A 57671-nucleotide genomic window follows, 5' to 3' on the forward strand; every position below is an offset into this window, starting at 1 on the left:
GGTCATGGCCGAGGGGACTTCAATCGCCACATGCTTGCCGTCTTTCATCGCCTGTACGCCTATTGTGGCATGGGATTTCCAGTCTGTGGCTACATAGACCAGGTCTACATCCGGCAGGGCTGTGACTTTACGCCATACGGAAGTATCCCCGTAAAACTCCCGGGCTTTGGGAAATCCACGCTTTTCGAGCATTTTGTTTACTTTCTCCGTGTTTTTTTGCTCCACATCGCACAGGGCAATTATTTCCACACCCTCTATATGTGTCATGCGTTCCACTGCTCCCGGGCCGCGCATGCCCAGACCGATAAAAGCTACACGGACTATTGGCAGCGGACCGGTCCTTAGTTCGAGTACATCGGTCTGTCCGGCAGGACGTTCGGGAACGGGTGTCTTGATCACATTCTGTGCTTCGGATTGCTGGCTGATACCCATAGCCATAAAGCCGGCAAGGAATAAAAATAATATCTTCTTCATTTCTTATAACTTTTTATGTTTTTATTATCAGGAGGATTTTTTCTCTTATCTCCAGGGTTAAACGTGCGAAAACCGCAGTTATAAATTTACGTTCCTTAACTGTATATAGTTAAAAAGTAACAGAAGTAACAGGAATATCAGTGAACAGTTATCAGTCATCAGCTGGTAAGATGTAAAAACTTTGCGCCTCTGCGTCTTTGCGTGAAATAAAATAAAGTATCTTGTAACCCGTAACTCTTAAAAAAGGTAACAAAAGTAACACAGAAAACAATTAATAATTAAGAATGAGAAATTAAGAATTAGCTTTTTATGCTGAGCAGAGCGAAGCATCTCATCTGTCAACAGCCATCAGTTAATAACTCGTATCTCGTATCTTGTCTACTTGTAACTATTCCCAAAAAGGTAACAAAAGTAACACTTGTTTCAGTGAACAGTAAACAATATTCTCTCGCAAAGACGCAAAGACGCGAAAAGGTAACAAAGGTTACACTATTTCACTCATTTGCTAATATGCTAATTTTAACTACACTTCGTTCCGTTGAACGATGTTTCAAATTTGCTAATTAAATTATTTCAAAGGACTACAAGCTAATGGCTAGTGGCTAACAGCTCACTGTATAGATAAACTTCTTTAAAAAGATTAAACCTCGTGCGGTTGCCCTATTTTATTTATTTATCCTTACTTAATCTCATTGACGATCCTGCTGATGACCGAGCGCATCTCATCATAGTTTCCCTCCATAGACAGCAGCAACTTATACTGTGCACGGGTTCGTGCCAGGTTATGCGTCTCATGCTTAACCTTGTAATAATTATCCCCGTCGATATAATCCATCAGGAAACGCAGTATCTGCTCGAAGGTAATATACAGGGCGGAGAAGGCCAGGTTGTCGATTTCAGGCTGCGTCAGGAAGGACGATGCTTCCGACAGGTACCCTCTGGTATAGCTCTCAAAGAGATCCATCTTCATATACACATTTTCAAGGTTTTCATCGTCTTCCTTTCCGGCATTTGTATAGGAGCGTATGGCATCGCCATAGTCATTCAGGCACATGCTGCTGAGGACGGTGTCCAGATCGATAACGCATAATACTTCTCCTTGCCTGTCGAACAGGATATTGCTGATCTTGGTATCGTTATGGGTGATCCTGACAGGTATTTCCCCCGATTCGAACTTTTCCCATAAAGCAAGCATCTGACTCCGGCGGTTCTCTATCCAGCCGATCTCCTCTGCGACCTGCGCTTTGCGCCCGGCCGGATCTTTTCCGAGTACTTCATCCCACTGTTTCAGACGGAACCGCATATTATGGAAGCCCGGCAATATATCGGCCAGCGGTTCCTTCATACCGGCCAGCATAGCCTGGAACTTACCAATTCCCCTGCCGCCCTGCCCTGCCAATTCAGGGGAATCTGCGTAGTCATAGGCAACCGTATTATCTATAAACAGGCAGGCAGCCCAGTATTCGCCCGCGGCATCTTTATAAAACAGCCTGCCGTCCACCGTCGGTATGACGGTCAGGGCCTCCCTTAGAGGGTCGCCTCCCCGTTCTGAGATTATCTTCTTCAGGTGCGTGGTTACTTTATAAATATTATCCATCATCGCGGGCACATCCCTGAAGATATTCTTATTCTTCCGCTGGAGGATATAGTCGGGATTATTTCCCTGCGTTTCAACGAAAAACGTATCGTTTATCAGCCCTTCACCCAAAGGGCGGATTTGCAATATCGGACCCCTGAATAAAAAATGAGGCACGATTGTTTCCAAATCTACGTTCATTGATATTCTTGTTATTACTCTTTTAATGATGGTTTTCTTGTTATTGATTTACTCTAAGTTTTGTCAGTATCGGTACTTTTACAGTCCTTACTTCCGAATGTACTTTATCGTTTTGCTGCTCGAAAATAACAATCTCATTTTCTCCTTTTTTAAGCCATACGCCTGGTATGTATAAAGTCTGTTGCGGGCCTACATGCCAGTAACGGCCGATATTTATACCGTTGATAAAGACAATACCTTTCCCCCAGTCTTCCATATCAAGGAATGTATCACCTGTTTCTTCCAGATTAAATACGCCTGAGTAAACAGCGGGCCTGCCTTTTATCTTTCCGGCAGTACTCAAATCATACACATTTTCTTCCTTCATTTTCTGAGGCTCCGGAGTTTTATCCATAGGTACCCGGAACATTTCCCATTCGCCTTCTATAATATTTCCGTTTATTTTAACAGGGCTGATTATACCCTTTGTGTTGTGTATAATTCCGGAACCATAGTTGATCCGACCCATATTTTCGACAAATATCTCCAGATTAGAATTGAATGGAATATCTATCTCCATGCTGTAAGCATTGAAATAGCGGTTCAACTCTCCAACCTTTTCTCCGTTCACATATACCAGTGCATAGTCCCTCAGGCCTTCTATTTCCAATTTACCGCTTATCGGCTGGTTAAAATGCCTTTTGTACAGGATATAACCATAACCCTGGTTCAATTGCTCGAAAGTCATTGGTTTATCGCTTTGTACCGGTTCCTGCGTACTAATTGTTTCCAGCATATCCGCAGCCTTCGTCAGTTTGATGGAGGATATTTCAATCAAAGGCATTGCGGCAGGTGCCGTAGGAACAGGATACTTCACATATTTCTTTATGACATTCCGGATAGAATCAAACTTCGGGGTTACCCACCCTGCCTCACTAATGGGAGCATCGTAATCATAACTGGTCAAATCCGGCTGTATGTCGTGCTTTTTATCGTAGTTAGCTCCGCTGGTGAATCCGAAATTTGTTCCGCCATGCACCATGTAGTAATTGATGGATACTCCATTCTGTAAATATTTTTCTGTTTGGCGGGCAATGTTTGTGGCACTCACTTGCGGGTGCGGTTCTGCCCAGTGTGCCAGCCATCCGGGATAAAACTCGGCAACCATGTAAGGCCCCTGTCCTCCATTATATTGGTCCACCACCTTTTTCAGATTTTCAATATTGCTTTCTCCATTTGCAGTAGGCAAAGCCCCGGGAGTAGCCCCCCCCTCAAAAAGCCAACTGCCGTCGGAAGTGAACATCGGAATATTGAATCCTGCGTCTTTTAGTTGCTGTACAATCTTTGCATTATATACGCGGTGTTCTTCCAGCGGAATATCCTTTCGTTGCGATACATAAGAGCCGAACTCATTTTCGGCTTGGACCATAATTATCGGGCCTCCTTTTGTTATTTGAAGACCGCCTATTTCCTTGTACAATCTGTTTATATATAATTGTGTATATTTCAGAAACTGTTCGTTGTCACGTCTTAGTTCCAGACCTTCAACGTTCTGAAGCCACCATGGATATCCCCCGAATTCCCATTCGGCACACACGTATGGACCAGGCCGAAGGATAACCATCAGGCCTTCTTCGCCTGCAATCTTAATATACTCAGCAAGGTTTTTATCTCCTGTAAAATCCCATTTACCCGGTTCGGGTTCATGGGCATTCCAAAACACATAGGTAGCCACGGCGTTCAGGCCCATCGCCTTTAGCATTTGCATACGGTGACGCCAGTATTGATGAGGGATACGCGGATAGTGCATTTCTCCCGAAAGGATGCGGAGAGGTGTATTGTCATACATAAATTCACCTCCTTTTATCTCGAAGGTGTGTGTCTGAGCCTGTACTGCTAAAGGTGAAAAAAGAAACAAAAGCAGTGGCAGTAAAAAAACTTTCTTTATCATGGCCTGTAAGTTATAAATTAAAATCGATAGTTGAGAATATTTAATTAACATTTTTTATTTTCCTGTATCTATTTAATGCCTCTAAAAAATAATAGTCAGCGTAAACCAGAGGCTTGTCTATTTCGGACTCATGAGGAAGGCTTCCTACGCTATGCATTAATATAAAATCGGCATTTCTGCCGAGTTGTGCCCTGTATGCCGGCGATGCCAGGCTATGAAGCATCTTTATAGCGGTGTTTGTATAAGTTTTATTGTTTGCCAATTCTCCCAGTTCAAATAAGGCTGAACAGACAATTGCTGCTGCGGATGCATCTTTCAGTCCTTTACCCGGGAATTGTACGGCATATGACTTTCCGGTAGGAGTATAGCCCTCCTGTCCAACGTTGAAATCCCAAACAGGTACCAGGTCGTCCGGTAAATTTTTAAGATATAGGTCTGTTGCTTTTATTGCGGCATTAAGAAATTTCGGTTCGTGTGTTTCCCTATAAACCATTGTAAATCCATAAATAGCCCAGGCCTGCCCGCGGGCCCAGGTGGAATTGTCGCTGTATCCCTGACAGGTGGCCTGATTCAGTACCTTTCCGGTAATTGTATCATAATTAACCACATGATATGTTGAAAAATCTTCCCTGAAATGATTTTTCAGTGTAGATTCCGAATGCTTTACTGCAATATCATAATATTTCTTATTTTCTGAAATTTTGGATGCATAGAATAACATTTCGAGGTTCATCATATTATCTATAATTACCGGATAATACCATTCTGTCGTATCATTCCAGTTTTTACGGTAATTCCAGGACTTTATGGTCTGAGTTTTTTCGTTGAAACGGGATGATAATGATTCGGCACTTTCGAGAAGGATATCTTTATAACCGGGCTTTGGCGACAGACGTTCTGCGTTTCCATAGCTGCAATACATCATAAAGCCCAGATCGTGATGTCCGGTAAACGTTTTTAATGGTTCTAGCGATGCTGTCCATTTTTCTGCTGCGATTTTCCACTTTTCATTACCGGTCAGTTCATATAGGTACCAAAGTGAACCGGGAAAGAAACCGGGTGTCCAGTCATACATTCCGGTAACAACTAACGACCCGTCATTCTTCATTGTACGGGGATAATTTTTACCTGTGGGTTCACCTGTTATATGTAACATACTATCTGTCTGTGCCTCAGCGAATCCAATATTTTCTGTAATAAATAAATCTTTTTGATTTTTTTGTCCGCTTTTACAGGAGCAGGTCAAAAATAGAATGGCAAATATCAGAAATAAATTAGTGGAAAGTTTCAAATTCATCTTTTTAAATTTTAATTTTAATTCTATATAATCCGTTATTTTTTATTTTTCGGGCATTTAATGATATCCTGTAAATCTCATTTCCCCATACATCTGAAAGCCTTTTGTCATCAAGTTTTATTACTTCAATGTCAATATCAAAATCAGCTTTGTTATATTCTAGTTGATAAGTTTCATTGTTTATTATAACTGTAATAATACCGGCTTTTGTCAGGTCTGCTTTACCCCAGGTAAGAAAATTAAGCCGATTGGCGGTTTTAGCTTGTTTCAGATCGAATTTATCTTCGATAATAAGGGCGTCCTTTTTTAATCTGTACTCCCTTATCCATGAGTTAATACCCGCTTCGGCTGGATATGACCGGGATATATCCAGGGAGAAAGTTTTGCTCTTTTCATCTGCTTTTACATTGCAGGCTGCATATTGTTTTCCATATGCCTGTGAATAGCCGTTTATCCGGGGAAGATTATGGTAATCGCTCTGCATCGTCCATATGGAATACCTGTCCTTGCTGAATGTCTTTGCGGTATATGTCCCTACTCCCGCGTCAATAAACACAGGTGTTCCATCCACATATAAAGAAAACGTCCCGGTATCGTTATGATTGTGGCTTTCGTCATTGTAACCGCCTTTACAGGAAAAAAAAGCCTTACCATTGCTTATATAACAAAATTCCGTCTCCGGATACCAGACAAATGGTTTAAACACATGTAACGGTGCCATGCCGACAATTTCGTTTTCAAACGATAAATCTTCTAATATCCTGTACATATCGCGGTTAAAAGGTATATCCTTTGGTAACTCTTTTTTCAAATAAGCGGCAAAATGCATTAAATCCGTACTATGAGCCATTTTCCCATACCGGTAGGTCAAACGGTAATCAATGTCACTTTTGGCCGACGCGTCCGCAAAGTTTACGACCCAACCGTTACCTGCATACGAATGTAAGATGTACTCGCCCATATCTTTTATTATAGGATTCTGAAATATAGATATTTCGCCACCTGTGGCATCATATAATATCTGCAGGTAGTCATACATTTTTCCTGCGGCATGTCCCCAATAAGAAGGCCCTTCTTCACAGGCTCCGTCTTCATTATTATAATTAATAAACTTATCAACAGAAACCATTGTTTTATATATTCCTTTCAAACGTCTATCCGGGTCTTTCTCAACCAGAAGAAAGCACTGTAATACGTTGGCATTGCACCAGGGATTCCAATTATTTACAAATCCGCCTTGGCTGCCGACATCCGTAGCCATCCACCAAAAACGGTCTTCTTTCAGATATGGAGTCAGAATGCGTGTGTCTATCTCATGATATAACCGTTCGGATATCAGAGGATTTATTTTATCAAATTCCTTTCCTAAAAAATAATATATCCAGGAGAAATTTGCTCCTACATCACCTGAAACAAGATCTATTACAGGGTCCCTGTAGTCAGGGAAAGAACCTTTGACTTTTTGCAATGGTAGATGTGCAGAATTACACCAGGTGGTCATTTCACAAATATGAAATATCCCGTTGATCAGCTGATCTATAAATCGTCCTTTGCCCTCTGCTATTTCGGCTATGAAAAGTGTAGATACAGCATTCAGGTTAGCGTTATGTGTGCGCTCCATAATGCTTCTGTTTCCGGATCTGCTGTATTCCAGATAATCGGTAGCCTTTACGACTTTCCATTCGTAATCCAGGAATTTTTCACCTTGTCCTATTATCTGTATTTTATTTTCTTGTAATAGTTTATCCCAACCCGCCCTGTCTGTGTATGCCGGATAATGCACCCATTTCTGGCCGGATATAAGAACCGTTTTTAAACGATTGGTATCCGCAATATTCTGTAACAGATTTCTTTCTTTATATGCCTGGACATTCAGCCATATAAGAGATAACAATACTAAAAGTATTTTTTTCACCATAGCAGAATATTATTTGCGGACAGATTCATGGTAATCTTTTAGGAATGGTTTACCACTCCAGGCCTTACGTGATGTCCAGTCTTCCGGAGTATCTGTCCAGAAAGGGTGATCTGCCGGCAGGCCAAGGGGCAGAAACACAAGAGAAGTCATATACAGACTTCCATTGTTCGTATAATAATCCGCCAGTTCCGGCTGATGTCCCACAAATCCTAATTGAAGAAATCCTTCCCGTCCAAAATTCCCTTCCACAGAGAACATATTTTTCATAACAGCAGTCAGGGCATTTCTCACCTGCCCGTTTGTCATCGTTTCAGGTAAGCCGTATTTCCATGCGGACAATGCCAGGGTTTGGAAAGCTCCCAGCCGGTATGTCATCGATCTGCCTACCGCCGGAAAGGTGCCTTCGGGGGATATAAGCCTTTCCAATAACTGGTTGTAGCGTTGCATACGCCTTAATGCCAGGTTAAAACCGAGGGGTGTATAAATTTTCTTTTGTTCCATGGCTTCCGTTATTTCCACAAGCATGGGATGCATCACATATCCGTTATAATAATCGAGGGAATAATCCGCTCCATCCGAATACCAGCCATCTCCGAGATACCATTCGTCCAGTTTACGGATAGCCAGATCCAGAGCGAAGCCGTCATATTCTTCTCCGGTGGATAAAAGGAAGGCTTCTATGATGGCTCTGAATAACAGCCAGTTATTATATGCCGGACGAACAGAGCGTAAATTCCTGAACTCTTTAATATATCGCTCCTTTGTGACCTTGTCCAGTGGATTCCATAATGCTTCCGGCGCACGCATAAAACTATTGGCAATATAGGCTGCATCGACCAGAGCCTGCTGATGCCCCCTCCACAGCAAATAATCCGGACTATCCGGGTTCACGGCATTGGTATAGCTTTTTAACGCCCATTCTTTTAATTGTTTTCTTTTTATCCCTTCATCGGTAGCATCATCTTCCGGTAAGCCCAACCATGGGGCTATACCTGCCATCAAACGTCCAAAAGCTTCTGTGTAAGCTACATCTTTATTTCGTCCGTCCCAGATGGGACTTAGTTCGAGAACCATATTCTTTTTCAGTTCGCCTTTGCTCATATTCATAAGCACGGGTTCGGATATCTCATACAGCAAACTAACCCAATAAGTCCTGTCAGATACTCTGGGTTGATGAGATCTTCCTTTCTGAGAAAAGGCACTTGTGGATATAACAAATAACAAGCATAACAAGATAGTATGCTTAAAACGAAATGCTTTCATAGATTTCATATGCTTTTCATAAATATTTTTAATAGATAGTATCCATATACAAAAGTAGAGAGGATAATACTCCGCAAGTAGTAAAAATGTTCATATTATGGTATAAAATTGTACGCGCGGAATATTCTGGCCCTTTATTCGTACAATAATAGAATCTAAAATACATATATATATAAATATTTGTGAAAAATATTTTTTATTCTTTAATACCTTAAAAAAAATCTATGGACAATAAAATCCGGTTTTATACGCCGATACCTATATTTATATTAGGCGTATGTTTATTCTTAGGAGTTATTCCTGTAAATTCATTTGCCGCGGTAAACGAAACATATCAGCAGGCAAAAATTGTTAAAGGAGTGGTGAAAGATGGTAATGGAGAGCCTCTTCCCGGTGTAAGTATTTCGATAAAAGGAACGACCAACGGAACCATGACGGATGTTGACGGGAATTATTCTTTAAACGTTCCTGATGGTAATTCTACTCTGGTTGTTTCATATGTTGGATTCAAAACTCAGGAAATAAAGGTCAGTAATCAGACTACAATTGACATTACGCTTGAAGAGTTAAGTAAAGAACTGGATGAGGTCGTTGTTGTCGGTTATGGCGTACAAAAGAAGATAAACCTGACTGGCTCGGTTGCGGCAGTACAGGCTGACAAAATCGAGAACCGTGCCGCTCCGAACTTATCCACGATGCTCACAGGGTTGGCTTCGGGCGTCTCAGTACGGCAAAGTTCAGGAAACCCGGGTAGTGACGGGGCGAATATCCGCATCCGCGGTATCGGAACTTTCGATGGAAGTTATCGTTCACCCCTGGTAATTATTGACGGTGCAGTTGCCGATATGAATTCTGTAAATCCTGAAGATGTAGAAAGCGTCAGCTTACTTAAGGATGCCGCCTCTGCATCTATCTACGGATCGCGTGGAGCTAATGGTGTGATATTGGTCACTACCAAAAAAGGTGCAAAAAATGCTGCGCCAAAAGTTACTTATACCGGTATTTTCTCGCAGACTAAAGCCAGCAGGGTATTTGATTTTATTTCGGATTATGCCGATTATATGGAATTATACAATATGGCTGAATTTTCCAATAATCCGAAGGCCACCAGTACCTATGACAGTGAAGAAATTGCAGCATGGAGGGCGGCTAAGGCAAACCCGAACGGAATATACACCGATCCCGACAACGGGAACCAAGTACCTAACTATCTCGCATATCCGAATACTAATTGGAGTGATATCCTGTTTGCTCCTACTTATTCCCAGAAACATAATCTGTCTGTATCGGGAGGGAGCGAGAACAGTAACTATCTGTTGTCTCTGGGTTACTATGACAATCCCGGTACATTGGAGAATACGGGAATAGACCGTTTTAACGCGCGTGTAAATGTTGAAAGCCGGATTACAAAATTCCTGAAAATAGGGACGCAAACTTATGCTATGCGGCAACGTAAAGATCCCGGGAATCTCGATCAGGTGAATACATACCGTTTTCAGACAGTCGGAGGTATCGTCCCTTATTATGACGGCAAATACGGCGCGCCTGAAAGCCCGAAAGAGAAAAACGATGTAAGAAATCCTCTCCGGGATGTAAATGCAATAGGAGGAGTTAATACGACTACACGTATCAATACCACGTGGTATGCAGAAGCGGAAATCTACAAAGGTCTGACCGGACGGGCTAGCATAAACTATCAGAATTATTTCTATGATAGTAAAACATACTCCCGTCATCTGGACAGTTATACATTCCGAAAAGGCACTATATTACAACCGGGTACGACTCTGAAAGACGCTACTACTACACGGTCCTACGCCAAACAGGAGCAATACACGGCGAACGTCACACTGAATTACAATACAAAATTCGCAGAAGCTCATGATTTAGGTGCTATGCTTGGCTATGAACAGTTCTACTTTAACAAGTCGGGTGTAAAGGCTACCAAAAAAGGATTGCTTAGTTTTGATGTTACTGATATTACCACAGGGTCGGATATGTATGAAATAAGTGGTAACCCCAACGAGAGTGAGGATAAGAACAAGCCTGAAATGGATTACGCAATGATTTCCTATTTTGGCCGTTTAAACTATGCTTATAAAGGTCGTTACCTATTCGAGGCCAATTTTCGCCGCGACGGTTCATCCCTTTTCTCACCGGATAACCGTTGGGGTACGTTCCCTTCGTTTTCTGCCGGATGGCGTGTGAGTGAAGAAAGTTTTTTCGAACCATTCAATGACAAGATTAGTAACTTAAAACTTCGTGCTTCGTGGGGACGGCTGGGTAATGCAACTTCCGGATATTACGACTGGCAGGCTGTGTATGCTAAGGCGCGGTATGTATTCAATAATGTCATTTCCGACGGTGTGGCAATATCAAAAATAGCAAATCCGCTGTTGAAATGGGAAAGTGTGACATCCAAAGGGATTGGTCTGGATGCTTCATTCCTGAATTCCCGACTGACTGCTGAATTCGATATTTATGACCGGCTGACTGAAGGTATCCTTACCTCTCCGGCTATTTACCTGACCATGGGAACTGCAAGTGCACCTACAAAAAACACATCGGACATGCGTAACAATGGTCTGGAGGTCACACTCGGATGGAATGATAAAATAGGCAATGTTCGTTACGCTGTAAGCGGTAATTTCTCTTACAACCAGAACAAGGTAGTGAAATATCTCGGTAAGCTTGAAGAAGGCTGGGTAGATAAGGACGGTAAGCGTGTATATCAAAGCAATATCGGTGAAGTGACAAGTGCTGGTTCTGAAACAGGGACGCTTCGTGTGGAAGGCCATATTTTCGATGAATATTATCTCCGGACGCGGTATCATGGAACCGGAACTTATTATAATAATGATGGTAGCGTAAATCCTCAAGGGGGACCTAAAGACGGTATGATTCGCTCCGAGGCCGACCTGAAATGGGTACAGGATATGATTGCTGCAGGAAATTCTTTTAATGGAGCATCAGTAAAACAGGGCGAAGGTTTATGGTACGGTGAGTATATATATGCCGACCTGAACGGAGATGGCAATTATGGAAACAATTATGACCGCCAGTTTACCGGAAAATCGTCATCTCCCAAGTATAACTTCGGCTTAAACCTGTCTGCTGAGTGGAATGGTTTTGATATAAGTATGACATGGGCTGGGGCAGGAGGCTTTTGGTATTATTTGCGTGAAAGAGGCGCTAACCAAAACAATCTGGCCTCTAAAACAGATATTCTGCCTCTCGATACCCAGAGTAAATTTTATTATCTCGCGTATAATAAAGAGACTAGCGCTCCTATCTGGGATGATCCCCGCAATAACCTGACGGCTGAATATGCCCGTCTGCGTACGGGTGGAAATGGGCCCTATGCAGCAAATGACCAGTACTTATATGACGCCACTTACCTGAAACTCAAAATGCTGCAAATAGGCTATACTTTCCCAAAAGCGTGGACACGGAAAGCGTATGTCAATAATCTCAGAATATTCGTGTCAGGTGAAAACCTGTTGACAATTACCAAGTATCCGGGTGTCGATCCTGAAATCGGAGGTGGACTGAATATATACCCTATTTCCCGCTTACTTTCTCTGGGTGTAAATGTTAGTTTTTAACCTGAAAAAATAAAATTATGAAAAAGAATATATTTTATATATTGACAGTTATTATAATATCCGGATATTATAGCTGTACAGATATTTTAGATACGACACCTTATAATGCTCTGGCATCAAGTAGTATGTGGCAATCGGAAGAGTCAGTGGATCAGGGTGTGGCCGGTATATACTCCGCCTTGTACGATTGGGCTCCGGGTGCTTATGATGCTGATTTTGATAAAGGGTTCGGCAGTACTTTCGGATTTGAACGTTGGGGTGTGGCCGGACAATTGCACGGAGCAGAATCTCTTACCAGCGGATCTATTAATCCGGGGAGCGACTACTTTAAAAAAACATGGCAAAAACTATATGAAGGAGTCCATCGTGCCAATGATGCAATAGCAAATATTCCGGCAAAATCGCCCGCTTCGGCAGAAAAAAATGCTCGTTTAATAGCGGAAGCTAAGTTCTTACGCGCCTATTTTTATTTCCGTTTGAATGAATTATTCGGACGGGACGGGCTTGGCGTACCGGTTTACACGGAACCGGTAGCTATCGAAGACTGTACGAAAGGGCAATCTCCCGAAGCTGATGTATGGGCTCTTATTGTTAATGATCTCACTGATGCTATTAATGAACGAAATCTGCCTGATAAAGATAATACGGGACGTGTCAGTAAAGGTGCTGCCTATGCTTTGCGTGGTAAAGCCTATTTGTATCAGGGAGCAAAATATGCTGAGGATGGAACTGTTTCCAAAGATGAAACTTTGTTGAACAAAGCAGTTGCCGATTTTGAAGAAGTGGGAAAGTGTGGCTACGGATTGTTTCAGGGCGGCTATAAAGAACTGTTCACCGAAGCTAATGAACATTGTGCAGAAATGATTTTCAGTATACAACATACTGGAGATACGGATTACGGTACTATTTCTCAAAAATTTGTAGGTAGTCGTTTCGCTTATTCGGGAACAGCAAACGGTTGGGGAAATCAGACTCCTGCTCCTGCCGGTACCGATTTGTACGAAAATCTGGATAGCGCACCATTTAATTGGGATGATGTGATTCCCGGATATAGTGCTCTTACAGAACCTGCCGACCGTGCAGTTTATTTCTTACGCGATACTTTGGATGCATCCGGAAATATACTTAAGCAGGAGGGGGACGGAAAACCACTGGACCAAACAGTCCGGAAAAAGGTAAGGGATATTGTAAATAAAGCCGTGAATACAAAAAATGATTATCTTCCTTATGGAAACGAGGCGCGTATAAGAAAGGTGTACACAAACCGGGACCCAAGACTCGAAGCTAATTTTATCACGCCTTATGCAGGCTTTATAGGGGGGTATAGCTTTGCCGGAGCCGGTAATGCGATGGAAGTTTATTCCAGATGGCCGTTAGGTTCGAATAGTGCGGCGCCTGCTGCCAGTCAAAGGGCTGACATGGCAACGGATGATGGTAGTAATTTTACTTATTTCCACCGGAAATTCGTTTATGAAGGTACAGGACTTGCCAGACGGGAAGACGGGCCTCTTGATGAGCCACTTATCCGTTATGCGAATGTTTTGCTTTGGCAGGCGGAAGCATATGTAGAATTGAATCAGCTAGACAAAGCCAAAGCAATGGTCAAGCTTGTACGTGACCGGGTGGACATGCCAACTTTAGATGCCGGTTTTGCTAATCAGACGATTGCCCGCAATTATGTTCGTGACGAAAGACGCCGTGAATTCGTAAATGAAGGCGTCGATTTCTTTGACGAAATGCGATGGCGTACCTGGAAAGAAATGAAATTTAACCGGGGAAAGGGCTCTCAAGGCGTTTGGGGTAATAATTTCCGTGCATATACCTGGCCTGTTGATAATGATTTATATATCTGGCCTGTTCCTCAAACAGAGATTGAGAAAAATCCAAATCTCCAAAAGACTCCGGGTTGGAAATATTGATGGGGTGTAATATCTTATAATACAATTATATATATGTATAGTGCCACAAGGGTGTTTTTGTTACTTTTGTGGCATTATTCTTTGGGTTTCTTAAAGATTTTATATAATGAAGGCAAATATCCTTTTTTTACTGTTGTTCATTTCTTGTTCTTCAATCCTTTTTCCCCAAAAGAAAGTATCCACAAGACAAATCGACTGGCCATCTTTCCTGTCCCGGCACGACTTGGTATGGGATAAGATAGTTCCCGATTACTATACGGGTGCTATCATGGGAAACGGGCTTCTGGGCAATAATGTCTATAAGGAAGGTGACGCGTATAAATTCCATATCGGGAGGGTTGACGTTACCGAAGGGAGAATGCCTGTGGATAAATCGCAATACAGGAATTTATATCACGGCGCAAGGCTTCCCATCGGTTACTTTCTGATGAAGCCCGCAGGAAAAACACTTTCCGAACACATGAGGCTTAATCTGTGGGACGCAACCACAATAGGAACCGTGACGACAGACATGGGAAGAATCGCATTTAAAAGTTATGTGCATGCAACCAGGGATGTCATTGTGCTGGAAACAGAGACGGAAGGTAGCGAATGTGACTTCGAATGGGAATGGAGACCGTTAAAAGCTATCAGCCCCCGTTATACGGCAGGAGGAGAAGATTACCCGCAGGAATATATTGATAATCCAAATCCGGATGTGAAAATATACAGGGATGGCAACTATAATCTATCTGTACAGAATTTATTAAGCGGGAAGACTTATTGTGTGGCATGGTGTGAGATAAGAAAACAAGGAAACTCCCGCCGGTTCCTTATAACTGTCGCGCAGGAAGCAAACGAAGAATCGGCTGTAAAAAAGGCTAAAGTAACGATCGGTGATGCATCGGAAGAAACGGTACTGTCTTTAGAAGACAGCCACAGGCAATGGTGGCACAGCTATTATCCATTGAGCTTTGCCACTTTTGGCAATGCTAAGATGGAAAGTTTTTACTGGATACAGCAGTATAAATTAGGATGTCTGACCCGTCCGGATAAGTATATCATAGACTTGCAGGGACCCTGGGCGATGGAGAAAACTCCATGGCCGGCCATCTGGATGAACCTGAATGTTCAGTTGACATATTCCCCCTTGTTTACTGCAAACAGGGCTGAACTGTCCGAACCCTTATGGAGCTCATTAAACGACAACCTGCAAAACCTGATCGACAACGTAACGGTTGACGGATGGAAAGCCGATGCCGCTGTTATAGGCAGGAGCACCAGCTACCATTTGTTCTCACCTTTGAACCCGGATATAGACAATAAAATGCTCTACGAGGCTGGCAATCTGACATGGATATTATACTATTACTATCAGTATTGCACATATTTGCAGGATGAGGATGAACTGTTGAATAAGTTCTATCCCCTCTTAAAGAAGAGCATCGCCTATTATGAGCATATAAGGGAAAAGCGTTCGGACGGCAAATATCATCTTCCCGAAACGGCTTCGCCCGAATACAAAACGGCGAAGAATTGTAATTATGACCTGTCCCTGCTTCAATGGGGACTCAAAATATTGCTGGAAATAAATGAAACTTACAAGTTAGATGATAAAAAAGCTCCCGGCTGGAAAGATTTCAGGGACAACCTGACTCCTTACCCCGTTGATCCGGCAAAAGGCTTTATGATCGGAGAAAATGTAAACCTGACCGGTTCGCACCGCCATTATTCCCATTTACTGATGATATACCCGTTATATCTGGTCAATTGGGAACAACCTGAAAACAGGGGGCTTATCTCCAGAAGCATCTCATATTGGCAAAGCATGCCGGATTATTTGCAGGGATATTCCTTTACAGGCTCATCATCCATGTATGCCATGACAGGAGACGGGCAAAAGGCTGTTGTCCAATTACAGCGACTGCTCGACAGGTATATACAACCCAATACACTGTATAAGGAAACAGGGCCGGTAATAGAGACCCCATTGGCCGGGGCAGCTTCCCTGCAAGAGCTTTACCTGCAATCGTGGGGAGGCAAAATAAGGGTTTTTCCTGCTGTGCCGGATAGCTGGCCACAGGCATCCTTTATTAATTTCAGGACGGAGGGGGCTTTTCTGGTAAGCGCAGCCCGTGATAAGGGAAAAACAGTGTTTATACAGGTGGAGAGTGAAAGGGGCGGATTGTGCCGTTTACAGACAAACATGGATGCGGATAACCTCAATATTGAGGATACAGGTGGTAAAAGAATCGCTTTTTCTGTTATCGATAAGGCTCAGGGCCTGATTGAAATAAATACCCGGAAAGGGGATGTGATACGGATAACCGATAGAACCCGGGAAACGATAATGCCGGAGCCTGTGAAACATCCGGAGAAGGAATGGAATGTTTATGGGATAAAAGCCAAGCCGGAATGATATATTATGATTTTCTTTCAAAGCCGGTACTTTACATATTATTTAATTTTCCTCCGGCTTGTCTTTTTTACGTCTCCAGTCTTGCGGATTAATACCGTAAAAAGTTTTGAAACATTTACTGAAATATTTGGTTGAAGAAAATCCTAAACAAATAGCTATATCTGAAATATTCATCTGCGGACGGTTCTCAAGTAATCTTACAGCTTCTTTTAATTTGAGATTCAGTGTGAATTCATTTGGAGTAAGACCGGTTTCCTGTTTTATGACCATGTATAATTTTGTTCGTCCCAATCCCAGTTCTGTCGCTAACCTGTTCATGTCAAATTCGGTGTTTTCAAAATTAGACTTTATTATTTCTATTGCTTTATTGAGCAATAAATTGTCATTATCACCTGTTATTTGTGCTTCGTTATTGTCAGTTACAAACTCTTTGTTTCTGAATTTTTTATATAATAAATTCCTGTTGTTCAGCAGGTTATTGCATTGAGATAACAGTATGCTCATACTGAACGGTTTTGTGATATATGCATCGGCATTGAACAACAATCCGTCCAGTATCTGCTGTTCGGAATCCTGTGCTGTCAGTAATACCACAGGGATATGAGACGTGTAAATATTATTTTTTATCTTATAACACAATTCCTTACCTGTCATGTTCGGCATCATTATATCACTCACCACAATGTCTGGCAGGTGTTTTAGGATAATATCCCAGCCTGTTTTTCCATCAGTGGCCGTATATACATTATACTGTATTGAAAATGCTTCCGTCAATATTTTCAATAGTTCCTCATTATCTTCGACAAATAATACGGAAGGTGCATCCGGATTTGGTCTTGGACTGTCCGGTTCTGTTTCGTCCTCTGTCAGATCGTTAAGTTGAATTTTATCATTCATCACAGGCAGGAAGCTCTGGCTGCTTGTGTCTTTTTGTTCCAGTTCCTGCTTGGAGAAATGCGATATTCCTAAATTTAACACGATAACAAACGTACTTCCTTCGTTTAATGTACTTTTGACATATATTTCACCCTTATGCGCCAAAACTATTCCTTTTGTTAAAGCCAGCCCTATTCCTGTACCTGATGTAATCCCGGATGCCGGGTATTCTACCTGATAAAACCTGTCGAAAACTTTGGATAATGATTCCTGTGGGATACCTATACCGTTGTCTATTACTTTTATATAGACTTGTTGTCCTTTAATTGCTATGTCCAACTTGATATTGCCTCCTTCCTGCGTATATTTAAATGCGTTTGATAAAAGATTATAGACTGCTTTCTGAAATTGTACAGGGTCTATATATATCATGATGTCCGGTTCGGAATACTGAAAGGTGAATTTTATCCGCTTTTTCAGTGCATATTCCTGAAATATGGAGAATACACTTTTCATATAGGCTATAAGCTCAACCTGTTTTAGATTTAACCTGTTATAACCCTGTTCCTGTTTTCGGAAATCAAGCAGCTCTGTTACCAGATTCAATAAATGGTTTGTATTTTTTTGAATTCGCAGAAGTTTGTGTATGACTTTATTTGTCAGGTCTTTTTGGGTTAACAGAAGTTCAATCTGTCCTGAAATTAAAGTCACGGGTGTCCTGAATTCATGGGACACATTCATGAAAAAACGAAGTTTGTTCTGATTTAAGGCTTCTATTTGTATCTTTTCCTTTTGGGTGGCTTTCAGTTTAATACGCTGTGAATAAAATCTGAAAACCGCGCCGGTAATTAAAACTATTAATATAAAATATAATATATAAGCATATATGCTCAGATAGAACGGAGGGCTGATATAAATGGCAAGCATATAAATCTGGCTGGATTTTTCTCCGTCTTGTTCCTCCCGTATCAATAACTTGTATGAGCCAGCATTCAGATTGGTATAGGTTATTACCGGATTGTCCGTATGTATCCATTCATTGTCGTATCCTTCCAGTTTGTATTCATAACTATGGGTTGTATTTAAATAATTGGAAGAGGCAAATTCTATGATAATATTGTTTTGTTCGGAACCTAGTTTTATTTCATCGCATAAAAATAACGATTTATCTAATATACCGGATTTGTCTTCCGGCACAACAAGTTGATGGTTAACATATAGTTTGTCAAAATATAACGTGTATTTATTATCCTTTTTATTCAGGTCTTCTTCGTAAAATGAAACCAGCCCGTTCACCCCGCCGATGAATATCTCTTTATTTTTGGTGACGTATACGCTACTTCCGTAATTGAATCCTGTCAATGGGAATTTAGGTGTTGTCATTAATAAGGGCTTGCTTATTTGTTCCGGACTCAGGATTGAGATGCCTTTATTGTGAAGCAATAGCAATTTTCCCGAAGGCAGTTCGGATATACAATAACAATAATCGCTTTTCAAACCATCCTTTTTTGTATAAGTTTCTATTTTATCCGATTCTTGAGTATATCTGAAAATTCCATGTCCTACAGTTGAAAAGTAAATATCACCGGAACTGCTTTCATAAATATCCGTTATATTGGAACTTATAATGTCTTTTCCATTTTGATCCTGTTTAAAATTTCTTACTTCTTTGGTCTTTAAATTTATACTTGTAATTCCTCCCTTTTGTATCCACAGCCTGTCATTGCTGTCGATAAGAAATGTATATAAGCCAATACCGGATAGCTGACGGATTATGTCCGGATTGGTGCTGAGAGGGTGTAGCTCTTCTTTTTCCATATCCATTTTCGCAAATCCGGATTGCGTTAACAGTACCAGGCATCCATCATAATATTGCATTTTGTTAATTGTATTGTTCGGAAGGGAATAAGGATTTGCTGTACCGGACAGAATCCTTCTGAAATTTTGCTTATTTATGTCATATATAACCAGACCTCCGTTGTATGTACCTATATAAAGCTGTTCTGTGCCTTGCCTGTACCAGATACATTTCTGGTTATTATATTCGGTCGTTTCAAGATTGTTGTTCTTAAACATGAATCGGGAAAATTGCCTGCTTTCTAAATTCAGGCAATTTAGGGCTCCGCCTTCAGTACATATCCAAAGATTACCTTTTCCATCTTCTGTCATTTTTCCGACAAAGGGAAAACTCAAAAAATCTATGTTTGTAGAACTGGCCCCATAATACCGGAACATATCTATTTCTGTATTGAAATAATTGACCCCTCCGAAATAAGTTCCAACCCAGACTGTTCCCTGAATATCTTTCAATAAGGCAAAGACTGAATTATGGCTGAGGGCATACGGTATGTTGTCATTGCTGATATATTTTTTCCATAATCCGGATTCCGGATCGTATCGGTTTAATCCGAAAAAAGTCCCGATCCATATTGCACCCGTATTATCTTCTATTATTGTACGCACCTGGTTGTTTGAGATGGAATTCTTACCGGGGCTATGCTTATAGTTTGTTATATCCCGGGAAGGAGAGATTACATACATACCACTCGAATAAGTTCCTATATACATACATGCCCTGCTATCTTCGAACAGACATGTGACATCTTCATTTTTTAGTATATGTTCCTGTTTTTCTCCAGTATTGCCAGAAATGATTGCCAAACCTTTTGTTCCGCCCACCCATGATTGCTTGTCGTTGATGTAGAAGCATTTTATATTTCCTATGTCGGCTGTTATTTGGGCATATTTTATAAACGTGTCGGATCTTTTATCATATTGTAAAATTTCATTACCTGTCACGACCCATAAGGAATTTTTCCGTGAAAATACCGCTTTTATATTCTTTACAGGTAATATCCTAAACTTTTGTGAGGCTATATCATATCTTATCAGGTTATTATCGGCATGTATATAGATAGAACCGGCTTTGTCCCCCTGTATCGAATAGATCATATTTTGGGTAATCCTGTCTATTTCTTCCGATGGCCTGAATATCTGCATCGTTTGTCCATTATAACGGTTCAAGCCTTCTGTCGTTCCAAACCACATGGTACCCATTTCATCCTGATAAATCGACATGACATTGATCTGGGCTAAACCATCCTGTATCCCTATATGATAAAAATAAATATCATTATTACTTGCGGCTGATCCATAGGAAGATACACTTACTATAATAAATAGTACTATACTTAATAAAAGTTTCATCAATCCGTATATACAATTGTTCAAATATTTACAAACCATTCAATTTTCTATCTTAATCTCCTAATGAAGCAAAACTTATTCAAATGCAATGCTTCGTTTATAAGCAATACAGGAATACATTTATATTATCAATAAGAAAATTAATAAGCCTATAAAGTATGCAGTCTTACGATTTTACTCTTTATTCATCCAATACCAATTTATATTTTCTTTTTTTATTGATTAAATCTAAGGTTTTTTTATTAATTCTACTCTATTTTCTCTTTAAGCTGAATGTTGCCAATACAGCTTTGTGATCGGATGGCCAGTTATTTCCGGATATGTGAAAGGTATCCAGGGTATGCTCTTTAATACGTTCGCTCCGACAGATAGAACCATCAGAACCCCATATTACGACATTCTTTAACTCCAATCCCTTGTATGGCAAATAATAAATAAAATCAATACGCTCCCGCTCATCGGCTTCCGGTGCCCATGTCAATTTCTTTACCTCAACCAGCGGGTTATCCATTGGATAGGTAAAGCCAGGATGTGTTACCGGATCGGGATATAATTCCCTGTACGCATCCACATAGCCATTCGCATATAGCATTGTGCTTACGGTCCATGGAACAGCTAATCCGTTATGGTCAAATGAATCCTTTGTCTTTTGCGTCCAATCTAAAAAAGAAGGTTCATTAAAATCTCCTCCAAGCAGTATAATACGTCCTTTAGATTTGTCCTGATTCGCATATTCAAGAAAAGCCTGGATGCCATTATCCCGTTTCGACTCCACATTATTCATCATTATGGAATCCATATCCGTCAGAGGTTTCCTTGGTTTCCATGAAGAGCCGCTATAACCCCTGATATCGTAATAAGTACAATTTAAATAATCAAGGTGAGCGGTATAGAGGGCGACCTCCTGCCCGTCCATATCTATTAAAGCCCTGTATACACTACCATGGTCGTCTATACAGGGAAATACTGTTGTTGAATCGATTATGGGGTATTTGGATAATAATCCTGTGTCATAGCTGAGGAAAGAATAAAAAGTATGGCCTTTTTCTTTTAACGACTGAACTATACGGTCACAGAACCGGGTATCCTTGTAATTGCGGACTTCGCTGAGTGTAATAAAATCCGCCCCGGACTCACATATTTGATCCACAATCGCATTATACCCATCAGGGACTATTGTTCCTTCCTGCCAGATATTGAACTGGAGTATTTTCAACTGTAGTTTTTGTGCGCTGCATGAAGCTCCGACCAAAATAAAAATGATAATATATAAAATTCTATTCTTAAGGTACATAATTAATTAGTTTGTGTTAAAATTAGCAAAATGTTTTTTCTTATTACAATAAATTATCAATAAAATACTTTTGGAACTATTTTATCATGTTTTCATGTAAGGTAACTTCAAACCGGACGGCTGCCGGAAAGATGGCAATCAATTCATTTAATCTATGAACATTATCAAATAAATGTCGCCTTTTTCCCCGTTTATTCCGGAGGGATTCTTTATCTTCATCATGGTTGTTTGTCCCGGGATAAGGAAAGGCAGCCCACTTTTATATAAAAACAGAGAAAAAGCAGCCCTCGGATAATTATGCAATGGTATTTTATTATAGAGACCATTTAACAAATACAGGATAATAAAATGGTGATTGAATAGAGTTTTATGAGAATGTTAATTAAAATGAATATTCGATAAAATATTCATTTTAACAAACTGTATTTAAATAAAAAATCCCGTAAATTTGATTGTTCGCAATTACACAACTGATAAACTAATGGTTGTACCACAATCTCTTATAGAATTGTCAAACCGGATAAGGGGTGCAAAACTTTATCACAATGCATACATGGGTTACCGTGTATATATCCCTTTTTTGTTGGATCATTCTCCATTCAGAGTAAGAATAAAAGCCTATTTTGAGGTTGTAAACGACAGATTGAGACTCAATGTAGATGTTTCTTCGAATGATTATACCCCTTCCTGGTGCAGACAGGAAGCATCACGGATTAAACGGATACTTGAAGAACAGTTCCACGAAATCATATTTGATTGTGAATTGATATACAGGAGCATCCCTCTGGATACCCGCCTGCAGGATAAACTTATCCCTACGGTAGGAAACGTTATCCCTTATTATGAGAATGCCCTTCGTTTCCTATGCGGCATGAAGGTATCCATTTTACTGTCGGGGAGGTGGCAGGATAAATGGTTCCTGTCTCTATCCCTTGCCTGGATACGCTACCGGAATAGCAGGATCAACAAATTATACTTATTCTTACCGAATGCACAGATTCCTCATTTGAAAAAAGAGATGGAGAGACAGTGGCCGGGAATAAGTCTTCCGGTATCCCTTATCCCGGTCGAAAGTTTGAGCTTTAACATACAGACTTATGAAAAGTTATTAAAATCCGTAGATAGCCGGACTATGCTCGTTATCGACGACTGCCATCTGTTCAAATCCCCTGAGGCCATACGCACCCGGCGCATGATGGATATAGCCGACAAATGCAATTATAAACTGATGATGACCGAATCATTGATTGTGAACAATATTCATGATATTTATATGCAGTACCGGATACTTAATAAAGATATACTCGGATATTACCATTGGGACGATTTTTCCCGGAATCATATTATTTATGGAGGAGTGGATGGAAAGCAGATATTAGGATATAAAAATCTGTCTTATCTGGTTGGATTGACAGAACCTTATACTTACTCAGTCAATGAAATGGAAGTTCCGGAAGTTGAAACGGACGTCAAGACCTACATCTGTGAACTGACCCCTTCCCAAAAAGAATCTTACAGGAGGAAAAAGAATGAACTGTTGCTACTCATTGAAAAATATGAAATACAGATATATGATATTTTCAGGATTATGGGAGAAATGGAAAGGATCGCGTGCGGCTACATTTCTGTAGACCATACAAGGAATTATTATTACAATACCAATAAGTTACTATTGCTGAAAAAACATACATCCAGAGAATGCAGATATGTTGTTTTTTGTAAATATCTCTTTGAAGTGGACCTGCTGACAAGCTACTGGGGGCGTAAATCCTGTGCTGTTTTCAGTGGTAAGAATAAAAGTGACAGAAGAACCGAAAGAATACAATTTATGCGGAATAATAAAAAATACCTTATTTCCACACTAGGTATACAGGAAACATGTCTGGAGGGTGTGGGGACGCAATGCGAAATTATTTTTTTCAGTCTCTCTTTCAGATACAGGAATTACAGAAGGGAACTGGCTTATATCAGGGAAAATAATATGAACCGGAATACGCCGGTAAAACGCTTTATAACAAACAGCGGGATTGATAGGAAGATTATAGAAACCCTGTCCCGCAAAGAAAAACTGGCGAATCAGGTTAACCGGCTATTTACAGACCGGCAGAATCTGAAAAAATTTGTAGAAAGTTTATAAAATACACTATGATGTACATGAATGATGAAATAAGAATAGAAAAGATCTGGGGTACGGACGGTCGTCTGTATGAACTGATAGCTCCTTTTGTGATGAATCCGGAAGTTATCCGCCTGAATGGAGGATACCCTTTCAAAAATACAGAAGATCACCTTTGGTATATTTCCGTAAAAGGTAAGAACCTGGTCACCGGATTCATTTCTATTGTGAACGACCACTTGTGTAATGACTTTACCTGGCAGGATAAGGATTTGTTAAGGATATTGATAGAACGGGCCTTTATGGATATAGAGAAAGGGACAATCGTTACTTTCGTTGCCGACAATTCGGACCGGCCTCTCCTTGAAGAAATGGGTTTCTCTGTACAAAAGGAATGGACGAAGTATTTTAAAATGGCAAAGATCATATGAGCGGCTGTGAAAAGAATGTTTATGAAATCACTCTGGAACGTACCGGATATATATTCTCGGAATTTGAGAATATATACGTTGCTTTCTCGGGAGGCAAAGACAGCGGGGTAATGCTCAATATTGTCCTCGACTATATGCGCCGGCACGGGATAAAGCGTAAAATCGGCGTGCTGTATATGGATGTGGAGGCTTCCTATAAAAGAACCGCCCGTTTTATAGAGCGGATGTACCTCGATAACCTTGACCTTATCGAGCCCTATTGGGTATGCCTTCCGATGACGACTACCAATGCGGTTTCTATGTACGAGCCGTTCTGGATTTTCTGGGATCCGGCTAAAAAAGATAAATGGGTGCGTCCGATGCCGGAATATGACTTCATTATCAACAAGGATAACCATCCCTTTGATTTTTACAGGGAGAATATGACTTTCGAAGAGTTCACTCCCCTGTTCGGCGATTGGTATGCCCGGCGGCACGGGGATAAAAAGACTGCCTGCCTGATCGGTATCCGGGCGGATGAAAGCCTGAACCGTTATCATGCCGTCTCCCGGAAGGATAAGCTTTCCTATAAGGATAAAAGCTACTCCACCCGGATATCGGACAATACCTATAATTTCTATCCCATCTGTGACTGGCGCACGGAGGATATCTGGACATACAACGGCAGGTACCGCAAGCCCTACAATAGTATCTATGACCTGTTTTATCTGGCGGGAGTCCCTTTATCCAGGATGCGGATATGCGAGCCTTACGGGGATGAGCAAAAAGCCGGGCTAAACCTTTTCAAAGTATTGGAGCCCGAAACATGGGTAAGAGTAGTAGACCGTGTCAGCGGAGCCAACTTCGGGAATATCTATTGCGGGACCAAAGCGACGGGAGCCGGGAGGATAAGCCTCCCCGGGGGACACACATGGAAAAGCTACTGTAAGTTCCTGCTGAGAACACTTCCCGGAGAAACCCGCAGGATATATACGGCCAAATTCATCAAGTTTATCCGTTACTGGAACAGGATCGGTTCTCCCGTCAGCGAAGAGGATATCTTCGAACTGGACCCGGATATGATCGTCAATACCCGGCAGTATAGTAAACGGGGTAAGGGTGACAAATATGTCGTGCGTTTCAAAACCATACCGGATGCATTGCCCGGCCTGGATAACAAAACGGATTTCCTCTCGTGGAAACGTATGTGCATGGCTATCCTTAAAAATGATATTACATGCAGGACACTGTCTTTCTCAATGACAAAGAAGCAGATATTAAGGCAACAGGAATTAATCCGGAAATACGAAGAAATGCTATGAAAGAAGAAAAGGACATCATAGAACAGATAACAAGAAATCTGTGTAGTTATATAGAGGGCATTAAAGATACGGAAGAAAAAATAGACACGCTGAATTATGTCCGGTCGATGTTGCATGAGGTGAGCCCGATGAAACACCATCCGGTAGACTTCGTCGCATGGGAAAGATCTGAAAACATAGAAGGCAACGACTATAACCCGAACAGTGTTGCCCCGCCGGAAATGGCCTTGCTGGTTACGTCCATCGAGGAAGATGGCTATACCATGCCTGTAGTCGGCAGTCCGGAAGAGGACATCATCCGGATCGTGGACGGGTTTCACCGCAGGAAGGCTGAGCGCAAGTCCCGGAAGATATCCCAAAGTACACAGGGCAGGCTTCCCGTGACTTATATACGTGAGTCTAAACGGGAATTAAGTGAAAGGATGGCTTCAACCATACGCCATAACCGGGCCAGGGGCACCCATGATATAACCCTGATGTCGGAAATCGTAAGGGAACTGATCTCTATAGGAAAATCCGGCGCATGGATATCGAAACATATAGGGATGGATATGGATGAAATATTGCGCTTAAAACAATTGACCGGTATTGCCGAACTATTCAAAGACCGGGAGTTTTCCGTAAGGATTATAAACGAGAACCCGGATGGAGAATAAATGGCAGTTCAATTTAAATAGATCTTGCCAGCTAGTGCACAAATACACAAGTTCAGATTTATTAGTCCGAATAACTAAAATAAAAAGAGTTCATCAAGAAACTGTTCTTAACCAGAAAATAAAGGTGTAAGTGATTGGGGAATAAGTAGTTTTCAATATCCTCAGATATTCACAAAATAGTCAAAAATTACAAAATGCCAGTAAAAGCCAGTTATTGAGTGAAAAATAAGCGAAGAAAAATTTCAGCTCTGCCTTGTACGCTTTTTAATAGCTTATAAAAATAGAGGCTCAATACAATTCCGTATTGAGCCTCTATCTGATATTTAAAAAGAATTTTATTCGAATACTCTGGTCTGTGAAATAGTTAATGCCCAAGGTGCAACTGTAATCTGTACATTCAGTGATGAAGGCGCTTCGGAGCTGAACGGATTACTTGTTCCTAAGCCTTTTACAACAGTCTTGATGTTATATGTATTGTTTCGCTTTACATATTGGTGACTATCGGAACCACCACCTGATACAGAAGAATTTGTTCCTTCCAGGTTTATAATTACAGGGAAGTATGTGTAGCCGTTAGCGTCGACACGTCCGGGTATATTGTTAATGTATTTATTGCTTTGCTTAACTTTAGTTCTCAATACGATCATTGTAGGATATATCTTGCTATCCACAGGTTGATTTTCGTAAAGATAGAAGTATGTGTTATTATTTGATGCCGTTGAGGTTAAGAAGTTCTCAGTACCGGATAAAATTGTGCTTGTTGAAGGATATAAGTCTCCATTTCCCGAAAATCCCTGATAGTAGTCAGCCGGTAAAGATGAAAGTGAAGGGTTGGTAACATTAGAGTTTCGCACTGCATTCAGGATGAAAGCTGTTGGTTCCTCAAATGTATATTCGGAACTTTGCCATTGCATATCCTCTATTTTCACCCTTGCAGCCAATCTGCTAAGGACGAATGTATGAGGTTCCAGAGAAGTTCCATCGGATGGGCTTGTAGAATAGCCTATGTAATTTTTACCCGGAAGAACGGAGATTTCAATCACATCTGTTGACATTGTCAGTTGGCCGTTTTCTTTCTCATTTTTAAGATCTGATGTTATTCCCTGTAACTCGCCAAGAGTCTTTACTGATGATACATCCCCCGCGTAGTTAGCCAGAACGAATACTTTCTTAGACCCGCTTGTTACAGCGATGTTGTCCAGCTTGGTTATACTGTTACTTTGGCTTGTAAGGCTTTTTATAGCTTCAAGTGTCCCGTCGGCATTAAAGACGAATGCATCTAGTTTGAGTACTTTATCTTCTTGAGTAGGATTGCCTGAGGCTTTAGTTTGTGATGTTCCAGAAATTTGTAAACTTATACTTGCTTTTTGACCTGCTACTACAACAGGTGCATCGCTTTCTTCTATTTTATCGCATGACACAGTGAAAAGTGCAATAATAATTGCAAATAGGAATAGTTTTTTTGAATTCATTTTCAATAGGTTTAATAGATACTTTTTTGATTTTCCTTGTGAGTTTTGAGACAATGACTTTCCTGAGATGAATGGCCGGTTCTTCTCTATTCCTTTTTTTAACGGATTCGGAAAAATATTCTCTTTTATGATTTGTAAAGAGGGTTATAGTTTGTCCGCAAAAATCAATACGCTTACATTTACATTACGGCACAAAAGTAATGCGAATACTTATGCCCCATAATAAGAAAAAGGGACAAAATATCTATTAAAAGGGACAAAGATAAAAACATCTATTTGCTTAGTAATTTAGTCTTTAAGTTATGTTTGTCGCAGAACTGGAGAAGCTCTGCCATATTGGAGAAGTGGAATTCAGAAAGAATCTTGTCTATCGACACGGTTTGATGGACCAGGTAATATTCCAGGCCTTTCACTTTTTGAAGGACAATCCATTTGTGAGGAGTAGTCCCGAATTCTGACTTAAATTTTCTCGTAAATGTTTTGGTAGTCATAAAGCAATTCTTAGCCAGGCTTTTTACCGTGCTGTTATGTGTGTAATTAGTTAGTACACTTATTCTGAAATGATTCTGGCTAAGTAACACCGGAGAGAAGAAAGCAGCAAGGGTCTGTTTGTCATATAATGTACGCATCAGGAAGACAAACTCTTTTTTCTTGATATCATATACATATTTTGAGAATATCTTATTTCGTCTGTAATAGATGATTCCTGACAAAAAATAACGTAAGGTTTTTTTTATGAGTAATTTATTTAACTCTATCGGGTCCGGGGCATATAGTGATACGATCTGATTCAGTAAAACCTGATCGATAAACGGTAGAAGGTTATCGGACTTTAACTCGATATATATGGTACTTTCTTTGGTAATGCTTTTATACGGGCCGAATACTTTGGATATAAAAAACATACTGTTATCATCGAATAGCTTATGTTCGGAAGTGTCTTTTTGAACCAGTATCTTACCTTTCATAACGAAGACGATACTGTTTTCCCCGGGTATGCCTATCGTAAATTCCGTGCCATTATCTATATAATGTACCTTAAATGAATCGTCTTTTTCTAAAGGTAAAATATAGTTTTGCTGAGAATTCTCATATTCGGTCAAGGCTTTTTCAATATTAGGGGTTGGTATGGTCATATATGTAAATTGAACGTATTTATCTCTTTAACAATCAATAAATATGGAATGTTCTGACTGGGGAACGGGTTCACAGATGATTTTTTATCCTATTTGTGATCTGGTTAGTGTGTTATGTGTTGGTTTTCAGTGGTATGTGTGCTTGTAGAGTCTCTTGTTTTGGGCTGTTTGATTTCCATACCCTTAAATTTGATATTGAAACTCTTTTTTTAGTGGTGAGATAGGTGGCGGAATAAACAAAATCATCCGGATTCTTAATTTAAGAATCCGGATGAACATCTGAATCGTATAATTTAATTCTAATTATTATCCGCTTTTTTTATTTCGGAGAAATATTTGATATGCATTCCTCAAGACTCAATAAATTTTGTTCTCCGGTCACCATGTTTTTGAGCGTTATTTTGCCTTCATTCATTTCGTTTTCCCCGATAATGGCTACATAAGGGATTTTATTGGAATCGGCGTACGACATCTGCTTCTTCATCTTGGACTGCTCCGGATAAATTTCGGTAGATATATTTGCCCGACGCATTTTAGAGATAAGAGGTAATATATAAGCTTCTTCTTTTTCCCCGAAGTTAACAAAGAGTACCTGCGTATTCTGGATTGAATCTTTCGGATACAGATCCAGTTGATTTAATACATCGAAGATGCGGTCTGCTCCGAAAGAGAAGCCCACCCCGGATACACCCGGCAATCCGAATATACCGGTCAGGTTATCGTAACGTCCTCCGCCTGTGATGCTTCCTATCTGTACATCCAGAGCCTTTACTTCTATGATCGCACCCGTGTAATAATTTAATCCGCGGGCAAGAGTCAGGTCCAGCTCCAACTGGGAACGGACTCCTACGACCTTTAATTTATCCAGAATAAAACCAAGTTCCTCAACGCCCTTTATTCCTGTATCAGAGTCTTTAAGAACTGTTTTTAGTGTGTCAAGCTTTTCTTCATTACTACCCTGTAGCAAGATAATCGGTTGAAGTTGCTCAATGGCTTTCTGAGGAATGCCTTTCGATGCCAGTTCTTCATTTACCTTTTCCAGACCGATTTTGTCCAGTTTATCTATGGCAACTGTAATATCTGTAATCTTATCCGACTCACCTATAATTTCGGCTATGCCCGACAGTATTTTGCGGTTGTTCAGCTTTATGCATACTCTGATACCAAAGCGGTTGAATACTTCATCTATAATTTGTATCAGTTCCACTTCATTGATAAGCGAATCTGAGCCGATAATGTCGGCGTCGCACTGGAAAAATTCGCGATAGCGTCCTTTTTGCGGCCGGTCGGCGCGCCATACAGGCTGTATCTGATAACGTCTGAAAGGAAAAGTTATCTCATTACGGTGCATAACCACATAGCGGGCAAAGGGAACTGTGAGGTCGTAGCGAAGCCCTTTTTCACTCAGTTTGGTTGCAAGACGGTTTACGTTTCTTTCCGACAGTTCTTCATCAGAAATATCTTTCAGGTAATCGCCGGAGTTCAGTATCTTAAACAAAAGCTTGTCGCCCTCTTCTCCATATTTGCCCAGTAATGTAGACAGGTTCTCCATTGCCGGGGTTTCTATCTGACGAAAGCCATATAGTTTAAATACTTCGCGGATGGTATCGAAGATATAGTTGCGTTTCGCCATTTCTTCCGGCGAAAAATCTCTTGTTCCTTTTGGGATAGAAGGTTGTGACATAGCTTTATTGTTGATATGTATAATTAGGTTGCAAAGATAGGATTTTTTTAGTAATCAGTCATGCATCATGATAAACGGGATTTTGTTTTTTCGAAAGAAGTTTATCTATGTAGTAAGCTGTTAGCCACTAGCTATTAGCTTGGGTTCTTTGAAGTATTGATTGGCCCCTCCAACCTCCCCGAGGGGAGGCTACAGAGAGGGTAAAAAGTAATAGGTAGAAAAAGTGTTACCTTTGTTACTTTTTTAAGAGTTACGAGTTACTGCGCCCTAGGGCAGTTACAAGTTGGCTGGCGCCCTGTTTTGTTTCACGCAGAGACGCAGAGGCGCAAAGTTTTTACATCTTACCAGTTGTTGACTGTCAACTGTAAATAGTGTTACCTTTGTTACCTTTTTTACTATTGAATGTAGATTTAGAATTTTTCTTTGTCAATCGTTGTCCGGTAATATTCTACTTGTTAATCTATGTTTAATTAATGGGGCTAAATCTTTCCATAAAGTATATTCGTTATATTTTTGTATATAGGTTGCGGTTACTTACAAAACACCTTTAGACGAGAAAAAGAATGAAAATCAAATATATAACAGCACTGGCTGTATCATTTACAGTTTTTTGCTCATTCGGACCAGTCACCGAAAATAAAAAAAAGACCCCGACACTATACAAAACAGCCGACTCTGTAAAGATGAACAGATGGGTTGACTCGGTATATAATCAAATGTCGCCGGAAGAACGCATAGGGCAATTGTTTATGCCTGTCGTTGCAGGCGATAATACTGATGCAAACAAAAGAAGGATGCTCTCACTGGTGAACGATCAGCATGTGGGAGGTATTCTCTTTTCGAAAGGTACTCCCGTCAATCAGGCGGAACTGACCAATCAGGCACAAGGTAGCGCGAAAGTCCCTCTTATGATTTCTCTCGACGGAGAATGGGGATTATCCATGCGCTTGTCCAGTACAACCCGTTTCCCCCGGAATATGATGCTGGGCGCAATACAAAACGATTCCCTGCTTTATTATTACGGGTTGGAAGTTGCCCGTCAGTGCAGATTGATGGGTATTCATGTGAATTTTGCTCCGGCTATGGATGTAAACAGTAATCCGGCAAACCCGGTTATAGGCAATCGCTCGTTTGGGGAAGATCCAGCCAATGTATCCAAACTTGGAGTGATGTATGCTAAAGGATTGGAGGCCGGAGGAGTAATGGCGGTAGCGAAACACTTTCCGGGGCATGGTGATACCTCCACCGATTCTCATAAAGTGCTGCCTTTGATAACACATGACAAGGATCGATTGGAAGATGTAGAATTTAAACCGTTCAGGGAGTATATACAAAACGGCCTTTCGGGAATGATGATTGCCCACCTGAATATTCCGGCTCTGGATGACAGGAAGCAGCCGAGTTCTTTGTCGGAATCGATAGTTACCGGTTTGCTTCAGGATGAACTCGGTTTCTCCGGACTTATATTTACCGACGGGTTGCAGATGAAAGGGGTTTCCGGCGAAGAAAATTACTGTGTAAGGGCATTGCAGGCAGGAAATGATATATTAGTAGGGCCGCTGAACCCGGTAAAGGATTATGAATCCGTAAAAAAAGCCGTGGAAGATAAAGTTCTCAGTGAGGATCTAATAGCAGCCAGGTGTAAAAAGGTTCTGGCCTATAAATATATTTTAGGTGTGAAAGATACCAGACCTATAGATACAAACGGACTGGTACAACATTTGAATACATCTCATGGCGAATGGATCAACCGGGAGTTGCACAAGGGTGCTGTAACATTATTGAAAGATGATCAGAAGATCATCCCCCTGAAAGAACTGGATAAGCGAAAGATTGCGGCTGTTTCGATTGGGGAACGGGCGGATAATACCTTTCACAATACATTGAAGCTATACGCGGATGTAACTTGTTTTAGTGTAGCCAATGGTGACGAGCTATTAAAGCTGAAAGATAAATTAGCATCATTCACTACGCTTATCGTGTCTGTTTATAATAACAGGGGGAACGCGAATGCTGCGATTCAGTCTGTTGGTCAGGGAAAAGAAATAATTATGACTTTCTTTATCGTACCTTACCGTATGTCTTCTTATACTGCGTCTGTTAAAGCCGCCGATGGAGTTATTCTTGCCTATGAAAACTCTGATCTGGCACAGGATTATGCTGCTCAGGCGATATTTGGAGGAAATAGGGTAAATGGTAAAATACCCGTAACGGTAAAAGGCCTGTTTAAAGAAGGTAAGGGTATCGATATAAAAAAGACCAGGCTTAGTTATGACATGCCTGAAGCTGCCGGAATCCCTTCCGGGCGGTTTAACAAAATAGATACGATAGTACAGGAAGGGATAACAGCCCGGGCCTATCCGGGCTGCCAGATACTGATTGCCAAAGATGGTATCGTGATATATAACCGTTCGTTCGGTTCGTTTGAATATAACGGTAACCGGAAGGTAACAAATGATGATATTTACGATCTGGCATCTATGACCAAGGCGACAGCTACGGTTCCGGCTATTATGAAACTATATGACGAATCGAAAATAAAACTGAGTACGCCAATCAGCACCTATGTGCCTGTGCTGAAAGGGACGGATAAGTCACAGATAACCATTCGTCAGGCTTTGCTGCACGAGACCGGTCTTACATCTTTTATTCCGTACTATATGGATGCCATCGACCAATCGAGTTACGACGGTAAGTTGTTTAACAGGAGTAAGACGGGGCTTTATTCCGCGTTGTTCGATACCAATACATGGGCGCGTACAGATTATAAATATAAACCTGATCTGGTATCCACAACCGAAAAAGCAGGCTTTGTCCCTCTGGCAGACGGATTATTTATAAATAAGGCTTATAACGATACGATCATAGCCGCTATAGCCGCCTCTAAATTAAGGCCGAGAAAAACCTATTTGTATAGCTGCCTCAATTTTATGTTATTGAGAGAAGTGGTGGAAAAAGTGTCGAAGGAAGATTTGAATTCTTTTGTGCAGGATAATTTCTTTAGCAAACTGGGATCTGTTACATCGACTTATACCCCTCTCAAGAAATTTGAGAAGAGCCGTATTGTACCTACCGAACAAGATGATTTTCTTCGTAAGCAGTTAATTCAGGGATATGTGCATGACGAAGGAGCTGCTTTTATGGGGGGTATTTCGGGAAATGCAGGACTGTTTTCCAATGCGAATGATCTGGCTAAGTTATATCAGATGTGGCTCAATAAAGGAGAATATGGCGGAGAAGAATATTTGTCGGAAAAAACCTGGCAGCTATTCACCAAGACCAAAAGCGCGACCTCGCGCCGGGGATTAGGCTTTGATAAGCCGGAAATGCGGACAAACAAATCGAGCCCTACATCGGCAAGTGCGCCGGCAAGTGTATATGGACATACGGGATTCACGGGAACTTGTTTCTGGATAGACCCCGATAATGATTTAATTTTCATATTTTTGTCTAACAGAATAAATGACAAGCGTACACATAAACAGCTTATGAGCATGAATATCCGCCAACGCATACAGGAGGAGATGTACAGGGCAATGAGAAAAGGCGGCAGCTTGTCTGAACTGACGGAATCAACTAACATAAATACTAATACTAATATTGACACTGATGACGATGACCAGACTGACGCTGAATGATGAGGTAAAACCTTTTTTCGAAACGGATGATAAAGAAATATGGGACTTAATCATTGAAAATAGAATTGATGATTTATTAGCCGCCTTACCCCGTGAAGAGGATAATGCATTGGACACGATAATAAAAGAACTATTATCGACAGGCAAAAGTGAAACATTCGAAACATATGACTTTATAAAAATAGAGGAAGGTAAGAACGCTCTTTTCAGGGATTTGGTGCGTTTGGCCTTCGCTTTGGATATAAACGGGAACTTCGAAGAAGCCCGTCTTGGACTGGTTGACAGGATGTTTGATATTATACCCGCTATGGTTGAGCAGATTCAGAAGGAATCGGCCGGATACCCAATGAGAAGGGTAGATGAAACTATTCTGGTGGAAGGGTCTACGTTGCGGGCAGCATTAATGAGTTTTGTTTACTATTATCGCCGGAAAGATGATACGGATGCCTTACATTTTGTAATCGTAATGCGTTCCAAAATCACGCTGGCCATTATGAGCAACTACAAAAATGTGCTGGGGCATGACATGATTGAATCGGCGCAAATAAAGGAGAAAGTAGGCGAGCGGGACGCAGCGCTGAGTTTTTATAATCTGGTGAAGGAGAATCTTAAAGGAGAATTGCACTGGTTTGTAGAAAGTCCCGAAATGGGTGCAAATGAAGACGACGCCGTCATGTTGCGCGCTCTGCGCGAGGCGTATGCCTCTATCGACAGATTGAAGAGTACATCTGAATTTGAAAAGGTATGTGCTGTGATAGATGAAGTATTGAGCAGGGAATACGAGGAATTCGATTTTGACGATGAAGAAGAGGAGGATGACGAATAGGATAATATATCTCCTTTTATTCCTTTGCCCGCTATGGCTCTATGCACAAGGGCAAAGGGGTGTTTCCGTACTCGAAAAATATTTACAGACAAAAGAACTTGTAAATATTCATACGTTGGATACTTCAATCCGTGCGGATCTAAAGTATGCGACAACAGATAACTTTACAAAAACAATTCTCTACGATACCTTGTTTAATGTGTATGTGCATCCCGTTGCGGCAGCCAAATTAATTAAAGCGCAGAAGTACCTGAAGGCGCTTCGTCCCGGTTTAAGTTTATTGGTTTATGATGCCGTCCGCCCATTAAGTGTACAGAAGAAAATGTACAAAGTTGTACAAGGTACGAAGTATGCTGCTTATGTGGCGAATCCGACACGCACAGGATTACATAACTACGGAATGGCTGTAGACCTGACTATCTGTGACAAAAACGGTAAACCTCTCGATATGGGAACTCCTTTCGATTTTTTCGGGCGTGCTGCCGGAATAAATAAGGAAACAGAACTGGTAGAACAGGGTGTATTGACCGGGCAGCAGGTAGAAAACAGAAAGTTGCTGCGCAAGGTAATGACACAAGCGGGTTTTCTGACTATAAGGGGCGAGTGGTGGCATTTCAATGCCGTATCGCTTGCCGAAGCCAAGCAATTGTACAACATAATAGAATAGCGGATATGAAAAAAACTTACACAATTTTACTCATGTTATTTTTCCTGAGTGCTTTTACATACGATGCATCCGCACAGTTTGTGGTGGCTCAGGATACGATCAGGGGGAGGATCGATTTCAGTCCTCGTTTGGGAGACCTGAATAATACGACAATCGTACCTAACGATTCCGTGTTCTACATGTTTCCTCCTGTTCCGGAGGCGGACCCATGGCGTTATGTAGATTATTACCTGCCATCGAGAGAGACTAAAAGGGGGTATATACAGGGTACTAAACTGATGCGTGTAGATGATTATGATATCGTAGAAGTAGAAAGGCTTTCTTCTCATGGGACAATCTCTTTTAAGAATGATAAAGTACGGGTTCATATTGCTGTAGCAAATGTAACGTCAAAAGACACTTTTATAAAGCTTGGCAGCAATGGAGGTTATACCGTAAACGGCAAACCGGCAGAAGGGACTTCAAGATGGGCTGCACCAAAATTGCGTTACCAGTCAATATCGGTAACAATAAAAGGAAAGAATATCGTCTTTCCTAAAAAAGTGTACGGGCATCTGTTCGAACCCGAAATTGATAATATGGTGGTATATTACAATGAGCAGAAAGATATTGTATATATCGTTGCGAATAACGGAGGAGGAAGTAATTACTATCAGGCTATGTGGCAGGTATCACCGAAAGGTGTTGCTGATGTGTATATATATGATCCCTCTGCCAAATAAAGAAAATCGGAAATCTTTTGGCCTATGTAAACTATATAAAATAAAACGGATATTTTTTCGTTCTCTGATTATTATTTAATCTATTACTAAACTTTAAAACAAACTTACATTTTTGGGAAGATGAAGGTCATTATCGTTATTTTACTTATGCTGGGAGGTATTATATCTTTGTACGCGCAGGAAAAGCCATTAAATATACCTAAAATCAAACCTTTGCGGGATGGCGTTTTGTCAGACAGTACATTAGTTTCCAAATCTGATTTTTTGCGATCTTATGGCGGAACGCTAAATCCGGAACCGGAGAGACCAAGCAGAATCAGTGTCGATTTCGGAATCGGGGAAAATTCATTTAAATCGACATATCCCAGATTAATTATACCGGTTGCATTTATCACCTACGGTATAATGGCTCAGGAGAGCCACGCAATGAAAAATCTGGATAAAAGTACGAGTCATGAAGTTGGGGAACATTTCACACATTCGATAACATATGACAATTATCTCCAGTTCGTACCTGCTCTTTCTGTTTACGGGCTAAATATTGCGGGAATAAGAGGGCGGCACAGACTAGAGGATGTGACCGTCGTTATGGTTGCGTCACATATACTAATGGCCGGAACTGTAAACGTATTGAAAAATACGACCAATGTACTGCGGCCCGATGATTCATCCTGGAATTCTTTTCCCTCTGGTCATACCGCTACCAGTTTTGTAGGAGCGCATATGTTATTCAGGGAATATATTGGTATATCTCCATATATGGCTTTTGGCGGATATTTGGTGTCTTCCGCTACGGGGGTGCTGCGTGTGACAAACAAAAGACATTGGGTCAGCGACGTAGTTATGGGAGCCGGAATAGGTATGCTCAGCGTTGAAGCGGCTTATTTTTTGTTACCGGTCATAAACTCGGTACTATATCCGAATGCAAGCAAGGGGCGAAACAGGTTAGCTGTCGCTCCGTCTATAGGCGAAGGAGAGTATGGTCTGGGAATGGCATATGTATTTTAGAAAAGCGATCAAAGTTTGTAAAATAGGGATGTTAGACACTTGTATTTTAGGAAAATATATTTATCTTTGCATCCGCTTTGCGTAATCTCTGACGGGAGAGACTCGTGTATATTGCGTATATTAACAAGAAAACCATCATATAATCATGGATTTAATTAAAGTTGCTGAAGAAGCATTTGCTACAGGAAAAGAGCATCCTAAATTCAAAAGCGGGGATACAGTAACCGTTGCTTACCGTATTAAAGAAGGTAATAAAGAACGTGTTCAGCAGTATCGCGGTGTAGTTATCAAAATCTCGGGACACGGTGAGAAAAAACGTTTCACTGTTCGCAAGATGTCTGATAACGTTGGTGTAGAAAGAATTTTCCCTATCGAATCTCCATTTATTGACAGCATCACTGTAAATAAAATTGGTAAAGTTCGTCGTGCTAAATTGTATTACCTACGTGGTCTTACAGGTAAAAAAGCCAGAATCAAAGAAAAAAGAGTTGCAAAGCAAGCTTAATTTCTTATTCTGCCGGTTGCACGGAAAAAGATATAGGAGAGTCTGTCTACAAACAGGCTCTTTTTTTGTATAGGAATATCCTGATTGTATAAAAAGTAAACCAATGAAAATATTTAATTATTTCCCTTAATCCAGCCACCAAAGGATAGTTTTCAAATTATTATTCTTTATAGAAGTAATATCTGCTCCTTATCCCAAATTATTTTTATCTTTAATTTTTGTATTGAGTTTTATCAGCTCATTGCAAATATCATTTTCTAAACAGACTATATGAGAGATTTTATCATATCGGAATCAAAAAATAAAGAGGCCGTACTTGTAGGCCTTATTACACAATACCAGACCGAAGAACAGGTAAACGAATACCTTGACGAGCTTGCATTTCTGGCTGAAACAGCAGGTATTATTCCTGTAAAAAACTTTACCCAGAAACTGGAACATTCCAATCCTGTAACGTTTGTGGGAACCGGAAAGCTACAGGAGATAAAGCAGTATATGGAAGATAACGAAATAGACCTTGTTATCTTCGACGACGAACTGTCTCCGAAGCAGATTCGCAATATAGAAAAGGAATTGCAGGTGAAGATACTGGACCGTACCAGCCTTATTCTGGATATTTTTGCGATGCGTGCGCAGACCGCCTATGCAAAGACTCAGGTAGAATTGGCGCAGTATCAATACCTGTTGCCCCGGCTTACCCGTATGTGGACTCACCTCGACCGTCAGCGAGGTGGAGGTGTGATGATGCGTGGTGTGGGTGAAACCCAGCTGGAAACCGACCGTCGTATCATTCTCAACAAGATCGCTTTACTGAAAGAAGAGCTGAAAAATATCGACAAACAGATGGCATCACAGCGCAAGAACAGAGGTAAAATGGTTCGCGTTGCCCTTGTGGGATATACTAACGTGGGTAAATCTACCTTAATGAACCTGTTGAGTAAGTCTGAAGTTTTTGCAGAGAATAAACTGTTCGCCACATTGGATACAACTGTGCGCAAAGTGATTATCGACAATCTTCCGTTTCTGTTATCAGATACCGTAGGATTTATCCGTAAATTGCCGACTCACTTGGTAGAATCTTTCAAATCGACACTGGATGAAGTCCGTGAAGCAGACCTGCTGGTTCATGTAGTGGATATTTCCCATCCTAATTTTGAAGAACAGATTGAAGTGGTGAATAAAACTCTTTTGGAGATAGATAAGGAAGAAAAACCTACTATTCTGGTATTTAACAAGGTGGATGCTTTTACCTACACGCCGAAAGATGAGGATGATCTGACGCCTGCCACAAAAGAGAATATATCACTGGAAGAACTGGAGAAATCGTGGATGCACAAGTTGCACGATGATTGCATCTTTATCTCGGCAAAACAAAAGATCAATATTGATGAATTGAAAAAGAAAGTTTACGAACGGGTAAAAGCTATTCATATAGAACGTTATCCGTATAATGATTTCCTTTTTCAGAAATATGACGATGAAGCTAACGATGCGTAAGGTAGTTTCGCACATAAAAGAATCATTGGAAGCGTATTATCCCGAAAGTGAAATTTCGGGATTTACACGTGTTATAATAGAGCATATTACAAAGAAGCCTTATCCGCAGGTATGTGTAGATCCGCCTGTTTTTACACCCGAATTACACGCCCGGATAGATATTATCCTGAACCGGCTGAAGAAATATGAACCGGTACAATATATCATAGAAGAAACGGAATTTTTCGGATTACTGTTTTTTGTTAATCAAAGTGTACTTATTCCCCGTCCTGAAACAGAGGAGCTTGTAGAGCTTATTCTCAAAGAAAATAAAAAATCAGGATTGAGCTTATTGGATATCGGAACAGGCAGTGGGGCTATTGCGGTTGCTTTAGCGAAAAATATGGCTGGAGCTTCGGTTTCGGCATGGGACATTTCGTCTAAAGCATTGGATATGGCCGTACTTAATTCTAAAGCAAACTCAACAGATATTTCGTTCAGCGGGGTAGATGTACTGGGAGATTATCCCACAGATAAGAAATATGATATTATTGTCAGCAATCCGCCATATGTGTTGGAAAGTGAAAAGGAGCAAATGGAACTGAATGTGCTGGAATATGAACCTCATACAGCTCTCTTTGTACCCGACAATAATGGGCTCTTGTTCTATGAGCGGATAGCAGATATAGCGTTGAATTTATTAATTCCGACCGGAAGGCTTTATTTTGAGATTAATCAGGCAAAAGGGGCAGAGACTGTAAAAATGCTTGAAAAAAAGGGTTTTGCGGAAGTCACCTTGTTTCAGGATTTAAGTAAGAAAGACCGGATGATAAAGGCTGAACTAAAGCAATAAACTGAATGAAACTTTCCGAGCCTCAAGCCCTCAATCGTGTAGCAGCTTATTGTTCCAAAGCGGAACGATGCGAGTTCGATGTACGTAAGAAGCTTGCGGAATGGGAATTACCGGACGAAGCCGTTAAACGGATACTTGACCGCCTGAAGAAGGAACGCTATCTCGATGATACCCGTTTTGCAGGGAGTTTTATTAATGATAAGTTGAAATTCAATAAATGGGGAAAGACGAAGATCATTTATGAATTAAGAAAAAGGAATATTCCCGAATCGGTTTACAATCCGATACTGGAAGACCTGTCCGGCGATGAATTCGAGAAACAGCTGATGCATATCCTGACTATAAAAGCTAAATCGGTAAAAGCGAAGACAGAATATGAACGAAAGACAAAACTAATCCGTTTTGCTCTTGGCCGCGGGTTCTCTATGGATTTGGCAATCAGATGTGTGAATAAATTGCTCGGAGGTGATTATGAGGAATTTATTTCGTGATTTTCTTAATCTCTTTTTCCCGGATCTTTGTGTAGTCTGTAATCAAAGATTAAGCGAAGGTGAAGAGCATATCTGTACCGATTGTTTACTATTACTGCCCAAAACGAATTTTCATTTGCAGTCCGGTAACCGTCTTGAACAGTTCTTTGCCGGACGGATACCATTCCAACAAATAGCGGCATTCGCTTACTTCGTCAAAGGAGGAAGTATTCAAAGTATAATTCACGAACTAAAATATAAGCGTAATCCGGAAATAGGGCATTTTATAGGAATGCTGTGCGGTGAAAATATAAAAGACAGTGCTTTTATAGCAGATATAGACTATCTGGTTCCCGTTCCCCTGCATCCTAAACGTCAGAAAGAAAGAGGGTACAATCAGTCTCTGGAAATTTGTAAGGGCATATCGGGTATAACAGGCATTCCGATAGATGATAAAACACTTATCCGGAAAGTGAATAATAAGTCTCAGACAAAGAATGCCCGCTTCGACAGATGGAAAAATGTAGAAGATATTTTCAGCCTGTCTGATACTGAAAATTTTGAGGGAAAACATATTTTGCTGGTCGATGATGTAATTACCACAGGTTCTACCCTCGAGTCGTGTGCGAAAGAAATACTGAAATGCAAAGATTGCAGGATTAGTATTTATGCTGTGGGAACAGCAGGCTGATCGTTTCTTTCTAATCCATTTCTAATGTACTTGTAACCTATATCTAATATATCTCAAAGATGCGTCTAATCTTTGAGGTATATCTTTGCAGCAAAGAATATCAGTTTCACCTAATGAAAAAATATTTATATCTATTGCTGCTTATTTTCAGTGAATTAAGTCTTTTTGCCCAAGAGGATAAATCAATAAAATTGACTACCGGGGAGGTTGAGTCATTGTTTCTGTCCAACAATCTTCAACTGGTCGCAACCCGTTTCGATGTCGATATTGCAGATGCTGCTATAGCACAGGCAAAATTGTGGGACAATCCCAATTTATCTATCAGTGACGTAAACTTATGGTCTACCGGATCTCAGCGGGATGGAGAAAGCGAAGTTATACCTCCGTTGTTCGGTTCGTTTGCAAAAAATACGGAATTCAGCATCGAACTCAGCCAATTGATTCAGACGGCAAATAAAAGAGGAAAACTTGTAAATAGAGAAAAGGTTTCGAAGGAGATAGCATTGCAGGAATTTGAAGAGGTATTGCGTGGACTTAAAGTCGAACTGCGCAAGTCTGTTTACGAAATACAATATTCGCAAGCGTACCTGGCTATATTGACAAATCAGCGGGAATCATTATCCCGGCTTATCGAATCGCATAAGAAGCAGGTGTCCCAAGGAAATATTGCCAAAAACGAATTACTCCGGCTACAGTCTTCCTTCCTTGAACTGGAGAATGAAATAAACGAAGTACGGTCTGATCTGAACGAACAGCAAAAAACGCTTAAAGTATTATTGAATGTAGATCCGTTTACAAATCTTGAGGTGGAGGAGAACTCTAATCCTCAAAAAAGTCCCGATTCTATTTTATTAGCCCGCTTAATGGAATTGGCCGAAGAATCGCGCCCCGACATGAAATTACATAATCTGCAAACACAATACCACGAAAAATCACTTGCCTACGAAAAATCATTAAGAGTACCCGATTTGACAATCAGTGCGAACTATGACCGGTATGGCGGAGTGTGGAAAGATTTTATCGGTTTTGGCGTTAGTATAGATCTGCCTTTTTTCAACCGTAATCAGGGGAATATCAGGGCTGCGCGGATAAGCAGGGATCAAAGCCTGTATCTGGCCCGGCAACAACAGAATATTATACAGCACGAAGTCGCTGCATCCTACAACAACTATGTTTATACTTATGCCTTCTATAAAAAGATAAACGATGACAGTCTGCTCCCTGAACTGGACAATATGCTCGATACATACACAAAGAACTTACAGAACAGAAATATTAGTATGCTCGAATATATAGACTTTATGGATGCATACAGAGCAAATAAGCAAACTGTACTTACTGCTAAGAAAAAAGTAAGTATGCAGTTTGAAGAACTACAATATACCGTTGGTACAGAAATAAGATAAAACTATGATAAAGAAGCAAATAAATAAAGGACTGGGAATATTTTGTATCGTCTTACTATTCTCTTGTTCAGGGAAGACCGAAAGCGGGACAACCCCGGACAAGATAGATAAAGCCTTTTTGCAGAAGGTAAAAACAATAAAGGCCGGATTGAGTAACCGGAATGAAGAGCTGGTGTTAACCGGAAAGGTAGAATATGATCCTGACAAAGTGATTAACTATGTGTCGCTTGTCAATGGAATCGCAGACCGCACCTATTTTTCACTGGGTGATAAAGTACAGAAGGGACAGACACTGTTAGATATAAGAAGTTCCGATCTCAGTTCATTACAGTCAGAATCCATTGTTTCGGAATCGGATGTGAAAATAGCCCGACGGGAACTCCAGACAGCTCAGTCGCTGTATGAAGACAATATGCTGTCGGAAAAAGAATTACTGGAAGCGCAGGCGCGGCTGAAACAGGCGCAGGCAGCGTACAACAAAAGCCAGAGTGATATTGCCGTACATGGCATAAATAAAGGAAATGGTACTTTTTCTATTAAGGCGCCGATGACCGGCTATATAGTAAATAAGAATGTATCGTCGGGCAGTACGGTGTCGACCGACAGCGAGCCTCTGTTTACGGTAGCCGATCTCGGCACGGTATGGATAACGGCCAATGTATATGCGAGTAATCTTCTTTTTGTGAAAGAAGGGATGGATGTAGCTATAACTACTCTTTCTTATCCGGGAGAGGTATTCTCCGGAAAGATAAATCAATTGTCGCAGGTTTTTGATCCGGAAGAGAAAGTTCTGAAGGCAAGGATTATTATGCCTAATAAAGACATGAAGTTCAAACCTGAGATGTCGGTTGTAATTAAATTGAAAAATGAGGCGCATGAACAGTTTGTGTCTGTACCCTCCGATGCTCTGGTTTTTGATAACGACCGCTACTTCGTGGTAGTGGAAGAATCTCCGGATAGCTTTAAGATAAGAGAAGTAAGCCTCCGTGGGCACAATAACAAGACGACATACATTGCATCCGGATTATCGGAAGGCGAGAATATTGTCGTGAAAAATCAACTGCTGATATATTCAGGCCTTAAAGAGAATTAAATCATGCATAAATTTGTAGAAAATATCATCGCATTTGCGCTTCGCAATCATATACTCATACTTTTCTTAACTACACTTTTATTTGTCGCGGGCATCGTTTGTTATATACATACCCCTATAGAAGCGTACCCAGATGTAACAAACACCCGCGTACGGATAATTACGCAATGGCCGGGAAGAAGCGCCGAAGAAGTGGAGAAGTTTGTAACCCTTCCTATTATGAAGGAAATGAACACGATTCCCCGCAAAACGGATGTACGTTCCACATCTTTATTCGGGCTGTCGGTAGTCACTGTTATTTTCGAAGACGGGGTGGATGATTTTTTTGCCCAGCAGTATTCATCTAACAGGATGCAGGATCTGGATCTGCCGGAGGGGACAGACCCTTCGATAGAGCCGCCGTCCGGTGCCACGGGTGAAATATACAGGTATGTGCTAAAGAGTGATCTGCCTATCCGCGAAGTGGCCGCCATAAACGAGTGGGTAGTAGAGCGGGAGCTGCTTTCGGTACCCGGAGTAGCCAGTATCGCCAGTTTTGGCGGAGAGGAAAAAATGTTTGAGATAAAGGTAAATCCGGCAGAGCTGAATAATTATAATTTATCTCCCCTTGAGGTTTACGAAGCCGTGTCGAAGAGTAATATCAATGTCGGCGGAGATATTATTCAAAAAGGGAGTCAGGCTTATGTAGTCAGGGGAATAGGTTTGCTGGAGAGTTTGGAAGATATTGAAAATATACTGATTGAAGTAAAGGGCGGGACTCCTATCCGGGTGAAGCAGGTGGCAACAGTAGATGTTTCCTCCAAACCCAGACTCGGGCAGGTAGGTCTGGACGACGAAGATGATGTGGTGCAGGGTATTGTAATTATGCTCAGGGGGCAAAATCCAAGTGAAGTGATCGGGCATCTGAAAGAGAAGATAACCGAGTTGAATGACCGCATATTACCTGAGAATGTGAAAATAGAGCCTTTCCTCGACCGTACTACTTTAGTGGATTCTACAGTGCATACAGTTATGAGAAATTTGCTGGAAGGAATTATCTTAGTTTCCATAGTTGTATTTGTATTTCTTTTCAACTGGCGTACAACTGTAATTGTAGCCACTGTGATTCCGCTATCGTTTTTGTTTGCTATCATTATGTTGCGGATACAGGGGTTACCTGCTAACCTGATTTCGATGGGAGCGCTCGATTTTGGTTTATTGCTGGAGGGAACGCTCGTCATCGTAGAAATCATATTTGTAGCGATGGAGAAACGGTCGAAAGAGCTTGGGCAGCGTTTCACTAAAATATCGAAAAGCGGACTCATAAAGAAAAGCGCAGGAAGCGTGGCGTCCCACATCTTTTTTGCACAGGTTATCCTTGTGGTAGCATTATTCCCTATATTTTCGTTTCAGAAAGTAGAAGGTAAGATGTTCTCTCCATTGGCTTTCACGCTCGGATATGCTCTATTGGGCTCTCTGATTCTTTCGCTTACTTATGTGCCGGTCATGTGTAAGATATTGTTGAATAAACCGGTTGAGGAGAAAACGAATTTTATCAGCAGGTTTTTCACATCTGCCTTACATAAAGTGTATTTGTTCAGCTCCCGGTACCGCAAAGGCGCAATTATAACTTTCTGTCTGCTGTTAACTGTTTGTGTCGTTCGCATGTGTTTTTGGGGGACTGAGTTTATACCTAGTATGAACGAAGGAGCAATCTACATCCGTGCAACATTGCCAAATAGTGTAAATCTTGATGAATCGGTGCGGACAACCAAAGAAATGAAGCAAAAACTCCGCCGGTTTGATGAAATAGAATTTATCTTGTCGCAGACCGGCCGGCCTAACGACGGAACAGATGCCACAGGTTTTTTTAATATAGAATTCCATGCGCAACTTAAACCTGAAAAAGAATGGAAGAGAAAAATCAAAAAGGATGAGTTGTTAGCCGAGATCAAGGATTCACTCGATATATATCCGGGTATTATACTCGCATTCAGTCAGCCTATTCAGGACAATGTAGAAGAATATGTGGCCGGAGTGAAAAGCTCTCTGGTGATTAAAATATTCGGTTCCGACCTTTCCCAGATGGAAGGTCTGGCCGACCAGACTGCCGCTGCTATAAAGAATGTGAGGGGTGTAGAGGATGTAAATGTTTTCAGGAGTGTAGGATTACCCGAGTTACAGATAAAGCTGGAAGAATCGCGAATGGCCCGTTATGCGGTATCTATGGCCGATGCGCAGGCCGTAGTGGAAATGGCTATCGGGGGGAAAGCCGCTACAACGTTTTATGAGGGCGAACGCACATTTGATGTCCAGATACGTTTTCAGAAAGAGTACAGGGACAATGAAGATAAAATAGGGAATATTCTTATTCCGACAATGGATGGTAAGTATGTTCCGTTAAAAGAGATAGCCGATATCCGGTTTATTACAGGCCCGACGTTTATCTACCGCGAAGGCAGCAGCCGGTATGTGGGTATCGGGTTCAGTATCCGTGATCGTGATTTAGGGTCTACCATTGCCGAAGCTCAGAAAAAAGTGAGTGAGAGTGTAACGCTTAAGACTGAAAACAAAATGGTTTGGGCCGGAGAATTTGAAAGCCAGCAACGGGCTACGGCAAGGTTGGCGGTTATCATTCCTGCCGTGTTGCTTCTTATTCTTTTCTTACTCTACCTTAACTTTGGGACGGTCAAGGATACGCTTATCGCAGCAAGCGCCATACCTTATGCCTTTATCGGAGGATTTATTTCTTTGTGGGTCACAGGCACGGTATTCGGTATATCGGCAGGGATAGGATTTATCATTCTGTTTGGTATTACGGCTATAGACAGTATATTATTGATTACCCTGATGAAAACCCGTATGCAGCGTACCCGGAACCTGCGGTTGGCAATCGACGATGCTGTGAAAAGCCGTATCAGGCCTGTACTGATGATTGCGCTGATGGGCTCGATGGGGTTATTCCCTGCCGCGCTATCTCAGGGTATGGGCTCCGAGATTCAAAGACCGCTGGCAATAATGATAGTAGGAGGGATTCTTATTTGTATGATTTTATCCTTTACAGTCCTGCCACAAGTGTTCTATTTCGCATACAGGAGAGATAAACGGCTAAAAGATAAATAAGGAGTGTGAATAATGTCCGGAATCTTTATCTATATATAAAGTTCTTTGAAAATATAGTGTGTTAAGTTTTTTGGTGTTTTAACAAGGTTTGAGACGAAAAAGGTAACAACAAAAAGGTGACATAATGTGTTACCTTTGTTACCTTTTCAAAGCAGTAAGTCTTGAGTAATAAGTTGAAAGTTATATGAGATACGAGTAGACAAGACACGAGATACAAGTTGTTAACTGATAACTGTTGACTGTTCACTGAGAATGCTGTTACCTTTGTCACTTTTTTACCACAGAGAACCAACGGTCGGCAGAGCCAAAAAAGAGTAACACAGAGTTTTTAATAAATGGGATGCTTCGCTCTGCTCAGCATGATAAGGCACAGCACTGTTAACTGATGACTGATAACTGTTTACTGTTTACTGAAAAAAGTGTTACCTTTGTTACTTTTTTAAGAGTTCCCTCGCTGGCGCGGACTTCCAGCCCGCGTCTTGTTGACAGGGTAAAAATGTTTGCTACGCAACACACAGACGGGACGTCTGCGCGAGCGGGTGCAAAGGTTCTACATCTTACGAGTCGTTGACTGTTGACTGCTAACTATTGACTGTTTACTACTTACCGGTCCGGATACAATAAGTAAGATATATCCGGCATTTTGCAGATTTTGACTATCTTTGCATATCAAAAACAGAATATAAACACATATGGAAACAGTTTTAAGCGGTATCCGCTCTACAGGGAATCTGCATCTTGGAAATTATTTCGGTGCACTGAGGAATTTTACAAGAATGCAGCATGAAAACAAATGCTTCTTTTTCATAGCAGATTATCATTCACTGACCACACATCCCGATCCTAAGATATTGCACGGCAATGTAAAGGGTGTATTGACAGAATATCTTGCAGCAGGTATAGACCCCGAAATATCGACTATATATATACAAAGTGATGTAACCGAAGTCTGTGAATTGTACTTGCTTTTAAATATGCACGCGTATCTGGGCGAATTATCCAAAACCGTTTCATTCAAGGAAAAGGCAAGAAAACATCAGGATAATGTAAATGCAGGGCTATTGACTTATCCTACTCTTATGGCTGCCGATATATTACTGCATAATGCTGATAAAGTACCTGTTGGTAAGGATCAGGAACAGCATCTGGAGATGACCCGTAAGTTTGCCCGCCGTTTCAATAACCTTTACGGTGTGGAATACTTCAAAGAGCCTGTAGCTTATAACTTCGGACAGGAATTGATAAAAATACCGGGGCTGGATGGAAGTGGCAAGATGGGGAAATCGGAAGGCAACTGTATCTATCTGGACGAGGACCCGAAAAGTATAGAGAAAAAAGTAAAGCGTGCCCTAACTGATGAAGGCCCTAAGGGGCCGAACTCCGAAAAGCCGGAATATATAGAAAATCTGTTTACAATATTGAAAGTAGTTTCTACAGCAGATGTTGTTCAGCATTTCGAAGACAAGTGGAATACTTGCGAGATACGATACGGAGATTTGAAAAAACAGTTGGCCGAAGACATTATAAAGGTTACGACTCCTATACGCGAACGTATCATTGATATTAAGAACGATGACGCGTACTTGCATAAAGTTGCCACCGAAGGAGCTGAAAAAGCACGGGAGAGCGCGCGGAAAACAATAAACGAAGTAAGGGAAATAATGGGAATTCATAAGTTCTGATTATCCGAACTTCTCTCCAATATACTCTATGCCTCTGTGCATACGAAAATCGGTATATATTTAAGATTTCCTAATTATAATATACCGATTTTTTTCATTACGTTTGTAGATATAAAAATGCTAAGTGAATTATAAACAAATCTTTATAAACACATCTATCAGACTCATATATGGATAACAACGAGAAATATGAATTGCTGGCTGAAGGCGAAACAGGACTTGCTTCAGGAATGGGTATCTATCCCCGTAGCAAAAGCTTTAAGTTCGATGCAGCGCAGATAGAAAAATCACTTTCTTCTCGAAAAGATTTCAAACTTATCTCTTTTAATAAAGCAGAAGTTGATATAGAGTTTTCTATTATGAGCTTTGCAGCAGAGATTGAATATCAGGAAACTGTATTCAATGTGGATCTGTATGTTTGTGAAGCCAAAAATATAAACCTGAGTGATTACGGTTTTGCAAATTCGATAGATGAAGAGTCATTGCAAACAGCAATGGAGCAGGAGCAATATCTGGAGACATCCATGTATTTCGAACTGGAACCTCTGACTTCATTCCATTTACAACTGAAAATAATGGATGCTATTGTCCCCGAAGCAAGTCTTGTAGTCGACTTCATGTCTTACAGGTTACTGTCTGCCAAATGGCTGAGTATGACCGCTAAATCACCGACACCTCCTTCACCTGATTATCTCTATACATTGCATTGTGTATATGACGAAAATGGGGAGAACGGTAATCGCAGATATTGGTTCCATACGCATGGGTTGCATCGCTGTGCATCTGTAGAACTGGAGATTCTTAATTTCAGTCAGGGAGCAGAGCAAATGAATACATTGATAAACATGACAGTAAAGAAATTTCTTTCGCATCCTGCAAAGGAGAAAGAACGGTTTACGATAGGTTACGATGGTATGGGAATCAACCTGTGCTGGCTCCGATGGGAGGAAGCACTGAAAGACCTGCCCAAAGGCATACTCGGTAGTGTGGCGGACCGGGATGAAGTAGATAATGTACATGCCGAGCCTTCGGGTATTCTCTTTGCTGTGGAAGATGGTAATATGGTTTCTCCCGAAATATACGCGCCTACGTTAGCCGAAAATCCGATTTATTATATAACGAATGAGGAGACTGAAAGAATGAGCGCTTTGGCAAAAGAACGTTTTTCTTCGTTCGAGAAAGTCTTCAGGAAGGAACATAAACAACCGGAGAAGAAATCGTTCCTCAAAAATATTTTTGGTTCGAAAAAAGAAGAGGAACAACCCGGATGGACTTTCCTTGTAAAGTTGGGATTGACTGTGGATGATCCCGAATCGGGCAGTGAAAAGGAGCACCTGTGGTATGATGTGATATCTGTAGAGGATGGAAAAATAGAAGGTAAACTTCTCAATCAACCTTATTGGATATCGGGGCTGAATGAAGGCGATATAAAAGCATACCCGTTCGATCTGCTTACAGACTGGATTATATATTCTCCGGACAATACATATACGAGTGATTCTATTTACTTACTTGAAGATTAACCGGACTCAATTATGAAATCCGAATAACTTTATCTTTAGTTAAAAAAGAACGTTTTAAGTAGCGAGAGCAAAAGCAAAATTTATTTTGATTATGCCGGGTCACGAGAAACGACTAATATAATTGAACCTTAGCTTTACATAAGATTAAGAATAAAAATGATATCAAACAAAAAAGTCTCAATTGTAATCTGTTGTTATAATGAGGAATCTAATATTCCTACAGTGATAAAAGCAATCCATGATACTATGGACACAACAGGCTACCAGTATGAGATTATAGCTGTCAATGATGGCAGTAATGACACAAGCCAAACTATACTGGAGAAAATGTGTGCGGAAGACCCTCAGCTTTTCTATATTGAATTCTCCCGTAATTTCGGTCATCAGAATGCTCTGAAAGCAGGACTGGATAATGCCACCGGCGATTGTATCATATCCATGGATGCCGATATGCAGCATCCTCCGCGTATGTTACCCGATTTTATCAAAAAATGGGAAGAAGGCTACGATATCGTATATACACGGCGTATGGATGACCCGACTTTATCGAAGAAGAAACGCGGAAGTTCAAGCCTTTTCTATAAATTTCTGAATATTGTATCTGATATACATTTGGAGCAGGGGGTTGCCGATTTCCGGTTGATGGACAGGCGGGCAGCAAATGTTCTTATCAATATTAAAGGAAATGATCTGTTTATAAGAGGTATCGTTCATTGGATAGGTTTTAAGCAATACGCAATGGATTATATGCCCGACAAGCGGTTGTCGGGACAAACGAAGTATACGTTCAAGAAAATGCGCAACCTTGCTGTACAGGGAATACTTTCTTTCAGTACAAAGCCTCTCCACCTTGCTTTATATCTGGGCTTCGGCATAGCCGTATTATCCTTACTACTGGTGCCATATGCTATTATCAGTCTTTGGACGGGGCATGTCATGGCAGGTTGGGTGTCTTTGATAATTACAGTCGGGTTTCTGGGCGGATTACAATTATTCATTCTTGGAATTATCGGATTGTATATAGGACGGATATTCTCGCAGACTAAAGGTTTCCCTCCATATATTATACGAAGTACAAATATTATTGACAAATGAGTTTAAAGATATTATTAAGTTTTGATATAGAGGAATTCGAGATGCCTCGCGAATACGGAGACCCTATTCCTTTCGACCAACAGATGGAAGTTTCCGTAAAAGGTACAACGCGTATACTCGATTTGCTTGCAAAACACGGAGTAAAGGCGACCTTCTATACTACAGCTAATTTTGCCAGTCATGCTAAAGATATAGTAAGCAGGATAGTTAACGAAGGGCACGAACTGGCTTCGCACGGATATGTACATGACCACTTCGAACCTCCCCATCTAAAGATGTCGAAAGATATACTGGAAGAAATAGGAGGGGTACCGGTACGTGGTTACCGCATGGCACGCATGGCGCCTGTGCCCGAAGAAGAAGTCTTCAAGGCAGGGTATATATATAACTCATCAATAAACCCGACATATCTGCCCGGTAGATATAATAAACTGAGTGAGCCGCGTACATGCTTTATACGTGAAGGGGTATGGCAACTACCGGCATCGGTGACACCGACATTCCGTTTCCCATTATTCTGGATATCTTTCCATAATTTGCCTTTAGGTATCTATACAAGCCTGGCAAACCGGACTTTGAAAAAAGATGGATATCTGAATGTCTATTTTCATCCGTGGGAATTTATGGATATAGGGCCGAAAAAGAAGTATAATTTCCCGTTCTATGTAACGAAAAATACGGATGCAAAGATGGTAGAAAGATTTGGGAAACTTATCGAATGGGGAAAGAGCAAAGGTTATGAGTTTGCCCGCACATGGGATTTTGTGGAGAGTATTAAATAAGTCTTACTCATCATCTTTTACCTCTTCATAGCTGATGTATTCGCCTTCGTTCTCTGAAAATTTTTTCTGAGAAATATTCGATGTTTTCGAATTTTGAGATTTGTTGCCCGACCGTTTTTTATTTGATTTTCCCCTATCTTCAGGGCCCAAAAAGCGGATGACACGTCCCAGAAGGACGCCTATTACCAGAAAACCGAACAGGCCCAATATTAATAGAAAGCCAAGAAACTTAAACATACTACAATTGAATTTCAGATATTAAGGTCACAGACCTTTTTGTTGCTTCATTAAATTAAAGTACAATAAGTAGTTAGATTGAAATAATGTATCATTAAATACTATCTTTTACTTAATTGGATAAGCAAATATACTGATTATTCACCAGATTCTGAGTATATGGCATCGGGACTTACGATAAAATCAGCAAAGCTTGTATTATATCCTTTAAAACAACCTAATACATCTCCCGTGAAATTGGTTATCGGATTAGTTCCACCATCCGCAGCAACAGAGAACAATGATTTATAGAATGTGTACATGCCTTTATCAAGAGTTTGCATTTCTATCCTGATTTGATCTCCTGTTTTCAGATCATTGTCATTGTTGTCGTCTTTGTCGAAGTATAGTATGCGGTGAACTTTTAATCCGTTTCTGAATTCATCGTCATCCAGATATATGCTCTTCATTGCATTGCCATTCACGTAGAGGATTGTATAATAATAGTTCGTTTCATCCACAGGGTCGTGAAAGACGAAAGATGGCGAGTACCAGGAATCTTTTCCGGCCTTGATCTCATAGATATAGGTTTCTTCAATGGGTATAGAATTGGGTATGACTACACTGGCTTCATGCGTGTTTCCTTCTGCTGTCACTTGTATGTGATACCTTTTATTTACTGCACCTAACATATTAGAGAAATATAATCCGGGCATATTTTGAGCTTCTCTCAGAATTTCGGTATTTCCATCTCCGTCAGTTAATATTATCTCTGCATCCGCAACCGTTTTGAAAGTGCTATTATCATTAAATGCCTGCGATTTTGTAAGATATACCGTACATGGTGAGCCTTCTGTAATAGCGGCATTTATCACTAGCTTGGGTGTCGCAGTGCGTAAATCCAAATCTACAATCTTCTCACAAGCTGTGAATAGTATAAGAACGATTGTGACTAATATGAGTTTGTATATAATTTTCATATTGTTCAAAATTTGAAATTCCATGATATGGAAGGAATAACACTGAATAAATAGATCATATATGATTCCGAAACCATCCGTTCGTCTTCATTCTGCCTGAAACCAAACATATAGGGATTTTTTCGCCCATATGCGTTATATACGCTAAAGGCAAGCTCTGAGGTATACTTCTTTGTTTTCTTCAGTGTACATATTGCTCCCAGATCGAGCCGGTGAAACGATGGCGCTCTATAGCTATTCCGGCCTTCGTAGTAATATATTGCATGGCCGTCCACAATGTATTTTCCTGATGGGTATGTCATCGGATTACCTGTTGCAAAAACCCAAGTCGCAGACAACGTCCATTTCTTATTGAGGTCATAGATACCTACTACGGATACATCATGCGTACGATCCTGATTTGCCACATACCATTTCCCGTCATTAATGCCGTTTATTTTCTTCTCACTGCGGGCAAGTGTATAGCCAACCCAACCATTAAATTTTCCAAATCTTTTTTTGAGGAACAGTTCCAGGCCATATGTCCGTCCTTTTCCAAATAGCAATTCGGTTTCTATAATTTCTTTTGCCCGAACATCTGCTCCATCCTTATAATCTATCTGGTTCCGGAGGTCTTTATAATAGAGCTCGGCGCTGAATTCTAACATATTATTTGAGAAATTACGGAAATAACCCACCGAAACCTGATTGGCGATTTCAGGCTTTATATAGTTGGTATTGGCAATCCATCTGTCGGTAGGGCTGGAAAGATTGGATGTGGAAAGCAAATGCAAATGCTGGGTTGTACGTGTATATGCCGCTTTGATAGAGGATACGTCGTTCAGCTGATAAGCAGCGGACAACCGAGGTTCTATATTCCAATATGTTTTAAGGAACTGGCCTTTCTTTGTAGATATAGTATCTATAATAGCATGATTTTCGAATTCATAATAATCTCCTCCGCCTAATACACTGAAAGACGACAGACGCAAACCGTAGCTAAATTCCAGTTTATCATGCAGCTTCATATTGTTCGAGGTAAAGATGGCGTTCTCCCATGAATTACGGTGTTCGTAGGGGGAGATCTGTAATTGTGACGGATCTTTACTGCTCAGATCCCCGGGTACAACCTGATGATAGATAGAGGTAAAGCCTGCCTTTATTGCATTCTTTTCATTCGGGTAAAAACTGAATTCCTGATTCAGGTTAAAGTCTTTGATATGAGAGGATACATTTAGCCCTGTAGTGAGGTCTACGCTTACATTGTAAGTATAGTCGGTATATGACAGGGTCGTAGCCGAGGCCGCTTTTGCATTGAATATATGATTCCATTTCAGACTGGCTATTGTATTTCCCCAATCTATCATCGCAACTTTATCCAACCCTAATTTATCCTTCCCCAAATAAGCTGTTAAAGTGAGTTTATTCCTATCCGACAACACATAACTCAACTTAGCATTGAGATCATAAAAGTATAGTTTAGAATCTTTTACCTGTTCTACTCCTATTACCCGGGCCAAAGCATCTGCATAGGTACGCCGTGCTGAAACAATGAAGGACGACCGTTCTTTTTGGATAGGTCCTTCGAAAGTCAGGTTTGAGGAAATAAGACCTATGCCTCCGTTAGCATGGTAGTTTTTCAGGTCTCCATCCTTCATACTTACATCTAGTGTGGAGGATAATCTACCTCCGTATTGCGCAGGCATAGAGCCTTTGTAAATAGTCATATTATCTACCGCGCTGGAGTTAAACGTAGAAAAGAAACCGAAAAGATGTGACGGATTATACACCGTGGCATTATCCAGCATTATCAGATTTTGGTCGTTACTCCCGCCACGTACATAAAAGCCGGTATTGCCTTCTCCGGCGCTCATTACTCCGGGTAGTAGCTGGATGGTCTTCAATATGTCGCGTTCTCCCAATAGAACAGGTATCTTATTAACCATCTCTATCTCCAGTTTATCCACTCCCGATTGAACATTCTTTACATTTTCATTGGTCCTTTGGGCAGATATTTCTACTTCTCCAAGTGAGACTACTTCCGGCTCAAGATCTACATTAAGCGTCTTGTCCTCATTTAGTTTAATTTTAATCTGTTTGGTATTATAGCCGATAAGTTTAAAGATCAGGTTATATTCTCCTTGCGGAAGAGTCAGGATATAGTACCCGGATTCATCCCCGAAACTCCCCTGCTGAGGTCGTTCTTTTACCCCAACAGAAACCCCGATGAGGGTTTCTCCATTATCGGCATTATTTATCCGGCCTTTTATTGTATATCTGTTTTGGGCTAAAGCTGCTAAAGAGAGAGTCAGCAGGAGCACAATCAAGAGAAATCTCATACTATATTTTTTAAGGCTAACAATAAGCCATACTCAATCTCAACGGAAAAACTGCTGTTTTATTTAGTGTTTCCTTTTTTAGGATTTAGACAAAGATAATTGTTTATTTGTTAAAGTAGTGATAAAAAAGGAACTGCAATGTAAAATATTAGATGGTAATGCTAGCATTTTTTTAAGCTACTAATTTAGTTCATGATAAATTTCAGTATAGATAAATGTAGATGAAAATGATTGCCTTTTTTGACATAAAGTTCTGTTTATTTTTTGCGCCTTAACGTCTTTGCGAGAGGTTCTTTTCTAAATTCATTCTATCAGTCTAATCCTTCTCCCATAAGCTCTCTATTGCATTCTTGGCATTGGAGGCAAAGGTTTTCATTTTCAGGAACGATTCTTCTCCTAATTTTTCTCGTCCCAGCTCATTATCGAAAGAGGCTATAGGGAGTAGTTCGAAGAAGGACGGGGTATCCTTGTCTTTCATCAATTTATTGACCCAAACAAGAGAGTATGAACAGGAGTTTATTATAACGCGGTTATTCTCATCTTTGCTTATATCTATCTTTACCATCATGCCCCCTGTCGTATTTATAGGTTTCATGGCAGAGATAAGATTCCCCATCGAATATACAATAACATTCTTGATCCCGTCATCTTCCTTTTGTATATCTATGGGTTGCACTACATGTGGGTGACCACCGATAACCAGACGTACTCCGTTGCTGACGAGAAAATCGGCAAGTTCTTTTTGCTCTTTATTGTGTTTCAGTACATATTCGATACCCCAATGCATATTGGCTATGATGATATCGGCTTTCATCACCTTAGCCTGTTCAATATCCTTTAGTATCTGTTTTTTATCTATATAATTGACTATGTTGGGCTTTGTTGCGCTATATCCGTTTGTATCATAGGTGTAGTTTAACATAGCGATACGGATACCGTTCTTTATCATCATCAGGGGGTAGTACAAGTCTCGTTTTTCTTCATTGACGAATACCCCTGTGTGCTTTACCTTTATCGAATCCAGCACCGTAATGGTACGTTCCAACCCCTTCTTCCCTTTATCCAGGATATGATTGTTCGACAAGAGGAATATATTGAATCCTGCGTCTTTCAGTGCGTATACATACTCGTCAGGAGAGCCAAACCGGGGATAGCCTGTATATCTTTCACCGGGTAAAGTAGTTTCCAGATTGACAACTGCAATATCTGCGTGTTTGATTTCATCTGCTACATACCGGAAATATGGAGAGTAGTCGTAGCCTTCATTTGTCTTCGCTACATCGAGTTGTCCTTTATGTTGCATGGCATCCCCTGCGAAAAGGAAGCTGACTTTCTGTTCTTGTGCAATAGCAGTGCAGGCAAAGAATATTACAGCAAGAAGAGTGTAGTGTTTTTTCATTTATATAAGAATCGGTTATTATCTTCTCCAGAAAGCAGGCATAAATAAAGAAAGTACTGTAAACAGTTCCAGACGGCCTGTTAGCATCAGAAAGCAAAGATACCATTTCGAAACCGTAGGCACGTCTGAAAAATGTCCGTTATGTCCTATCTCTGCCAGCCCTCCTCCGACATTTCCTATACAGGAAATAGCAGCGCCCAGGGAGTTTTCGAATTCCATACCCGACAAAGACAAGAGCAGGCAGCTTATGATAAGGATTCCCAGATAAAGGAATATGAAGGCCAGTACTTTTGTGACAATGTCTATGGAAATCACCCGGTCGTTGAGGCGGATGGGGAGTATAGCGTTCGGGTGTACCTGCCGTTTAAATTCATTGATAGAGTTCTTGAAAAGGATAATAATACGCACTATCTTAATACCACCCGCAGTAGAACCTGCACATGCTCCGAAAAGCATAAAGATAAC

At 40.8% G+C, this 57671-nt stretch carries 40 protein-coding genes (1 of these 40 running past the window's edge); 24 read left to right on the forward strand and 16 right to left on the reverse strand.

Translation table 11 applies throughout. The annotated features are described in order from the left end of the window. The 6 genes from B3317_RS09330 to B3317_RS09355 all read right to left on the reverse strand — a co-directional run. On the reverse strand, positions 1 to 474 hold a 474-nt coding region (locus tag B3317_RS09330; protein WP_291110905.1), incomplete at its 3' end, for a Gfo/Idh/MocA family protein. Between the two features lie 679 nt (positions 475 to 1153). Continuing rightward, the gene (locus tag B3317_RS09335; RefSeq protein ID WP_291110906.1) at positions 1154 to 2251 is read right to left on the reverse strand and encodes a phosphotransferase enzyme family protein; all 1098 of its coding nucleotides are present in this window, start codon (positions 2249 to 2251) and stop codon (positions 1154 to 1156) included. A 40-nt stretch (positions 2252 to 2291) separates the two neighbouring features. Further along, positions 2292 to 4181, reverse strand: coding sequence for a glycoside hydrolase family 35 protein (locus B3317_RS09340; RefSeq protein WP_291110907.1), 1890 nt, complete (start codon positions 4179 to 4181; stop codon positions 2292 to 2294). Between the two features lie 40 nt (positions 4182 to 4221). Beyond that, a complete protein-coding gene (locus B3317_RS09345) occupies positions 4222 to 5478 on the reverse strand; it encodes a glycoside hydrolase family 88 protein (protein ID WP_291110908.1) in 1257 nt (418 codons plus the stop codon). A 4-nt stretch (positions 5479 to 5482) separates the two neighbouring features. Next, complete coding sequence (locus B3317_RS09350; RefSeq protein ID WP_291110909.1) at positions 5483 to 7396, reverse strand: heparinase II/III family protein; 1914 nt, start codon at positions 7394 to 7396, stop codon at positions 5483 to 5485. Between the two features lie 9 nt (positions 7397 to 7405). Beyond that, positions 7406 to 8659, reverse strand: a complete 1254-nt coding sequence (locus tag B3317_RS09355) for a DUF2264 domain-containing protein (RefSeq protein WP_291110910.1) — start codon at positions 8657 to 8659, stop codon at positions 7406 to 7408. A 224-nt stretch (positions 8660 to 8883) separates the two neighbouring features. Between B3317_RS09355 and B3317_RS09360 the strand changes: the two genes are divergently transcribed. The 3 genes from B3317_RS09360 (at position 8884) to B3317_RS09370 (ending at position 16581) form a co-directional block, all read left to right on the forward strand. Next, the gene (locus B3317_RS09360) at positions 8884 to 12264 is read left to right on the forward strand and encodes a SusC/RagA family TonB-linked outer membrane protein (RefSeq protein WP_291110911.1); all 3381 of its coding nucleotides are present in this window, start codon (positions 8884 to 8886) and stop codon (positions 12262 to 12264) included. A gap of 17 nt (positions 12265 to 12281) precedes the next feature. Continuing rightward, positions 12282 to 14183: a RagB/SusD family nutrient uptake outer membrane protein gene (locus tag B3317_RS09365; protein ID WP_291110912.1), complete on the forward strand. Its 1902-nt coding sequence runs from the start codon at positions 12282 to 12284 to the stop codon at positions 14181 to 14183. 106 nt (positions 14184 to 14289) lie between these two features. Continuing rightward, positions 14290 to 16581: a glycosyl hydrolase family 95 catalytic domain-containing protein gene (locus B3317_RS09370; RefSeq protein WP_291110913.1), complete on the forward strand. Its 2292-nt coding sequence runs from the start codon at positions 14290 to 14292 to the stop codon at positions 16579 to 16581. Between the two features lie 42 nt (positions 16582 to 16623). Here the strand turns inward: B3317_RS09370 and B3317_RS09375 are convergent, their stop codons facing one another. Together B3317_RS09375 and B3317_RS09380 are read right to left on the reverse strand one after the other, a co-directional pair. Further along, on the reverse strand, positions 16624 to 20664 hold the full coding sequence (locus B3317_RS09375; protein WP_291110914.1) for a hybrid sensor histidine kinase/response regulator transcription factor: 4041 nt from the start codon (positions 20662 to 20664) through the stop codon (positions 16624 to 16626). A gap of 253 nt (positions 20665 to 20917) precedes the next feature. After that, positions 20918 to 21958 carry an endonuclease/exonuclease/phosphatase family protein gene (locus tag B3317_RS09380; RefSeq protein ID WP_291110915.1) on the reverse strand — a complete coding sequence of 347 codons (1041 nt, stop codon included), beginning with the start codon at positions 21956 to 21958 and terminating at the stop codon, positions 20918 to 20920. A gap of 481 nt (positions 21959 to 22439) precedes the next feature. Here B3317_RS09380 and B3317_RS09385 point away from each other — a divergent pair, with 481 nt between their 5' ends. The 4 genes from B3317_RS09385 (at position 22440) to B3317_RS09400 (ending at position 26462) form a co-directional block, all read left to right on the forward strand. Then, the gene (locus B3317_RS09385) at positions 22440 to 24095 is read left to right on the forward strand and encodes a hypothetical protein (RefSeq protein WP_291110916.1); all 1656 of its coding nucleotides are present in this window, start codon (positions 22440 to 22442) and stop codon (positions 24093 to 24095) included. Positions 24096 to 24103: 8 nt separating this feature from the next. Next, a complete protein-coding gene (locus B3317_RS09390) occupies positions 24104 to 24505 on the forward strand; it encodes a hypothetical protein (RefSeq protein WP_291110917.1) in 402 nt (133 codons plus the stop codon). Further along, on the forward strand, positions 24502 to 25806 hold the full coding sequence (locus tag B3317_RS09395; RefSeq protein WP_291110918.1) for a DUF3440 domain-containing protein: 1305 nt from the start codon (positions 24502 to 24504) through the stop codon (positions 25804 to 25806). The genes B3317_RS09390 and B3317_RS09395 overlap by 4 nt, the downstream gene beginning before the upstream one ends. A 128-nt stretch (positions 25807 to 25934) precedes the next feature. Then, on the forward strand, positions 25935 to 26462 hold the full coding sequence (locus B3317_RS09400; protein WP_291111015.1) for a ParB N-terminal domain-containing protein: 528 nt from the start codon (positions 25935 to 25937) through the stop codon (positions 26460 to 26462). Positions 26463 to 26797: 335 nt separating this feature from the next. On the opposite strand, the gene B3317_RS09405 is transcribed toward B3317_RS09400, so the two are convergent. From B3317_RS09405 to hisS, 3 genes are all read right to left on the reverse strand, one after another. Then, positions 26798 to 27934: a fimbrial protein gene (locus B3317_RS09405; protein ID WP_291110919.1), complete on the reverse strand. Its 1137-nt coding sequence runs from the start codon at positions 27932 to 27934 to the stop codon at positions 26798 to 26800. 272 nt (positions 27935 to 28206) lie between these two features. Then, positions 28207 to 29070 carry a helix-turn-helix domain-containing protein gene (locus B3317_RS09410; RefSeq protein WP_291110920.1) on the reverse strand — a complete coding sequence of 288 codons (864 nt, stop codon included), beginning with the start codon at positions 29068 to 29070 and terminating at the stop codon, positions 28207 to 28209. Between the two features lie 319 nt (positions 29071 to 29389). Then, a complete protein-coding gene (hisS, locus tag B3317_RS09415; RefSeq protein WP_291110921.1) occupies positions 29390 to 30754 on the reverse strand; it encodes a histidine--tRNA ligase in 1365 nt (454 codons plus the stop codon). A gap of 563 nt (positions 30755 to 31317) precedes the next feature. Between hisS and B3317_RS09420 the strand changes: the two genes are divergently transcribed. From B3317_RS09420 to B3317_RS09500, 17 genes are all read left to right on the forward strand, one after another. Continuing rightward, complete coding sequence (locus B3317_RS09420) at positions 31318 to 34392, forward strand: glycoside hydrolase family 3 N-terminal domain-containing protein (protein ID WP_291110922.1); 3075 nt, start codon at positions 31318 to 31320, stop codon at positions 34390 to 34392. Next, the gene (locus tag B3317_RS09425) at positions 34370 to 35218 is read left to right on the forward strand and encodes a hypothetical protein (protein ID WP_291110923.1); all 849 of its coding nucleotides are present in this window, start codon (positions 34370 to 34372) and stop codon (positions 35216 to 35218) included. The genes B3317_RS09420 and B3317_RS09425 overlap by 23 nt, the downstream gene beginning before the upstream one ends. Next, the gene (locus B3317_RS09430; RefSeq protein ID WP_291110924.1) at positions 35208 to 35885 is read left to right on the forward strand and encodes a M15 family metallopeptidase; all 678 of its coding nucleotides are present in this window, start codon (positions 35208 to 35210) and stop codon (positions 35883 to 35885) included. The genes B3317_RS09425 and B3317_RS09430 overlap by 11 nt, the downstream gene beginning before the upstream one ends. Positions 35886 to 35890: 5 nt before the next feature. Further along, the gene (locus tag B3317_RS09435) at positions 35891 to 36607 is read left to right on the forward strand and encodes a hypothetical protein (RefSeq protein WP_291110925.1); all 717 of its coding nucleotides are present in this window, start codon (positions 35891 to 35893) and stop codon (positions 36605 to 36607) included. A gap of 120 nt (positions 36608 to 36727) precedes the next feature. Then, complete coding sequence (locus B3317_RS09440; RefSeq protein WP_291110926.1) at positions 36728 to 37615, forward strand: phosphatase PAP2 family protein; 888 nt, start codon at positions 36728 to 36730, stop codon at positions 37613 to 37615. Between the two features lie 145 nt (positions 37616 to 37760). Then, the gene (rplS, locus tag B3317_RS09445) at positions 37761 to 38120 is read left to right on the forward strand and encodes a 50S ribosomal protein L19 (protein WP_291110927.1); all 360 of its coding nucleotides are present in this window, start codon (positions 37761 to 37763) and stop codon (positions 38118 to 38120) included. A 270-nt stretch (positions 38121 to 38390) separates the two neighbouring features. Beyond that, positions 38391 to 39617: a GTPase HflX gene (hflX, locus tag B3317_RS09450; RefSeq protein ID WP_006800972.1), complete on the forward strand. Its 1227-nt coding sequence runs from the start codon at positions 38391 to 38393 to the stop codon at positions 39615 to 39617. Then, complete coding sequence (gene prmC / locus B3317_RS09455) at positions 39592 to 40449, forward strand: peptide chain release factor N(5)-glutamine methyltransferase (RefSeq protein WP_291110928.1); 858 nt, start codon at positions 39592 to 39594, stop codon at positions 40447 to 40449. The genes hflX and prmC overlap by 26 nt, the downstream gene beginning before the upstream one ends. Before the next feature lie 5 nt (positions 40450 to 40454). Next, on the forward strand, positions 40455 to 40940 hold the full coding sequence (locus B3317_RS09460) for a regulatory protein RecX (RefSeq protein WP_291110929.1): 486 nt from the start codon (positions 40455 to 40457) through the stop codon (positions 40938 to 40940). After that, positions 40921 to 41610: a ComF family protein gene (locus tag B3317_RS09465; protein WP_291110930.1), complete on the forward strand. Its 690-nt coding sequence runs from the start codon at positions 40921 to 40923 to the stop codon at positions 41608 to 41610. The genes B3317_RS09460 and B3317_RS09465 overlap by 20 nt, the downstream gene beginning before the upstream one ends. Positions 41611 to 41723: 113 nt before the next feature. Continuing rightward, on the forward strand, positions 41724 to 43016 hold the full coding sequence (locus B3317_RS09470) for a TolC family protein (protein ID WP_291110931.1): 1293 nt from the start codon (positions 41724 to 41726) through the stop codon (positions 43014 to 43016). 4 nt (positions 43017 to 43020) lie between these two features. After that, the gene (locus tag B3317_RS09475; protein WP_291110932.1) at positions 43021 to 44109 is read left to right on the forward strand and encodes an efflux RND transporter periplasmic adaptor subunit; all 1089 of its coding nucleotides are present in this window, start codon (positions 43021 to 43023) and stop codon (positions 44107 to 44109) included. A 3-nt stretch (positions 44110 to 44112) separates the two neighbouring features. After that, positions 44113 to 47211 carry an efflux RND transporter permease subunit gene (locus B3317_RS09480; RefSeq protein WP_291110933.1) on the forward strand — a complete coding sequence of 1033 codons (3099 nt, stop codon included), beginning with the start codon at positions 44113 to 44115 and terminating at the stop codon, positions 47209 to 47211. A gap of 692 nt (positions 47212 to 47903) precedes the next feature. Continuing rightward, positions 47904 to 48893 carry a tryptophan--tRNA ligase gene (gene trpS / locus B3317_RS09485; RefSeq protein WP_291110934.1) on the forward strand — a complete coding sequence of 330 codons (990 nt, stop codon included), beginning with the start codon at positions 47904 to 47906 and terminating at the stop codon, positions 48891 to 48893. A 170-nt stretch (positions 48894 to 49063) separates the two neighbouring features. After that, positions 49064 to 50416 (forward strand): DUF4026 domain-containing protein, encoded by a 1353-nt coding sequence (locus B3317_RS09490; protein WP_291110935.1) that lies wholly within the window; start codon positions 49064 to 49066, stop codon positions 50414 to 50416. A 156-nt stretch (positions 50417 to 50572) separates the two neighbouring features. Continuing rightward, positions 50573 to 51511 (forward strand): glycosyltransferase family 2 protein, encoded by a 939-nt coding sequence (locus B3317_RS09495; RefSeq protein ID WP_291110936.1) that lies wholly within the window; start codon positions 50573 to 50575, stop codon positions 51509 to 51511. Continuing rightward, positions 51508 to 52293, forward strand: coding sequence for a polysaccharide deacetylase family protein (locus tag B3317_RS09500; protein ID WP_291110937.1), 786 nt, complete (start codon positions 51508 to 51510; stop codon positions 52291 to 52293). Before B3317_RS09495 ends, B3317_RS09500 begins: the two co-directional genes overlap by 4 nt. Before the next feature lie 3 nt (positions 52294 to 52296). Here B3317_RS09500 and B3317_RS09505 read toward each other — a convergent pair whose 3' ends face one another. The 5 genes from B3317_RS09505 to B3317_RS09525 all read right to left on the reverse strand — a co-directional run. Continuing rightward, on the reverse strand, positions 52297 to 52530 hold the full coding sequence (locus B3317_RS09505) for a DUF4834 family protein (protein ID WP_291110938.1): 234 nt from the start codon (positions 52528 to 52530) through the stop codon (positions 52297 to 52299). A gap of 137 nt (positions 52531 to 52667) precedes the next feature. Next, complete coding sequence (locus B3317_RS09510; protein ID WP_291110939.1) at positions 52668 to 53489, reverse strand: DUF4249 domain-containing protein; 822 nt, start codon at positions 53487 to 53489, stop codon at positions 52668 to 52670. A gap of 5 nt (positions 53490 to 53494) precedes the next feature. Continuing rightward, on the reverse strand, positions 53495 to 55807 hold the full coding sequence (locus B3317_RS09515) for a TonB-dependent receptor (protein WP_291110940.1): 2313 nt from the start codon (positions 55805 to 55807) through the stop codon (positions 53495 to 53497). 316 nt (positions 55808 to 56123) lie between these two features. Continuing rightward, on the reverse strand, positions 56124 to 57206 hold the full coding sequence (locus B3317_RS09520) for a CapA family protein (protein WP_291110941.1): 1083 nt from the start codon (positions 57204 to 57206) through the stop codon (positions 56124 to 56126). An 18-nt stretch (positions 57207 to 57224) separates the two neighbouring features. Further along, on the reverse strand, positions 57225 to 57671 hold the 3' end of the coding sequence (locus B3317_RS09525; protein ID WP_291110942.1) for a TrkH family potassium uptake protein. It continues 1011 nt past the right edge of the window; only the last 447 of its 1458 coding nucleotides appear in the window; its start codon lies off the right edge, out of view; its stop codon occupies positions 57225 to 57227.

This window comes from Dysgonomonas sp. UBA7710, from assembly GCF_002482385.1.
Classification (GTDB): domain Bacteria; phylum Bacteroidota; class Bacteroidia; order Bacteroidales; family Dysgonomonadaceae; genus Dysgonomonas.

Bases quoted from the DNA above. Each gene is read 5' to 3' on its own strand.
- B3317_RS09335 (WP_291110906.1), bottom strand. From the start codon at position 2,251: ATGAACGTAGATTTGGAAACAATCGTGCCTCATTTTTTATTCAGGGGT.
- B3317_RS09340 (WP_291110907.1), bottom strand. From the start codon at position 4,181: ATGATAAAGAAAGTTTTTTTACTGCCACTGCTTTTGTTTCTTTTTTCA.
- B3317_RS09345 (WP_291110908.1), bottom strand. From the start codon at position 5,478: ATGAATTTGAAACTTTCCACTAATTTATTTCTGATATTTGCCATTCTA.
- B3317_RS09350 (WP_291110909.1), bottom strand. From the start codon at position 7,396: ATGGTGAAAAAAATACTTTTAGTATTGTTATCTCTTATATGGCTGAAT.
- B3317_RS09355 (WP_291110910.1), bottom strand. From the start codon at position 8,659: ATGAAAGCATTTCGTTTTAAGCATACTATCTTGTTATGCTTGTTATTT.
- B3317_RS09360 (WP_291110911.1), top strand. From the start codon at position 8,884: ATGGACAATAAAATCCGGTTTTATACGCCGATACCTATATTTATATTA.
- B3317_RS09365 (WP_291110912.1), top strand. From the start codon at position 12,282: ATGAAAAAGAATATATTTTATATATTGACAGTTATTATAATATCCGGA.
- B3317_RS09370 (WP_291110913.1), top strand. From the start codon at position 14,290: ATGAAGGCAAATATCCTTTTTTTACTGTTGTTCATTTCTTGTTCTTCA.
- B3317_RS09375 (WP_291110914.1), bottom strand. From the start codon at position 20,664: ATGAAACTTTTATTAAGTATAGTACTATTTATTATAGTAAGTGTATCT.
- B3317_RS09380 (WP_291110915.1), bottom strand. From the start codon at position 21,958: ATGTACCTTAAGAATAGAATTTTATATATTATCATTTTTATTTTGGTC.
- B3317_RS09385 (WP_291110916.1), top strand. From the start codon at position 22,440: ATGGTTGTACCACAATCTCTTATAGAATTGTCAAACCGGATAAGGGGT.
- B3317_RS09390 (WP_291110917.1), top strand. From the start codon at position 24,104: ATGATGTACATGAATGATGAAATAAGAATAGAAAAGATCTGGGGTACG.
- B3317_RS09395 (WP_291110918.1), top strand. From the start codon at position 24,502: ATGAGCGGCTGTGAAAAGAATGTTTATGAAATCACTCTGGAACGTACC.
- B3317_RS09400 (WP_291111015.1), top strand. From the start codon at position 25,935: ATGAAACACCATCCGGTAGACTTCGTCGCATGGGAAAGATCTGAAAAC.
- B3317_RS09405 (WP_291110919.1), bottom strand. From the start codon at position 27,934: ATGAATTCAAAAAAACTATTCCTATTTGCAATTATTATTGCACTTTTC.
- B3317_RS09410 (WP_291110920.1), bottom strand. From the start codon at position 29,070: ATGACCATACCAACCCCTAATATTGAAAAAGCCTTGACCGAATATGAG.
- hisS (WP_291110921.1), bottom strand. From the start codon at position 30,754: ATGTCACAACCTTCTATCCCAAAAGGAACAAGAGATTTTTCGCCGGAA.
- B3317_RS09420 (WP_291110922.1), top strand. From the start codon at position 31,318: ATGAAAATCAAATATATAACAGCACTGGCTGTATCATTTACAGTTTTT.
- B3317_RS09425 (WP_291110923.1), top strand. From the start codon at position 34,370: ATGACCAGACTGACGCTGAATGATGAGGTAAAACCTTTTTTCGAAACG.
- B3317_RS09430 (WP_291110924.1), top strand. From the start codon at position 35,208: ATGACGAATAGGATAATATATCTCCTTTTATTCCTTTGCCCGCTATGG.
- B3317_RS09435 (WP_291110925.1), top strand. From the start codon at position 35,891: ATGAAAAAAACTTACACAATTTTACTCATGTTATTTTTCCTGAGTGCT.
- B3317_RS09440 (WP_291110926.1), top strand. From the start codon at position 36,728: ATGAAGGTCATTATCGTTATTTTACTTATGCTGGGAGGTATTATATCT.
- rplS (WP_291110927.1), top strand. From the start codon at position 37,761: ATGGATTTAATTAAAGTTGCTGAAGAAGCATTTGCTACAGGAAAAGAG.
- hflX (WP_006800972.1), top strand. From the start codon at position 38,391: ATGAGAGATTTTATCATATCGGAATCAAAAAATAAAGAGGCCGTACTT.
- prmC (WP_291110928.1), top strand. From the start codon at position 39,592: ATGACGATGAAGCTAACGATGCGTAAGGTAGTTTCGCACATAAAAGAA.
- B3317_RS09460 (WP_291110929.1), top strand. From the start codon at position 40,455: ATGAAACTTTCCGAGCCTCAAGCCCTCAATCGTGTAGCAGCTTATTGT.
- B3317_RS09465 (WP_291110930.1), top strand. From the start codon at position 40,921: ATGAGGAATTTATTTCGTGATTTTCTTAATCTCTTTTTCCCGGATCTT.
- B3317_RS09470 (WP_291110931.1), top strand. From the start codon at position 41,724: ATGAAAAAATATTTATATCTATTGCTGCTTATTTTCAGTGAATTAAGT.
- B3317_RS09475 (WP_291110932.1), top strand. From the start codon at position 43,021: ATGATAAAGAAGCAAATAAATAAAGGACTGGGAATATTTTGTATCGTC.
- B3317_RS09480 (WP_291110933.1), top strand. From the start codon at position 44,113: ATGCATAAATTTGTAGAAAATATCATCGCATTTGCGCTTCGCAATCAT.
- trpS (WP_291110934.1), top strand. From the start codon at position 47,904: ATGGAAACAGTTTTAAGCGGTATCCGCTCTACAGGGAATCTGCATCTT.
- B3317_RS09490 (WP_291110935.1), top strand. From the start codon at position 49,064: ATGGATAACAACGAGAAATATGAATTGCTGGCTGAAGGCGAAACAGGA.
- B3317_RS09495 (WP_291110936.1), top strand. From the start codon at position 50,573: ATGATATCAAACAAAAAAGTCTCAATTGTAATCTGTTGTTATAATGAG.
- B3317_RS09500 (WP_291110937.1), top strand. From the start codon at position 51,508: ATGAGTTTAAAGATATTATTAAGTTTTGATATAGAGGAATTCGAGATG.
- B3317_RS09505 (WP_291110938.1), bottom strand. From the start codon at position 52,530: ATGTTTAAGTTTCTTGGCTTTCTATTAATATTGGGCCTGTTCGGTTTT.
- B3317_RS09510 (WP_291110939.1), bottom strand. From the start codon at position 53,489: ATGAAAATTATATACAAACTCATATTAGTCACAATCGTTCTTATACTA.
- B3317_RS09515 (WP_291110940.1), bottom strand. From the start codon at position 55,807: ATGAGATTTCTCTTGATTGTGCTCCTGCTGACTCTCTCTTTAGCAGCT.
- B3317_RS09520 (WP_291110941.1), bottom strand. From the start codon at position 57,206: ATGAAAAAACACTACACTCTTCTTGCTGTAATATTCTTTGCCTGCACT.